General features: G+C 70.2%; 43 protein-coding genes (2 of these 43 running past the window's edge). 21 read left to right on the top strand and 22 right to left on the bottom strand.

Annotated elements, in window-relative coordinates; genetic code table 11:
- The 8 genes from KGD87_RS25400 to KGD87_RS25365 form a co-directional block, all read left to right on the top strand.
- On the top strand, positions 1–255 hold the final stretch of the coding sequence (locus tag KGD87_RS25400; protein ID WP_284663228.1) for a serine/threonine-protein kinase. Its footprint begins 3285 nt before the window's first position; only the last 255 of its 3540 coding nucleotides appear in the window; the start codon falls outside the window, past its left edge; it ends in the stop codon at positions 253–255.
- Positions 252–1118: a class I SAM-dependent methyltransferase gene (locus KGD87_RS25395; RefSeq protein ID WP_284663226.1), complete on the top strand. Its 867-nt coding sequence runs from the start codon at positions 252–254 to the stop codon at positions 1116–1118. Before KGD87_RS25400 ends, KGD87_RS25395 begins: the two co-directional genes overlap by 4 nt.
- A gap of 443 nt (positions 1119–1561) precedes the next feature.
- The gene (locus tag KGD87_RS25390) at positions 1562–4183 is read left to right on the top strand and encodes a DEAD/DEAH box helicase (protein ID WP_284663224.1); all 2622 of its coding nucleotides are present in this window, start codon (positions 1562–1564) and stop codon (positions 4181–4183) included.
- A gap of 3 nt (positions 4184–4186) precedes the next feature.
- Positions 4187–6211, top strand: a complete 2025-nt coding sequence (locus KGD87_RS25385; protein ID WP_284663223.1) for a coiled-coil domain-containing protein — start codon at positions 4187–4189, stop codon at positions 6209–6211.
- Positions 6208–6942: a hypothetical protein gene (locus KGD87_RS25380; protein WP_284663222.1), complete on the top strand. Its 735-nt coding sequence runs from the start codon at positions 6208–6210 to the stop codon at positions 6940–6942. Before KGD87_RS25385 ends, KGD87_RS25380 begins: the two co-directional genes overlap by 4 nt.
- Positions 6943–6950: 8 nt before the next feature.
- Positions 6951–8345, top strand: a complete 1395-nt coding sequence (locus KGD87_RS25375; protein ID WP_284663221.1) for an EH signature domain-containing protein — start codon at positions 6951–6953, stop codon at positions 8343–8345.
- 196 nt (positions 8346–8541) lie between these two features.
- Positions 8542–9018: a hypothetical protein gene (locus tag KGD87_RS25370; protein WP_284668692.1), complete on the top strand. Its 477-nt coding sequence runs from the start codon at positions 8542–8544 to the stop codon at positions 9016–9018.
- 59 nt (positions 9019–9077) lie between these two features.
- Complete coding sequence (locus KGD87_RS25365; protein WP_284663219.1) at positions 9078–9440, top strand: hypothetical protein; 363 nt, start codon at positions 9078–9080, stop codon at positions 9438–9440.
- Between the two features lie 87 nt (positions 9441–9527).
- On the opposite strand, the gene KGD87_RS25360 is transcribed toward KGD87_RS25365, so the two are convergent.
- From KGD87_RS25360 to KGD87_RS25330, 7 genes are all read right to left on the bottom strand, one after another.
- A complete protein-coding gene (locus tag KGD87_RS25360; RefSeq protein WP_163780220.1) occupies positions 9528–10349 on the bottom strand; it encodes an SDR family NAD(P)-dependent oxidoreductase in 822 nt (273 codons plus the stop codon).
- Positions 10346–11116: a lysophospholipid acyltransferase family protein gene (locus tag KGD87_RS25355; protein ID WP_284663217.1), complete on the bottom strand. Its 771-nt coding sequence runs from the start codon at positions 11114–11116 to the stop codon at positions 10346–10348. The genes KGD87_RS25360 and KGD87_RS25355 overlap by 4 nt, the downstream gene beginning before the upstream one ends.
- Positions 11113–12081 (bottom strand): 3-oxoacyl-ACP synthase III family protein, encoded by a 969-nt coding sequence (locus KGD87_RS25350; protein WP_284663216.1) that lies wholly within the window; start codon positions 12079–12081, stop codon positions 11113–11115. Before KGD87_RS25350 ends, KGD87_RS25355 begins: the two co-directional genes overlap by 4 nt.
- Positions 12078–13940, bottom strand: a complete 1863-nt coding sequence (locus KGD87_RS25345; protein WP_284663214.1) for a patatin-like phospholipase family protein — start codon at positions 13938–13940, stop codon at positions 12078–12080. The genes KGD87_RS25350 and KGD87_RS25345 overlap by 4 nt, the downstream gene beginning before the upstream one ends.
- Before the next feature lie 69 nt (positions 13941–14009).
- Positions 14010–17132 carry an efflux RND transporter permease subunit gene (locus tag KGD87_RS25340; protein WP_284663212.1) on the bottom strand — a complete coding sequence of 1041 codons (3123 nt, stop codon included), beginning with the start codon at positions 17130–17132 and terminating at the stop codon, positions 14010–14012.
- A 9-nt stretch (positions 17133–17141) separates the two neighbouring features.
- Complete coding sequence (locus KGD87_RS25335; protein ID WP_284663211.1) at positions 17142–18299, bottom strand: efflux RND transporter periplasmic adaptor subunit; 1158 nt, start codon at positions 18297–18299, stop codon at positions 17142–17144.
- On the bottom strand, positions 18287–19759 hold the full coding sequence (locus KGD87_RS25330; protein WP_284663210.1) for a TolC family protein: 1473 nt from the start codon (positions 19757–19759) through the stop codon (positions 18287–18289). The genes KGD87_RS25335 and KGD87_RS25330 overlap by 13 nt, the downstream gene beginning before the upstream one ends.
- Before the next feature lie 149 nt (positions 19760–19908).
- Here KGD87_RS25330 and KGD87_RS25325 point away from each other — a divergent pair, with 149 nt between their 5' ends.
- From KGD87_RS25325 to KGD87_RS25315, 3 genes are all read left to right on the top strand, one after another.
- Positions 19909–20100, top strand: coding sequence for a hypothetical protein (locus KGD87_RS25325; protein ID WP_284663209.1), 192 nt, complete (start codon positions 19909–19911; stop codon positions 20098–20100).
- Between the two features lie 34 nt (positions 20101–20134).
- Positions 20135–21376: an AAA family ATPase gene (locus tag KGD87_RS25320; RefSeq protein WP_284663208.1), complete on the top strand. Its 1242-nt coding sequence runs from the start codon at positions 20135–20137 to the stop codon at positions 21374–21376.
- Between the two features lie 117 nt (positions 21377–21493).
- Positions 21494–22321, top strand: a complete 828-nt coding sequence (locus KGD87_RS25315) for an alpha/beta fold hydrolase (RefSeq protein ID WP_284663207.1) — start codon at positions 21494–21496, stop codon at positions 22319–22321.
- A 47-nt stretch (positions 22322–22368) separates the two neighbouring features.
- Here KGD87_RS25315 and KGD87_RS25310 read toward each other — a convergent pair whose 3' ends face one another.
- The 3 genes from KGD87_RS25310 to KGD87_RS25300 all read right to left on the bottom strand — a co-directional run bounded on the left by KGD87_RS25310 (position 22369) and on the right by KGD87_RS25300 (position 26244).
- A complete protein-coding gene (locus KGD87_RS25310; protein ID WP_284663206.1) occupies positions 22369–24603 on the bottom strand; it encodes a hypothetical protein in 2235 nt (744 codons plus the stop codon).
- A complete protein-coding gene (locus KGD87_RS25305) occupies positions 24600–25376 on the bottom strand; it encodes a DUF3142 domain-containing protein (protein WP_284663204.1) in 777 nt (258 codons plus the stop codon). Before KGD87_RS25305 ends, KGD87_RS25310 begins: the two co-directional genes overlap by 4 nt.
- A gap of 70 nt (positions 25377–25446) precedes the next feature.
- Positions 25447–26244: an ABC transporter ATP-binding protein gene (locus KGD87_RS25300; RefSeq protein WP_284663203.1), complete on the bottom strand. Its 798-nt coding sequence runs from the start codon at positions 26242–26244 to the stop codon at positions 25447–25449.
- Between the two features lie 240 nt (positions 26245–26484).
- Here KGD87_RS25300 and KGD87_RS25295 point away from each other — a divergent pair, with 240 nt between their 5' ends.
- Positions 26485–27498, top strand: coding sequence for an ABC transporter ATP-binding protein (locus KGD87_RS25295; protein WP_163783368.1), 1014 nt, complete (start codon positions 26485–26487; stop codon positions 27496–27498).
- A gap of 7 nt (positions 27499–27505) precedes the next feature.
- On the opposite strand, the gene KGD87_RS25290 is transcribed toward KGD87_RS25295, so the two are convergent.
- The gene (locus KGD87_RS25290) at positions 27506–27703 is read right to left on the bottom strand and encodes a hypothetical protein (protein WP_284663202.1); all 198 of its coding nucleotides are present in this window, start codon (positions 27701–27703) and stop codon (positions 27506–27508) included.
- Between the two features lie 273 nt (positions 27704–27976).
- Between KGD87_RS25290 and KGD87_RS25285 the strand changes: the two genes are divergently transcribed.
- The 4 genes from KGD87_RS25285 to KGD87_RS25270 all read left to right on the top strand — a co-directional run bounded on the left by KGD87_RS25285 (position 27977) and on the right by KGD87_RS25270 (position 31646).
- Entirely contained in the window at positions 27977–28276 is a 300-nt protein-coding gene (locus KGD87_RS25285; RefSeq protein ID WP_284663201.1) for a DUF2171 domain-containing protein, read from the top strand.
- Between the two features lie 177 nt (positions 28277–28453).
- Positions 28454–29644, top strand: a complete 1191-nt coding sequence (locus KGD87_RS25280; RefSeq protein ID WP_284663200.1) for a Kelch repeat-containing protein — start codon at positions 28454–28456, stop codon at positions 29642–29644.
- Between the two features lie 96 nt (positions 29645–29740).
- Entirely contained in the window at positions 29741–30118 is a 378-nt protein-coding gene (locus tag KGD87_RS25275) for a hypothetical protein (RefSeq protein ID WP_284663198.1), read from the top strand.
- 121 nt (positions 30119–30239) lie between these two features.
- Complete coding sequence (locus KGD87_RS25270; RefSeq protein WP_284663197.1) at positions 30240–31646, top strand: M24 family metallopeptidase; 1407 nt, start codon at positions 30240–30242, stop codon at positions 31644–31646.
- 120 nt (positions 31647–31766) lie between these two features.
- Here KGD87_RS25270 and KGD87_RS25265 read toward each other — a convergent pair whose 3' ends face one another.
- The 4 genes from KGD87_RS25265 to KGD87_RS25250 all read right to left on the bottom strand — a co-directional run bounded on the left by KGD87_RS25265 (position 31767) and on the right by KGD87_RS25250 (position 36557).
- Positions 31767–32930: a cytochrome-c peroxidase gene (locus KGD87_RS25265; protein WP_284663196.1), complete on the bottom strand. Its 1164-nt coding sequence runs from the start codon at positions 32928–32930 to the stop codon at positions 31767–31769.
- A 173-nt stretch (positions 32931–33103) separates the two neighbouring features.
- Positions 33104–33514, bottom strand: coding sequence for a hypothetical protein (locus tag KGD87_RS25260; RefSeq protein WP_284663195.1), 411 nt, complete (start codon positions 33512–33514; stop codon positions 33104–33106).
- Positions 33515–34074: 560 nt separating this feature from the next.
- Complete coding sequence (locus KGD87_RS25255) at positions 34075–34713, bottom strand: outer membrane beta-barrel protein (protein ID WP_284663194.1); 639 nt, start codon at positions 34711–34713, stop codon at positions 34075–34077.
- Positions 34714–34823: 110 nt separating this feature from the next.
- On the bottom strand, positions 34824–36557 hold the full coding sequence (locus tag KGD87_RS25250) for a S8 family serine peptidase (RefSeq protein ID WP_284663192.1): 1734 nt from the start codon (positions 36555–36557) through the stop codon (positions 34824–34826).
- 349 nt (positions 36558–36906) lie between these two features.
- Here KGD87_RS25250 and KGD87_RS25245 point away from each other — a divergent pair, with 349 nt between their 5' ends.
- Positions 36907–39249 (top strand): serine/threonine protein kinase, encoded by a 2343-nt coding sequence (locus tag KGD87_RS25245; RefSeq protein ID WP_284663190.1) that lies wholly within the window; start codon positions 36907–36909, stop codon positions 39247–39249.
- A gap of 31 nt (positions 39250–39280) precedes the next feature.
- Here the strand turns inward: KGD87_RS25245 and KGD87_RS25240 are convergent, their stop codons facing one another.
- Positions 39281–39952 (bottom strand): hypothetical protein, encoded by a 672-nt coding sequence (locus KGD87_RS25240; RefSeq protein WP_284663189.1) that lies wholly within the window; start codon positions 39950–39952, stop codon positions 39281–39283.
- 411 nt (positions 39953–40363) lie between these two features.
- Here KGD87_RS25240 and KGD87_RS25235 point away from each other — a divergent pair, with 411 nt between their 5' ends.
- The gene (locus KGD87_RS25235) at positions 40364–44290 is read left to right on the top strand and encodes a two-component regulator propeller domain-containing protein (protein WP_284663188.1); all 3927 of its coding nucleotides are present in this window, start codon (positions 40364–40366) and stop codon (positions 44288–44290) included.
- Between the two features lie 17 nt (positions 44291–44307).
- On the opposite strand, the gene KGD87_RS25230 is transcribed toward KGD87_RS25235, so the two are convergent.
- Positions 44308–45282: a PDR/VanB family oxidoreductase gene (locus KGD87_RS25230; RefSeq protein WP_284663187.1), complete on the bottom strand. Its 975-nt coding sequence runs from the start codon at positions 45280–45282 to the stop codon at positions 44308–44310.
- Between the two features lie 276 nt (positions 45283–45558).
- Between KGD87_RS25230 and KGD87_RS25225 the strand changes: the two genes are divergently transcribed.
- Both KGD87_RS25225 and KGD87_RS25220 read left to right on the top strand, forming a co-directional pair.
- Positions 45559–46194 (top strand): hemerythrin domain-containing protein, encoded by a 636-nt coding sequence (locus KGD87_RS25225; RefSeq protein ID WP_284663186.1) that lies wholly within the window; start codon positions 45559–45561, stop codon positions 46192–46194.
- 170 nt (positions 46195–46364) lie between these two features.
- Positions 46365–47111, top strand: a complete 747-nt coding sequence (locus KGD87_RS25220) for an SIMPL domain-containing protein (RefSeq protein ID WP_284663185.1) — start codon at positions 46365–46367, stop codon at positions 47109–47111.
- A 45-nt stretch (positions 47112–47156) separates the two neighbouring features.
- Here the strand turns inward: KGD87_RS25220 and KGD87_RS25215 are convergent, their stop codons facing one another.
- Positions 47157–49130 carry a hybrid sensor histidine kinase/response regulator gene (locus tag KGD87_RS25215; protein ID WP_284663184.1) on the bottom strand — a complete coding sequence of 658 codons (1974 nt, stop codon included), beginning with the start codon at positions 49128–49130 and terminating at the stop codon, positions 47157–47159.
- Between the two features lie 528 nt (positions 49131–49658).
- Between KGD87_RS25215 and KGD87_RS25210 the strand changes: the two genes are divergently transcribed.
- Complete coding sequence (locus tag KGD87_RS25210; RefSeq protein ID WP_284663182.1) at positions 49659–50069, top strand: hypothetical protein; 411 nt, start codon at positions 49659–49661, stop codon at positions 50067–50069.
- Between the two features lie 34 nt (positions 50070–50103).
- Here the strand turns inward: KGD87_RS25210 and KGD87_RS25205 are convergent, their stop codons facing one another.
- The 4 genes from KGD87_RS25205 to KGD87_RS25190 all read right to left on the bottom strand — a co-directional run.
- Complete coding sequence (locus tag KGD87_RS25205) at positions 50104–53121, bottom strand: putative Ig domain-containing protein (protein WP_284663180.1); 3018 nt, start codon at positions 53119–53121, stop codon at positions 50104–50106.
- Positions 53122–53284: 163 nt separating this feature from the next.
- Complete coding sequence (locus tag KGD87_RS25200) at positions 53285–55261, bottom strand: lipoprotein TP_1001-related protein (protein ID WP_284663179.1); 1977 nt, start codon at positions 55259–55261, stop codon at positions 53285–53287.
- A 119-nt stretch (positions 55262–55380) separates the two neighbouring features.
- Positions 55381–56799, bottom strand: a complete 1419-nt coding sequence (locus KGD87_RS25195) for an IgA Peptidase M64 (RefSeq protein ID WP_284663178.1) — start codon at positions 56797–56799, stop codon at positions 55381–55383.
- 156 nt (positions 56800–56955) lie between these two features.
- Positions 56956–57671: the 3' portion of a PEGA domain-containing protein gene (locus KGD87_RS25190; protein WP_284663177.1), read on the bottom strand. Its footprint extends 775 nt past the window's final position; only the last 716 of its 1491 coding nucleotides appear in the window; the start codon falls outside the window, past its right edge; its stop codon occupies positions 56956–56958.

Below are 57671 nucleotides of genomic sequence, written 5' to 3'. Positions count from 1 at the left end.
CGCCTGTGGCGGGGGCGGGAGGCCTGGCTGGACGGCGACGCCTCGCGGGCCTTCGAGGCGTGGCGCCGGTGCATCGCCGTCGCATCGAGGAAGGGGCAGTCCTTCGAGGAGGCCCACGCGCGGCTGGGGCTGGCCAGGCACCTGCCCTCGGAGGACCCGGCGCGGAGTGTCCATCAGCAGCGCGCGGTGGAGTTGTTCACCCGGCTGGGCATGCGGGATGAGCAGGCCCGCGCGGAGGCGCTCGCGCGCTCATGAACGGTGTGCGTGTCCGGGACGTGGCGTCGCTGGCGTGTCCGGCCTGTGGTGGGGCGCTGGTGTTCCACGGGCTGGAGGCGGGGGGCTGCCTCCGCGACGGGTGGCTGCGCTGCGGTGGCTGCGGCGAGGCGTGGCGCGTGGCGCGCGGCATGGCGCGGCTGTATCGCGAGGACACGGTGCGCGGGACGGACCGGCTGATGCGCGTCATCTACGACGGGCTGCCGGTGCTGCATGACCCGCTGACGACGCTGCTGACGCCGCTGTTTCAGTCTGTCTCGGAGGCGCGGATGCGCGCGGGGTACATGCGCCGCGTGGAGCTCGGCGCGCTGACGCCGCGCGGGGATGGGCGTCCGGTGCGGGTGCTGGAGGTGGGCGTGGGCTCGGGGGCGAACCTGCCGCTCTTGCGTGAGGGCTTGCCGCCGGGGCTCGACGTGGAGGTGTGGGGCGTGGACCTGAGCGAGGGCATGCTCAAGCACTGCAAGCGGCGGCTGCGGTCTGGAGGCCATGCGGGTGTACGGCTGATGATGGCGGACGCGCACGCGCTGCCGTTCCCGGATGCGGCGTTCGACCGGGTGTTTCACGTGGGAGGCATTGGCGGCTACCGGGCACCCGAGCGGGCCCTGGCGGAGATGGCGCGCGTGGCGAAACCCGGGACGCCGCTGGTGGTCGTGGATGAGCAGCTGGACCCGGCCTTCCGGCCCTCGCTGTTCCAGCGCGCCGCGTTCCGCGCGATTACGTTCTACTCACGGGAGCCGCACTGCCCCCGGGAGCTGCTGCCCGCGGGCGCGTTCGACGTCGTCGAGGAGCAGGTGGCGCCGTTCTATTACTGTCTGTCGTTCCGGATGCCGGGGGCGGCTGAGTGAGACACGGCGCCGTGCCGTAATGCGCGTGAACGCCGCGCGCACCAGGGGATGAACAGTTTCCGCGTCTTGACCATCACCCTGTGGTGGTAGTGCGTCCGTGCGGAAGGCCTGTTTTCTATTCGCGCGTGCAAGCAATGCCGCTTGCGGGGGCCATCCCGATGCCGTCTCCCGAGCCACTGACGTCCACTCCTCGCGGGGCGCGTCAGCGCTGGTCCGTCGACGCGGGGCAGTTGTGTATCTCCTTGCGTGGTCTGCCAGCGGAGCTCGGATTCCGTGTCGGCCTGCGTGAGGCCGAGTGGCGGGAGCGAGGCTGGCTCGATGGGCACCAGCTCCGCTTCTCCCAGGGCGAATGGGCTGCATTGGGAAGGCCCGTGGAGGGAGGGCTGGATGAAGAGGAGCGTGCGTCGCTCCATGAAGAATGGGCGGTCCTCCAGCACCTCCTGATGGACCTGGTCGGGATCGAACAGCAGGGCATCGACTGTGAGGTGGTGGGCGTCCCAGGTGGGGCGGGGGCCCGGTACCGGGTTCGGGTCGCAGGCGAGGTGCTCCTAGACGCGCCCCATCCCATCCCCTGGTTCGTCGCGCCCGAGAGCGGCGCGCCGGTCCTGCTGGGGCCGGCCGCCGCCTGGGCATGTGTGGAGGCAAGGCTGGCTACCCATGCACCCCGGAAGGAACAGCTCGCGCGTGTGATGCGGATTCGCGGCGTCCTGGAGGAGGTCTCTCGGCGACTGCCTGGCCGTGTTCAGTACACCGCGCGGGGATACTTGGGCCGATATCAGCCGCAACCTGTCGCCCGCGTGGGGTTGCGCTGGGAGCAGGACCCGGAGGCGACGGAGATCGTCTCGCTGCACCCCTACGCGATTCATCCGGACGGGACCCAGACGGCGTTGCCACTCGCGAGCCTTCAAGCGGGAGGAATCGCCGGGGACGATGCCCGGCGGCCCCTGGTCCTTCCTGAAGGCGCTGATCGGATCCTGGAGAACATCCGGTCTCTCCAGCGCCGCCTCGTGGCTGACGTTCAACGGGAACTGGAAGACCCCACGGTCATCATTCCCGAGGGGTTTAACGCGGACGCCATCGTCGACCTCGCGCACTACTCCGAACGCGTGCTGGGCTTCGAGCTCCTTCGCGGACGCGACCCATCCGTGCGCGTCGAGGGTTCTGGGCTTGAATGGATTGAGCCCTGTGACAAGGAGGGCGGCTTCTCGCTCACGCTGCGGGCAGCTTCGCCGGACGGCCGTGATGACGTGCCCTTGCTGCTGGATTCGCGGGAGCGCGCGGTGGAACTCTACGCCGCGAACGAGGCTGCGCTGGCACGAGGCAGCACGGAGCCGCTTGCCGTGGCGGGGACCCTCATCGCGCCGGGAGAGGAGTTGCGGCGGCAGTTGATGACAGCGCTCCGGCTGTCGGAGCCGGAGCCTGGGATGGCTTCTCCCGCCAGTGGAGACTCGTCGTCTCTGTCCAAGCCAAAAAAGCCCCTTGAAGCCGTGAAGGTGCGTGAGTTGGACGCATCGGTCGCGGGCCCAACGCAGTCCGGAAACGAGGACCCGGTGCCCTGGGAGTTGCTTCGCTCCGTGATGGTGACGGGCGTCGAGCTCAAGCTTCACCAGCGACAGGGAATTGAATGGTTGTGGCGTCGCGCGCGGGAATCGACCCCGGGTGTCCTGCTGGCGGATGACATGGGCCTGGGCAAGACACTCCAGGTTGCCTGCTTCCTCACGCTGCGGCGCATGGTGCTCCAGGAACAGCTTCCTCCTGGAACGCGGCTGAAGCCTCAGCTCGTCGTGTGTCCGACCATCTTGCTGGAGAACTGGCGCCAGGAACTGGAGCGCTTCTTCGTCACGTCCACCTGGGAGCCGTTCATCCTCCATGGGGCTGGACTGGAGGTCGTCAAACGCGATGGGGCGCTGAACGGCGCCTTCCTGGCGAGGCAGGACATGGTGCTTACCAACTACGAGACGCTGGCGGCCTACCAGCGCTCGTTGCTGAAGGTGGACTTCGACGTCGTCGTGTTCGACGAGGCTCACAACCTCAAGAATCCGGACACCCTGCGCTCGCGCGCCGCTCGTGCGTTGAAGCGCTCGTTCGCGGTCGGCCTGACGGGCACGCCGGTGGAGAACGAGCTGCTCGACGTATGGGCCATCTACGACGCGCTTCAATGCCGGCAGCCCCGTGTCTTCGGCACGCGCGCGGCGTTCCGGGAGGAGCATCGGGGCGCGCAGGCCGTCGGGACGTTGCGCCAACGTCTGGGCTATCCCTCTCCGGGCTGCACCCTGCTGCGGAGGGAGAAGGCGGAGGCCCTGAAGGACCTGCCCCCCAAGCGACCGCAGTGCAGGCTGATCGAAATGACGGATGAGCAGGAGTCGCAGGAGAGGCTCATCGCACGGCAGATGGCCTCGCAAGGCTCGTTGTGGGCGCTCTCCGCGCTCCAAAAGCTCTATCAGCACCCCGCGCTGTTGTCGGACGCACGAGGCCTGTCGTCAGTCACCGCCCTCCAGGATAGTCCGAAGACCCGGCTGTGTCTGGAGTTGTTGTCGGAGATTGAAGGCCAGGGCGGTGGAACGGGGGTGGAAAAAGCCCTGGTCTTCGTTCACTCCCGGGCGATGCAGGACCTGTTGGCGCAGCTCATCGCGGAGCGATTCCGCCTGGGCCGTGTCGACATCATCAACGGTGAGCCAGACAATCGGAAGGCGGCTCTCCAGAACATCGAGGACTTCTCCCGGGCGAAAGGGTTCCAAGTCCTGATGCTGAGCCCGCTGGCTGCGGGCGCAGGGCTCAACATCGTCGCCGCGAACCACGTCATCCACTACGGGCGTTGGTGGAACCCCGCGAAGGAAGACCAAGCGACGGATCGCGCCCATCGTATCGGCCAAGTGCGTCCCGTTCATGTCTACTACCCGTTGCTCCACCGTCGGGGCCGGCCCGACGCGGGCTTCGATCTGCGGCTTCACGAGTTGGTCGAGCGCAAGCGCGCCATCGCGCGTGACTTCCTGTCGCCCACGGGCGACGACGCGCAGCAGTACTCGGGTGTCTTCCAGTTGGCTCGTGAAGAGGGGGAGGGCTGAGGCATGGAGACCTTTGTGGCGTTATGGCGGGACGCGGCGCTGCGCTATGCGGTCGGCATCATCGTGATGCTGTCGCTGATGGCTCCAGCTTTGATCGCGGTGCGACGGCGAAAGCTCCGGCGTGCCATCGAGCTGCTGGATACGCATCTTGAAGACGTGCTCGAAGGGCGGCGGGAGGAGCCGGGGCCTCAGGTCGAGGCGCGGGCGCTGTGGAGGGCCATTCGCGAGCAGCTCGTCTTCCCGCCAGGTGGTCAGCCGATGCCGCGGCCCGTCCTCATTCGGGCAGAGCCCTCTCAAGGTTTGCGCGAGACGTGCAGGGCGCTGTTCCGTCACTCGTGGGGGCACGCGCTGGGAAAGAACCTGACGGGCATCGCGCTCGTCATGACGTTCGTTCTGCTGGGCATGGTGCTGGTCGGTCCCGTCAAGGAGGCGCTGATGGGCGGTGGCGTGGCGGGGGCCACTCAGGCTGTGTTGCTTTCCGCGGCCATCGGGCAGATGGGGGCCAAGTTCTTCGTCTCGGCGACAGGCTTGATGGGGTCGTTTCTCTTCCAGGCGCTCGCCTCGCTTCAGGAGGGCAGGCTGCTGGCGCGGCTGGATGCGATGCGTCCTCGCTTCGAGTCCGCGACCCAGACGCTGGATGCGCACGGCATTGTGCTGGCGACCGCGAGGCGGGACGCGCTGGGCGCGCTGAAGGGCGAGTTGGTCCAGACGCGCCGCGAACTCTCGGAGCGGCTTGGCCACCTGGAGAGCGTCGAGGTCTCGCTCCAGGATATTGGCACCCAGGTCCAGGCGAGCTTCGGCACCATGATGAAGGAGCAGGTTGGTGACGTCATCACCCGGCAGCTCTCGGCGGTGGAGAAGGCCGTCCGGGAGATAGCCACCGACCTCCAGCGCTCCATCGCATCTGGATTCGCGGCGACGCTTCAGCAGGAGATGTCCACGGTCCGTGACAGCCTGGGCTCCATCCAGCAGTCGCTCTCCGAGCGGCATGAGCATGACCTGGGACGCATCCTGGAACAGCTCCGGGACGCAGTGTCTGGCGGATTTCATTCTCAGTCCCAGGACATGGCGAGGCAGATGCAGGAGTTGCTGGGCGTGCTGCCCCGGCTTGAACAGCAGTTCGAGGCCATGTCCCAGATGATGGGGACCCAGGCGCGTCAGTGGGGCGCGGAGAATCAGCGCGCCATTGACGTGCTGGGGGCGCGTATCGCCTCGGTCGTGGAGAGCTTCGACCAGGTGCGGGATGGCCTGGTGACGGCCACTGCCCACGTCCTCAGTGCATCCAAGGAATCGTCACAGCAGTCAGAGGTGGTGAATCAGCAAGTGCTCGGGCAGTTGGAGCGCAGCGTGGAGTCCGTCGTCGAGCGCTTCCAGCAGGTCCTCGCGGCTATGGACGCGAGCACCCAGCGGCTCGTGCAGTCCGCGTCACAGTCAGCCGAGCACCTCCATCAGCAGACGGGCTCTCAGACGACCTTGATGGCTCAACAAGTGGAAGCACTCCGTCTGGCCGCGAACGCGGACATGAGCAGCTTCCAGAGCCGGTCCGAGGCGTTCTCCAAGGTCATGGGGACGACGCAGGACGGGCTCCGTCAGCTCACGGAGCAACTGCGCAACACCGCCATCCAGCTCGCCTCCGCGACCCGAGGCGCCGGTGAAGCGCATGACAAGGCGAAGGGGGCGGCTGTTCAGTTGGAGCAGGTCTCTCGTCAGCTCATCGAGGCGGCCAGGGAGTTCAATCAGGTCACCCAGGGCCGCCGCGACGTCGCCGAGGTGGAGGAGAACCTGCTGAACGCTCAGCGCCAGGCGCTTGAGCGCGTCCAGCCCCTGCTCGACGGATTGGCGCGTCGCTACGAGGATTCCGTCAAGCTCCAGGCGCAGACGCTGAGCGGCCAGTGGAGCAAGGTGATGCAGGACCTGGGGAGCGTGGTGGAGAAGACGTCGGGGGAACTCGCTCAGGGCGTGGATGACCTCAACGAGACGGTCCAAGAGCTCAGCAAGGCGCTCAAGACGCAGGTGCGGCGGGCATGAGTGCCTCCGGCGATGGCAGTGAGAAGTCGCTGGCGGACCTCATGGCGGGTGTCGCGGTGGTGTTCCTGCTGCTGGCGGTCATCTTCATCCTCGAAGCGCATGAGCAACGCGAGGCCGCCATCCGGGACAAGGAGGCAGCCATCGAGAAGGTGGACTCGCAAAAGGAAGGTGTCCAGGAGTCACTCATCGCGCTTCGAGAGGACCTGGTCGCGCTGGATGCCACGCTCGACGGCGGCTTCATCGCGCTCAGTGGGTTGGATGCCGGCGTGAATGCCCTGGAGATTGAGTTCAAGAACATGCAGTTCGGCCTGGGCCAGTGCAGGACACCGTCGGCCTACGTCGAGCAGTTCGAGCGTGGCGCCGTCCCCCTCATCCATCGCGTCTGCCAGGCGGTGGATGCCATGCGGGACGCGGGCGCGGAGCCCTCCATCATCCTGGAAGGGCACACCGATGACCGGCCTTTCCTGGGGACGAGCTGGGAGTGTGGAGTCCGGGAGGGCGTGGTGCAGTACAGCTTCGAGAACAACGTGAGGGCCAGCGCCGCGCGCGCGCAGGAAGTGTTCTTCACGGTGCGCAAGCAGCTCCGCGATGCGGGCTACGAGCGGGACTGCTTCGATTCGAACTTCGTCGTCTCCGGGCGGGGGCAGACCGCGCCGCGGCCGGGAACGGACGGCAGCGAGCCAGAGAACCGGCGGCTCGTCATCAGAGTACGTGGCGACCTGCGCCTGTAGGAGGGCCGATGAGATTGGATGAATGGCTCACGAGCGTGGAGGAGCGGCAACGGAGCGCGCTCGCGGGCCTCGGTACGTTTCAACAGCAGGTGGAGAGCGGGCTGCGGCAGCTCCACTCCAGCCTGGACGAGGCCCAGCGCCGCGCGGACGACCGGGAGCCTGGGCGCGCGCTTCGAGTTCTTGAGGCGCTCGACGTGGCCGCAGTGCTCAAGAAGATGCACGACGAGAACTATCTTGGGCTGGCCCGTCGTGAGCGCCGAGCGGTGCCATGGCTGTGGCGCAAGGTCGAGTTGGGACGCATGGAAGGGTTCCTGAGCCACTTCCCGGAAGGGTGGCCCCGGCTCGTTCGGCAACGGCTGCGGGATTGGTGTCTGGCGGATGGGGATGCCCCGCGCATTCGCGAATGGGCTCAGTTGGCGGGGCGATGTCCCAAGGACACGCGGCTGCTCCGATGGCGCTTGCCTGTGTCCATCGAGCTGGCTCTTGAGCCAGAGGGACCGAGACGTGTCGCTGTCAGTTGGGCCGACCGCCCGTTGAGAGAAGTCGTCGGATTACTGGGGCACGCTGGCATGAGGCCCACGATTGGCTACTCAGGACATGTCGTTGCGGAATACCTGCTGCAACGGTGTAAAGCACGCCGGGACGCATCCGATGCGTTGGCGTACCTGCTTGAATCCGAAGAGGGGCGGGCATGGCTTCCGAACTCAAGCGCGAGCAAGGGGGGCCTGGGCGCCCCTGTTGAGGCGCGAGTCGCCGTCATCGCGGCGATGTTGGAGTGCCGCTCACAACGGCGTATCGCCAAGGACGTGCAGTCTCATCTCGAAGACCGGCTTGTCGCGAAAGACAGCGTCTTCGGAGACCCTCGGCTCTCCACATTGACGGAGGCGTGGAGTGCCGTTCGCAGCCGCTCGAAGCAGGCGTTCGAGGCATTTCTGTCCGCGCTCATCCAGCAGGACCTCGAATTCTTCTTTGAGAAAGCCATGAACAAGCGGGATCGGCATGACTTCTGGTTGCGCTACCTGGGCGCGATCCAGTCGACGACCTGTTGGCTGGCTCCGGATGCATACGATGCATTGCTCCGGAACGTGCGAACGCTTCCCGCCGAGCAGCAGGCTGCATTCAGGAGAGCGAAGCGCTTCGCGAAGGGAGAGGTGAGTGCCTTCTGTCTGCGCTTCGACGAATACTCGGTAGTAGAATTCTCCGACGTCGGTCACGCCACGTATGTCTATCGGCACAGCATCTTCAGCAGCAAGGTGCTGGGGGCGGGGGTCGAAAGCGAGAGAGACCTCAAGCATCGTCCCATGGCCGAGGGGTGGTGGACGCATGCTCAAGGCTGGCAGACTCGGTTCGAGCAGTCTCTGCTGGCGCTAGGCATCGAGCGAGGCCCCTCCCTGCCGAGGTGAGTAAGGCAGTTCGTCCCCGGAAGTTTTGTGTGCAGGGGCGACCCATGATGCCCCACGAAGCGTTCCCCATCGACTCAGGAGCGCGCTGTCCAATGCTGTACAGACTCTCGCCTCCGTTTGGGCGGCTCACACCGGAAACAGGCACAGTGGCCCTTCGAGGTGGTCAATGCCCACAGTACGTCCAGCATGCTTGGCGGTGCTGCTGGTGGCGGCAGCCTGCTTCGGATGCGCCCATACGCAGCAGCCAGAGCGAAAAGTCTACGTCATTTCCAAGGACGCAAGCGGAGTCGGCTCTGACGTCGGGAGCGGAACTGGCGGGGCCGGAGCTGAAGCCTACTGCAACGAAATGCAAAGGCAGTGCTTCAAGGACTGCTGGAATCGAAATCCAGAGTTTTCAAGCATCAAGAAGGGCTCTGGCATGCACCATGAGCACTGTACCAGGACGTGTCGTGAAGAGTTCATGAGGTGCATCCAGGCGCAGGAAAAAATAGAGAGTCAGGGTTTGAAAAAGCGGGAACTTCACTTTCCCACCGTGGATGCCGCGCTCGAATGGCTCCGGGAGCACAAGGCCGAGGTGGCGGTTGGAACCGTCGTCGTCGTCGCGGGCGTGATTGCCGCTCCCTACGTCGTTGCCATCGCAGCGGGTGGTGCGCTGATTCTTGCCCCACTGTGAGCGAGTGATAAATGTCAGGTGACGATATGGCACAGACTCCAGGTCTCGATTTGGAAGAAATGCTCCTCGCGCTGAACCCCTTCATCGAGAATCAAGCGGAGGGCTCGAAAGAGAGGGGGGCGCTCATGCTTGCCCAGGCCGCATTGCTCTACATCCGAGACAGCGCGAAGGAGGACGACTTTGCCAGGTACTACAAGAAGTTTTCGGATACGTCCTTCACGGTCGAGGTCTCTCATGAGTTCGCGACGCGAGAGGATGCGGACCAGTGGCTCGCCAGCGGGAAGGCCCATGATTCCGAGCGTGTGAGGATCGCGGGTAAGGGCTTCATGGTCGTTCAGGTGCAAGGAAGGTTGCTGTTCATGGTCGCGCCTCTTCCGGACGAGTTGAAGGCGGACGAAGCCTGGAAGGAAGAGCCTGGATAGGCGGCGCCTGTCGCCGGAAAGAGATACCGCCGGTGCGCGCGCCCATCTTGCTGTTGGGGTTGCCCGATGTCAGGGCCAGGCCTGACGTCACGGATTCAGCACCAAATCCAACAGCCGCAGCGTCATCCCCCCGGTGAAGTCGATGGTGGCCCCGTTGAACCACCCCGCCTCCTCCCCGGCGAGCACCGTGACGAAGCGGGCCACGTCCTCCACGGAGCCCATGCGTCCGGCGGGGTTCATCCGCGCGTGGGCGGCCTCCAGGCGCGCCAGGGCCTCGGGTGAGTACACGTGCTTCAGCGCGGGTGTCATCACCGTGCCGAACTTCAGCAGGTTGACGCGGTGTCCTCGCGGCCCCAGCTCCATGGCCAGGTAGCGCACGTACATCTCCAGCGCCGCCTTCGACGCGCTGATGAGCCCCGTGTTCCCCAGGTGTGTCTCATCCAGCGGGTTCTGCAGGCCGAGGAGCCGGGCCTCCGGCGCCAGCATGTCTTCCTCCACCAGGGCCTGCGCCCAGAAGACGAACGAGTGCGCCATCGTGTCGAAGGTCCTCCGGATGCGCCGCGCGTGCAGCCGGTCCTCGCCCTCGGACAGGAAGCGCCCCACGGACGCGCCCGCAATCGAATGCACGAAGAGCTTCACGCTCCGAGGACCGGCGACCTCCCGCAGCGCCGCCACGCCCGCCTCCGCGGCCTCGGGTGAAGACGCGTCCGCCTGCCACAGCACCCCGCGTCCACCGGCGTCCCGCACCCGCTGCTCCAACTGCGCGGCACCGTCCACGTACCGGCCCCGGTGGACCCCGAAGACATTCAGCCCGGGCTTTCGAGCCACCGCCTCCGCGATGGCCGCCCCCGTGCCAGACGAAGCTCCCAGGATGAGCGCCCACTGCCGCGCCTCGGAACCTTCGCTCATCGCTCGGCCTTCCGTGTGCCGCCGTTGTCCACGCCGCGAGCCCTGTCGAGCAGCCCCTGCACCGCGCCCGCAACTTCCTGGTGCGCCGCCCGCATCGCGTCCCGGTCGCCCGCGTCGAAGCCTGGCGCCAGGTGACGCGTCAGCGGCTCGCCCACCCACTGCGTCATCTTCACGGGGAAGGGAAGCGACCAGGGCCACAGGCCCGTGGCGCCCACGCCCAGCCACAGCGGCAGCCGCCCGGGCATCCCCACCCGTCGGCCCAGCGCATACCCGTCGTTGAGGCCCACGTACGCGTCGTCCATGCCGCTGCCACCCACGGGGACAATCGGGAGCCGGTAGCGCACCGCCAGGCGCAGGTAGCCCATGCGCTCGCCCCAGTCGACGCGGTAGCGGTGGCGGAAGTCCCGGCAGCCCTCGCGCGTGCCTCCCGGCTGCAACAACACATGCTCGCCGCGCGCCACCGCCTCCGCCAGCCGCGGGTCATCCCCCGTGACGAAGCCCAGCCCGTCCGCCACCGTTCGCATGCCCGGAATCGAAGCGAACGCGCCGTGCGCCACGCCGTGCGGCAGATAGCCCAGGCGTTCGTGGAGCGTCACCGTCAGCATGCACAGGTCCACGGCCAGGGGCCGCCCGTGGTAACCGACGATGAGCTTCGCGCCGGGACGGAGCAGCGGCTCCAGGTTCACCACCTCGTAGCGGTGATACCGGCGCAGCAGCCGGAACGTCGTCAGCCAGGCCGTCAGGGGCCAGCCGCCCGCCTGCTTCATCCGCCCACCTGGTACAGCACCGCGCCATGCGCCACGCCCGCGCCCACGCCCACCAGGAGGATGCGGTGCCCTGGCTTCACCGGACGCGTGCGCAGCAGCCGGTCCAGGCTGGTGCCCAGCGAGGCCGAGCCCACGCTGCCCACCGTGTCCACCACGCGCACGCTCCGCTCCGGTGACACCTCCAGCGCCTGGAGGATGGCCTCCAGCATGCTGCCATTCGGCTGGTGTGTGAGCACCCACTCGACGTCTCGCAGGGCCACGCCGGCCTCGTCCAACGCCGCGCGCGCCGCTCGCACCAGCGCGTCCAGCGCCACGCGGGTCATCTCCTTGCTGGGCGTCAGGAAGCGCATCCGCTCCAACTGGCCGGTGGCTATCGGGTTCTCCAGCACCACGTCCGTGGGCAGCGTGCCGTCATTGCCCAGGGCAACACCCAGCACGCCTTCTCCCGGACGGCCCGTGCCCAGCACGGCGGCGGCCGCCGCGTCACCCAGCACCAGGTAGGGGCGAGGCTCCTCGGGCGTGGTGGTGCGCGACAGCAGCTCCACCGACACGATGCCCACCGGCCCCAGCCCCGTGGCCACCGAGCGCGCCGCCAGGTCGAAGGCGCTCAAAAAGCCCATGCAGGCGTTGCTCACGTCCATCGCGTCGCAGCTCCCCGACAGGCCCAGCGCCGCGGCCACGCGGTTGGCGGTGGCCGGCGTGGTGACGTCTCCGCCCATGGAGGAGACACAGAGGATGCGGCGCAGGGCCCGGGCCTCCAGCCCCGCCGCGTCCAGCGCGCCGCGCAGCGCCTGCGCCGCCACGTCCGCGGCCTTCAGCCCCGGTGGCGCGAAGTGGCGGGTGCGGATGCCCGTCTTTCGCTCCACCTCCGCGGCGTCGCGTCCCACGCGCGCGCACAGCTCCGCGGTCGTCACCGCGGGGCCGGGGAGGACACTGGCGGTACCCAGGATGCGAACGGGAATCATGCGGCTTGCTGTCCTCTTGGAGGCGCGTGGGAACGGGCGCTCCGGGTCTTGACCTGGAGCCAGTGCTGCTTCATCTCCTCCAGCCGCTTCGCGAGCGACACATCCGCCGCCGCCCGTCCGAGGATGTCCCGGGCCTTGGTGAACTCCATGGCGGTCAGCAGCGGCGCCTCGGCGGATGGGATGTCGTAGCGGACGTCCGCGAGCAGGCTCTCCGCGTCGCCACTGCGGTGCAATAGCAGCACGCCACTGGCCGCCAGGTCCAGCGCGCGGGCCACTGGATTGAGTCCCGCCAGGAAGCGCCCCAGGCCTGATTGTCGCTGAGGGGCCGCATGCCGGACGCCGATGGGGAGGATGTTGCTGGAGAAGATGACGTCCGCGCCCGCGTTCAACAGCACGCGCGCGGGCACCATGCTGGTGAAGGCGCCGTCCACGTACCGCGCGGGAGGCACCACCGTGGGCCCCCAGATGCCGGGCGCCGAGCCGCTGGCGCGCACGCCCAAGGCCACCGGCCCCTGCTCCAGCGCGACGCAGTCTCCGCGGGTCAGGTCCGTCGTCACGGGCAGGAAGCGGATGGCAAGCTCCTCCAGGCAGAGGCGGCCCAGGTCCTGCTCCACGAAGCGCTCCAGCGAATACGTGGTCACGATGGCGGCCGTGGCGGCCAGGGTGAGCTGCCGGTTCACGGCCCGCTCCTCCAGCCGCCGCAGTCCTTCCATCCCGTCGTGCCCATCCAGCGCGCTGCCGCAGAAGTACGCGCCCACCAGCGAGCCCATGCTGGCGCCACTGACGATGTCGATAGGCACGCCCTGTCCCACCAGCCAGCGCAGGATGTGGACGTGGTAGAAGCCCCACACGCCGCCGCCGCTGAGCGCCAGGCCCACGCGCCGGTGGGTGAGGGCGCGGGCCCAGCGGGAGAGGGCATCTCGCTCCGCGGGGCTCAGCGCCGTCGCGTCCAGCGGCCGGTCATCCACGAGCACCCGCGTCATCCTTCCCATGCTCAACCGCAAGGGGCAGGGCGGCAGCCACTGGGGATGCGGGGACTGGCCACGCAGCGCTGATGCGCGTGACGCACGGTGGGGGTCCACCACCACGGTGGGCAGCACGCGAGGGGCCGCTGTCTGTCGCGCGTCCAGCGTCGTCACCAGCCGCGCCGTCTTGCCTGTCATCCCGACGTCCGCCACGCCGCAGCCGTCGAGCAGGACGTAGTGGAGGCCGTGCTCGGCCGTGAGTCTTTGGAGCACCGATGGGGTCAGCAGGCCGGGCCTGCCCGCTTCAGTTGGCGGCAGCGTGGCGCGCAGGACGCCATCCGGTCCCTCCGTGACGAGCGCGTCATGCCCGCCCGGTGCGCCGCGGAGCAGCAGCACACGGTCGCCGAAGTCACGGTGGATGACCTTCGCCACCAGCTCGATGAGCGAGGACAGGGGCGCGCCGCGCACGTCGCTCTCGAAGGCGATGACCTCCGCGGGCGGCCGGGGCCGCTCCTGCAGGCCGGTGGGCGCTTGCAGCAGGCTCGCGACAGCGTCCTTCGGAAAGAAGAGGCCCGCGGAGTCCACCGTCGCGCGGAGGGTGAAGGCGTTGCCGCCGCTCGACAGCGCCTCCAGTCCCAGGGGCGTGCCGGGCTGGAGCGTCATCAGCAGCGCGTCACCGCGCAAGACGTCCAGCTCACCCTCCAGGAGGAGGAAGAAGCCCTCGGCGGGCTCGCCTTCCCGGCACAGCACCGCGCCGCGTGCCCACGACACCTCCTGGCCCTTGCTCAGCAACTGGAGCAGCGCGGTGTTGCCCTGATGTCGGAGCCCGGGCGCACGCTTGAGCGCATGCAGCCGCTGGCGCCGCTGGTCATCGCGTGACGGGAAGTGAGACATGGCACCCCGCAGGATAACGAAGCCCCTCCGGCGGGGCATCCAGGGGGGCCCCAGGCCCCTGGTCAGCACTCAGGGTGCGTGGGGCGCTGGTGGGCGGACGCGGGCCCTGGCCGCCTCCAGCACCACGTAGAGCACGGGGATGAAGATGAGGTTCACGAAGGTGGACAGGAGCATCCCGCCGAACACGGTGGTGCCCAGGGACTTACGCGCGGAGGCCCCCGCCCCCGAGGCCAGCATCAGCGGCACCACGCCCATGAGGAACGCGAAGGACGTCATCAGGATGGGACGCAGCCGCGTCTGGGCGGCGTGGATGGCGGCGTCCACGACGCTCCGGCCTTCGTGGCGGAGCTGCTCGGCGAACTCGACGATGAGGATGGCGTTCCTGCTGGCCAGGCCCACCAGCATGACGAGCCCCACCTGGCAGAACACGTCGTTCTGGAGCCCGCGCAGATTCTGCAGCCCCAGCGCGCCCAGCAGGGCCACGGGGACGCCCAGGAGGATGACCAGGGGCAGGGCGAAGCTCTCGTACTGCGCGGCCAGCACCAGGAAGACGAAGACGACGCCCAGCCCGAAGATGAGCAGCACGCTGCGGCCCGCCTCCTTCTGCTCCTGGGACAGGCCCGTCCATTCGTAGGTGTAGCCCGCGGGCAGCGATTCGCGCGCCACCGCCTCCATCGCGTCCAGGGCCTGCCCGGAGCTGGAGCCCGGCGCCGCCTGCCCGTTGAGGGTCGCCGAACGGTACAGGTTGTAGTGCTGGATGTTCTGCGCGCTGGTGATGGGCGTCACCTTCACCACCGACTCCAGCGGCACCATCTCTCCCCTCGCGGAGCGGACGTAGAGCGCGTCGATGTCGCGCGGCTCGTTGCGGAACGGGACGGCGGCCTGCACGTACACGCGGTACACGCGGCTGGCGAAGGTGAAGTCATTCACGTACTGGCTGCCCAGGTAGACTTGCAGCGTGGAGAAGACGCCCTCCAGCGGGACGCCCATGGCCAGGGCCTTCTCCCGGTCCACCTGCACGTCCAGCAGGGGCGTGTTCGCGGTGTAGGAGGAGAAGACGCCGCGCAGGCCCGGGTCCTGGCTGGCCGCGCCCACCAGCGCGTCCGTCGTCTGCGCGAGCTGCGCCAGCGTCCGGCCTCCTTGCTGGTCCTCCAGCACGAACTCGAAGCCGCCCACGCTGCCCACGCCGCGGATGGCGGGGGGCTCGAAGGGCAACACGCGCGCGCCGCCAAGGGCCATCAGCGGACGGCGCAGGCGCTCCACCAGCCCCGCGACGCTCTGGTCCGGCCGCTTGCGCTCGTCCCACAGGCGCAGGTTGACGAAGAGGGTGCCGTAGTTGACGCCCGTGCCCAGGAGCGAGAAGCCGCCCACGGTGAAGATGTCCGCGACCTCCGGCTGCTGGCGCAGCACGTCCTCCGCCTGGAGCAGCACCTGCCGCGTGTAGTCCAGCGACGTGCCCTCTGGCCCCTGCACGGCGATGATGAGGTAGCCCTGGTCCTCGCCCGGGATGAAGCCCGCGGGCGTGAGGCGGTACATCAGGAAGGTGCTGACCAGACACAGGACGAAGGCGGCCACGACCCACCAGCGCAGCGGTCCGATGAGCTTCGCGAGCAGGCGGCCGTAGGCGTCGCGGAACGCGTCCAGCCCCCGGTCGAACATGCGGAAGGCCTTCCACTTCTGGCCTTCGTGAGGCCGCAGCAGGAGGGCGCACAGCGCGGGGGACAGGGTGAGCGCCACCAGCGCGGACAGGCTGATGGAGAAGGCCAGGGTGAGGGCGAACTGCCGGTAGATGATGCCAGTGGTGCCGGGGAAGAAGGACACCGGCACGAACACCGCGGCCAACACCAGGGCAATGGCCACCAGCGCGCCGGCCACCTGCTTCATGCTCCGGTGGGTGGCCTCGCGCGGGCCCACGTTGTCCTGCGCCATGGTGCGCTCGACGTTCTCGATGACGACGATGGCGTCATCCACCACCAGGCCCGTGGCCAGCGTGAGGCCGAAGAGCGTCAGCGTGTTGATGGAGAAGCCGAACGCGCTGACGAAGAGGAAGGTGCCCACGAGCGACACGGGCAGCGTGGTGGCCACCACCAGCACGCTGCGCCAGCCGTGCAGGAAGACGAAGATGACCAGCACCACCAGGAAGATGGCTTCGCCCAGCGTCACCAGCACCTCCTCGATGGAGGCCTGCACCGCCGCAGTGGTGTCGAAGGCGCGCTGGTAGCGCATGCCCGGCGGGAAGTTGCCCTTCAGCCGCTCCAGCTCCGCGATGACGCCGTCGCGCACCTCCAGCGCGTTGGAGCCGGGGAGCTGGAAGATGCCCAGGCCCACGGCCTCGCGGCCGTTGAAGCGCAGGAGCTGCCCGTAGTTCTCCGCGCCCAGCTCCGCGCTGCCCACGTTCTTCAGCCGCACCAGCGAGCCGTCCGGCCCCTGCTGCACCACGATGTTGTTGAACTCCTCGGCCGACGTGAGCTGCCCCAGCACGCGCACCGTGAACTGATACGTCTGCCCCGGCGGCGCGGGCGGCTGGCCCACCTGCCCTGCGCCGATTTGGACGTTCTGCGCGCGCAGGGCGTTCACCACGTCCGTGGCGGTGAGTCCGCGCCGGGCCAGCTCCGTGGGGTCCAGCCACAGCCGCATGGCGAAGCGCCGCTCGCCGAAGATTCGCACGTCGCCCACGCCCGTCACGCGCAGCAGCGCGTCCCGGATGAAGACGTCCGCGTAGTTGCTGAGGAAGCCCGTCTCGTAGCGGTTCTCCTCGTCGAACAGGCCGAAGGCGATGAGCAGCTGCGTCTGGGCCTTGGTGATGGTGACGCCCAGCGCGTTGACGGCGGCCGGGAGCTGCGCGGACGCGGTGGCCACGCGGTTCTGGACGTCCACCGCGGCGATGTCCAGGTCCCGTCCCGGGTCGAAGGTGACGGTGATGGTGCTCACGCCCGTGTTGCTGCTGGTGGAGGCGATGTAACGCATGCCCTCCACGCCGTTGAGCTGCCGCTCCAGCACGGTGGTGACGGCGCTCTCCACCGTCTCCGCGGAGGCGCCGATGTACGTCGCCGTCACCTGCACCACGGGCAGGGACAAGTCAGGGTACTGCTCCACGGGCAGGGTGGGGATGGAGATGGCCCCCACCAGGGTGATGATGATGGACACCACGCTGGCGAAGACGGGGCGGCGGATGAAGAAGTCGGTGAACATGGCGGCCCCTCACTGTTGCGGCGGGGTGCCGCCGTCAGTCCCACTGCCGCCCACGCCCCGAGGTGGTTTGCGCGAGGGGGCCTTGGGTTGGATGGGCTGGCCATCGCGGAGCAGTTGGATGCCGCTGAGCACCACGGGCGTGCCCGCGTCCAGGCCGCCCGTCACCTCGTAGTCATTGCCGGAGACGAGTCCCAGGCTCACCGGCGCCCGCTGCGCCACGGTGCCCGCGTCCGATTCCCGCGCCACGAAGACGAAGGACTGGCTGCTGATGCGGGTGACGGCGGCGGTGGGGACGCGCAGGGCCTTGCGCGTGGCATAGACGACCCGGGCGCGCACGAACTGTCCGGCGCGCAGGCCCACGGTGTTCTCGAAGATGCCGCGTAGCTCCACGAGCTGCGTGGTGGCGTTGGGCGTGGGCGCCACGAAGAACACCGGCGCGGACACCACGAGCCTGCCCTCCGGGTCCAGCACCTCCACTGGCGTGGTGCCCACCCGGACGGTGCCTGCCCGCTCGACGGGAATCTGCACGGACACCTCCAGGGTGTTGCTCTGGTCCAGCGTGGTGAGGGCCGTCTGCTGCGTCACGAAGTCGCCCACGTTCACCGGGTAGTCGCCCACGGTGCCGGCGAAGGGCGCGCTCACCTCGTAGAAGCCGAGCTGGACCTCCTGGGCCTGCACCTGGGCCTCGATGGCGCGCGCGCTGGCCTCGGCTTGCAGCGCCTGCGCCACGGACTGGTCGTAGTCCTGGCGGCTCTGGAGTCCTTCCTTCAGCAGTTGCTCGCTGCGCTCGAGCGTCTGTTGAGCGTACTCCCGCTGCGCCCTGGCGGCGGCCTGCTGTGCTTGGGTGGCGCGCAGGCCCGCGCTCTCTCGCCGGGGGTCCACCACGAGCAGCACCTCGCCCTGCTCGACGCGTGCTCCCGGCTCGAGCGGAATCGCCTTCACGTAGCCTGCAACCTGCGGATAGACGGTGATGCTGCTGCGGGAGCTGAGCGCGCCCAGGTACTCGTTGGCCTCGCGCACCTCGGCGGGGGTCAGGCGCTCCACCTCCACGGGCATGGGCTGGTTCGTGGCCGCCTGGCCTCCCCGCGGCCCCGGGTCGCCCTGCGAGCGGCAGCCCGCGAGGAGCAGTACGGCGAGCCCCGTGCTCCACGTCCTCACCAATCGCATGCCGCCTCCGCGAGGAACGCGGCGACCCGCGCCTGCTCCAGCTCGAACTCGCGCACCACCAGCAGCAGCTCCGCTTGTCGCAGGTCCGCCGCCGTCTGGATGAGCTCCAGGCTGGTGCCCGTCCCCACCTCGAAGCTGCGCCGGGTGAGCCGGTCGTTCTCCTCGGCCAGGGCGCGGCCCCGGCCCGCGATGCGCGCCGCCGCGTCCGCCACCTGCACCGCGCGCCGGGCCTGCAGCACCTCCACCGAGGCCGTGCGCTCCAGCTCCAGAAGGCCCTGCTTCGCCACCTCCACGCCCGCGCGCGTCTGCCTCAGTTGGCCCTCACGCGCGCCGCCGTCCCAGAAGGGCAGCACCAGGGTGGCGCCGATGTTCCACACCGGCACCGTCACGAGGCCCTCTTCCACCGTGAGGGCCAGCGTGGTGCTGGTCAGCGCGAGCGTCGGGGCATAGAGCGCCTTCACCTCCGACACCTGCCGCTCCGCCAGCGTGCGCCGCGAGCGCGCCACCGCGAGGTCCGCGCGCCGGTCGAGCGACTCCAGTTGCTGGCAGTCCCGCCGCGCGTGCTGGAGCAGGGTCTCCAACTGGACGCCCTGGACCAGTCCCACGCCCTGGGGGATGCCCAGCACCAGGCCCAGCGTCTCTCGGGCCCTGCGCAGGGATTCGTCCCCCTGGACGACGAGGTTTCGCGCCGTCTCCGTGTCCTGCTGCACGCGCACCACGTCCAGCCGCGTGCCCGCGCCCAGCTCGAAGCGGCGCTCGGTGAGGGCCAGCCGCTCCAGCGCGGTGCGGAGGTTGAGGCGGTTGACCTCGGCCAGCCGCTCCTGCGCGGAGACGCCCACCAGGGACTGGGCCAGCGCGCGGGTGAGCTGGCGCCGCGTCTCCGCCAGCGACAGGTTGGCGGTGCGCCGGGCCTCGCGCGCGGTGCCCAGCGCGATGATGGCCGGGAGGCTGAACAGGGGCTGGGTGGCGTTGAGCAGTCCCAGGAAGGGCGGGCGGGTGAGGGCCGGGGACTGGGCGCCGCCGACGTCGCCGCCAATGCCCCCGCCAATGCCGCCTCCCACGCCGCCGCCACCTCCGCCACCCAGCAGCGGTGTCGCGTCGGGATTGAGCACGTTGTACTGGACGGAGACGGTGCCGGTGAGCGTGGGCAGCAGCGCGGCCAGGGCGATGCGCTGCACGCCCGCCGCGGCCTCCACCTGGGCCAGCGCGGTGTACAGGGTGGTGGAGCGTTGACGCAGCAGGTGCAGCGCCTCGGCCCAGGTCGCCACCTGCATGGCGGCCGGGGGGATGGGCTCCAGCAGCGGGTCGGACACGGGGAACTTCGGAGGCTCGGGTGTCTCCGGGGAGAGGGCGGGCGCGCGCGCCGCGGGTGGCTCCACGCCCGCGTCGGTGCCGGGGTCCGCCTGGGCCAGCAGGAGGCTGGAGTGGGACAGCAGGGCTGCGAGCAGCAGGGCGTTCATGGGAGCGCTCGCACAGGTAGGAAGCGCGTTGCCCTGCCACCACGGCCGCCGGGGCTGCCTTGCGTTTGGTGGACAGAAGAAGGGACGAGACTGCGTGTCAGTGCATGAAGACGTGCAGGACTGCCAGCCTTTGGGGCAGGGCTGCTGTCATGCGCGGCCTCCGGGGGAGATGCGACTGCGGGGGGCTCGGACAGTGGCTCGGCGCGCCGGGTGTCGACTCCGGAGACCACGTCGCGCTGACGATGGCCAGCTTCTGGTCCAACAAGGTGTTCGCGTGGGTGGACCAGCGCCGGCCCATCTGGGAGTCCCGGGGAGTCGTGCCGCCGTGCGGCGCGAGTTGACGCTGAAGCGTCCAGGGAGCCAGTCTCCCGGCTGATGCTCAAGCTCCAGTGGCTCCAGGTCCACCAGTTCCGCTCCGTGAAGCCCGGGACGCGGTTGCTCTTCAGCCCGTCCCTCAACGTGCTGCTCGGGGAGAACGGCACCGGGAAGTCCATGCTGCTGGACCTCGCGGCCGCCGTGGTCAGCTCGGACTTCACGCCGCTGCGGCATGAGGCGTTCGACCTGGAATATGCCCTGGCCGCGGACACCGGCCGCATCACCGTGCGCGTGCGCAACGTGCCCTCGGGCGCGGAGGGCACGAGCGGCCTGTCCATGGACATCACCGTGGCCCCGCGCGACATGGCCTGGCCGCTGGTCATCCACCGCGAGGGCCAGCAGCTCCGCGTCTCCCGCGAGGACGACACCACCGACGTCGTCCACGAGCGCATCGCCCCCGAAGTCGGTGGCCGGCTCTGGCTCGTCCTGATGACGGGCGGCATCGCCTGGGTGGAGAAGACGGGCGAGGCCACCGCCGCCGTCGAGCCGATGCTCGCCATGGCGCGGGAGGTCTCCGCGCAGGCCGACCTCCGCCGCTTCGACGAGGGGCTCGCCCACTTCGACCAGCTCTGGCGCGCCGAGCTGCGGCTCTCCCGTCGCGCGGAGGGCGTGCTCGCCACGGGCACGGGCGTGGCCTCGGAGGACCTGCTCGACGGCCTGCGCAAGGTCGCCGCCGCGCAGTGGGGCTCCGCCCGCTACGTGCTGTCCTCGGAGAACGTCCCCTTCCTCCGCGACGCGGCCCGGCTCCTCGGCTTTGCGTCCGCGGAGGCGCTGCTGTCCCCGCTGGAGACCCAGCCCCAGGGCAAATACGAGACACTGTCCCTGGGAAACCTGGACCTCTGCTTCGTCACCGCCGCCGGCCAGCGCCTCTCCGCCCGTCAGCTCGGCTACGGCCAGAAGCGTCTGGTGGCCTTCCTCCACTACCTGGCCCACGCCCGCGCCGTCGTCATCGCGGACGAGGTCGCGCACGCCTTCCACCCCCGGCAGGTCCGCGCCCTCCTCGAACAGCTCGAGCCCCGGCAGGCCCTGCTCACCAGCCAGAGCCCGGAGCTGCTCGACAGCCTCACCTTCGACTCGCCAGAGCAGGTGCGCTCCACCTTCGTGCGCTGCCGCCGCGAGGAGGACACCGGCCGGCTCGTCTGGGAGAACCTGACCCCCGACGTCGCCGGGGACTTCTTCACCGCCTGGCGCGCCGAGCCCCGCCGCGTGGGCGAGCTGCTTCAAGCCAAGGGTCTCTGGTAGTCAGCCGCGTCGACCCCGAGGGCCGCGGGACGTCATCCGGCAAACGGCTCCGCGAAGAGAGATGCCAGTCCCCGCGCGTCGCTCGCCTATCCTCGCCAGCCGGGGAGGGTGCCGCGCATGCCGATGCTGACCGTCAATAGAACGGAGCTGTACTACGAGGACTCGGGTGGCGCGGGCGTGCCCGTCGTCTTCAGCCACGGCCTGCTGTGGAGCTGTCGCCTCTTCGACCCGCAGGTGGAGGCGCTGAGCGGGCGCTACCGCTGCATCGCCTATGACCACCGGGGCCAGGGCCAGAGCGCCGTGCCTCCGGCGCGCGTCATCGACATGGAGACGGTGTACCTGGACGCGGTGGCGCTCATCGAGCGGCTGGGTGTGGGGCCCTGCCACTTCGTGGGCCTGTCCATGGGCGGCTTCGTGGGCATGCGCATCGCCGCGCGGCGGCCGGACCTGCTGCGCTCGCTGGTGCTGATGGAGACGTCCGCCGACCCGGAGCCCCTGCACAACGTGCCGCGCTACACGCTGCTCAACCTCACCGCGCGCCTGGCGGGCCTGCGCCCGGTGGCGGACCCGGTGATGCGCATCATGTTCGGCCGCAGCTTCATGACGGACCCCAACCGGGCCGAGGAGCGCAGCCGCTGGCGCACGCGCCTCATGGAGAACCGCCGCGACATCTGGCGCGCCGTCAACGGCGTCATCGAGCGGCGCGGCGTGGCCCACGAAATCCCCCACATCCGCGTGCCCACGCTCGTCGTCGTCGGCGCCGAGGACACGGCCACCGTCCCCGCCAAGGCGCAGCGCCTGCACCGGCTCATCCCTGGCTCACGCCTGGTGACACTGCCGCGCGGCGGGCACTCCTCCACCGTGGAGGAGCCCGCGCTCGTCAATGCCACCTTGGGGACCTTCCTGGACGCGCAATCAGAGACGCGGGCGTCCAGGGTCGGGTGAAGGGGGCGCCCTGCGCCGCGAGCCGGCCGAGCAGGAGGACCGTGACGTCAGTACACATAGGGCGTCCGCTTCGCCCAGCTCGTCTTGCCGTAGTGCTTGTGGAGATATCGGAAGGCGTCCCGGGCCTCGCGTGTGGCCTGTCCGCAGCCGCGCTTGCTGGCGCGGACCGCGCGGAACAGGGCGATGGGCGAGCGCGGGTCCTCCGGGTGGGCCTGGGCCCAGGCCAGGGCGACGCGGGCGAAGTAGGGCACCGAGTCGCCCGCGTCCTGGAGGGCCTTCCACTCTCGCTCCGCGTCCGGCGCGTCGGGCGTGTCCTCGAAGTGCACGGAGGGCACGCTCGCGTCCGGCTTCGGGCCGCACCACCCGTTGCGCTGGTAGGACACGTCCATGGTGAGGCTGAGGTTCGGATGGGTGTTCGCCAGCCGGTCCTCGCCCGAGTGCAGCCGCGCGGAGACAGCGGGCAGTCCCATGAGGAGCAGCTGGGCCTCGAACTGACGCTCCTGGGGCGTGGGCTTGCCCACGAGCGCCAGCAGCTCCTCCTTGGCCTTGGGCTCCGTCTCCGCCAGGCGCTTCGCCACGGCCTGAATCGTCGCGTCGTCACCCGCCACGGTGGCACGCGCGAAGGCGGTCCACATGAGCTGGCGCCGGAGCGGGGGCGGCAGGGTGTCCCCCGCCGCCAGCTCGCCCATGCGCTTCGCCGTGAGGCGAGGTTCCAGGACGGCCACGGCGCGCGGATTGAACAGGCGGGGTCGGTCGGCCGGCGCCGTGGTGTAGGGGTCGGCATAGCTGCCGCTATAGTCGTAGCTGGCGACGGTGCTGACGGCGTTCCGCAGGGCGTCGTCGAGGGTGCGGGCCACCGCGAGCCGCTCCTCGCGCAGCAGGTTGTCCGTGGAGGAGAGGTCCCGGGTCAGCTCGGCGGGCACCGAGTCGAGCCGCGCGCGCGCTGCCTCCACCTCGCCGCGGGCATGCAGGAGCCTCGCGGCGTGGTACGCCAGCGTCACGCCGGCGGGAGACGCGGGCGCCACCTTCGCGGAGGCGGCGAGCAGCTCCGGGAGCCCCGGCGCGTCCGGTGTCGCCTTGAGCAGCGCGGTGACGAGCCACGGCACCTGGGCCGTCTTCTTCCAGCGGGCCAGGGCCGTGTCGTACTGCGCGCGGCGGGCCGCCTCGGGCTTCGCGCTGTAGCGCGTGTGCTTCATGGCGTGGAGCCATGCCTGGAGCGCCTCGGCGGGCGCGGGGAGGGGGCCCTGGCAGGCGTTCTCCATTTGCGACAGCAGGTCCAGGTCGCCGAGCTCCGCGGCGAGGGCGGAGCCTGTCCCCGGCTCGAGCACATGCGACAGCAGCTCGCAGTACCAGGCCCCTCGTTGCAACCGGTAGCGCACCAGGCTCCGCAGGCCTCGCGCGGGGCCATGGACGCCGCGCAGCTCCGGGGAGGCCAGCACGCCGTCGAGCACCCGGTCCGCTTCGGCCAGCCGTGAGAGGAAGACCGCGTCATCCTTCGCGTCGAAGAGGTCGCCGGCCTCTTTCTCCATCAGCGCCTGCCGGACGTGGGTGCGCGCGACGAGGTACGCGGCCAGTGCCCGGTAGGGCGAGTCTTTCGACTCGGCAATCCGCTGGAACGCGGCCAGGGCCCCTGCAGGGTCGTCGCAGTAGAAGCGCGAGGCCGCCTCCTGGTAGGCGCGCTCGTCCCGGCGGCGGGCCTGGTGCTGGGTGCTCACGCCTTCATCCAGCCGCGCGTCCGGCTCCGGCAGGATGGCGCACGGGCCGAAGACGGTGTCCTGGTTGCGCACCCATTCCTCCACCAGCGCGGGGTGCTTCTTCCACGTCCGCGCCAACGCGGTGGCGGTGTCCGCGGCGCGCAGGAGCGCGTCTGCCTGGATGCGGGGGCTCTGCGCGTGGTTCACCTGCCGGGCAAGCTCGGGCAGGGCTTCCGGGAGCTGGGGCGCGGCCTGCTTCCGTGCCGCCTGCCAGCGCTGGAGCTCGGGCTCCAGGGTGTGGGCGGGCAGCGCATGGTGCATGTGCGCCCAGCGCGTCACCAGGGGCCCTTGCTCCTCGGGCGTGGTGGGAATGCCCATCATCGTCCGGTACGCGAAGACGAGGTAGGCGGTGCGCAGCGATTCGCGCACCACGCCCAAGCGCCCCGCCGCGAAGGTGGAGAGCGGCCAGTCGGGATGGCTGTTCGTGACGAACACGGGCTCGTAGTACTCGGGGCCGCACGCCTGGGCCTCGGTGGGGGCGAGCAGGAACGCGAGACCGCTGGTGAAGGTGACGAGCAGCTTCTTCATGGCTGGAGCTCCGCGACCGCGCGCGTGAACGCCTTGGGCGTCCAGGGGCGAGGGTTGAAGACATAGAGGGTGGCGACGCCAGGGGGCACGGCCCGCCACTCATCGAGCGCCAGCCCCACGCTGCCCTCGCAAGGCGCCGGCAGTCCACGCGCGAAGCGGGCGCGCCACGTGGGTGCCTCCGGGCCCATGCGGAAGAGCTGGGGCACCACCTCGTCCACGGGGGCGCGCGTCAGCCAGCTTCCGGGCGTGCACCATGAGGCGAGGCCGGTGATGGACAGCGGCATGGATGGAGGCAGCTTCTGGCGGAGCGCCTGGAGCAGCGCGACGTAGGCGTCGTATTCGGACGCGCGGGCATCGAAGTCAATCTGGAGCGCCGTCAGCCCTGGTCGGCGCGCCAGCGTGGCGAGCCGGTCCGCCAGCGCGTGCAGCCGCTCGGGCGGGTACTGCGCGAGCGACGCGCCCGGCTGGGCCTCCATCCGCACCGTGGCCCTCAAGGGCGTCCCGGGCGGGACGTGGAGCGGCTGCCGGCGCGGGTGCTCGCGCACCTCCGTCTCCGCGAGGGCGAGCGTGGCGAGCAGGAAGGCCACGCTGACCGGGCGTCCCGTCTGCGCGAGGAAGCGGAGGTCCTCCGGCCGCTCCCAGGCCCAGAGCACCACCCGCGGCGGCTCCGGCGGCGGCGTGGGCGTGCTGCACGACATGAGCACGGCGAGGGTGGCCAGCGGGCCGCGCCGTGTCCGGGGTGCCACGTGGGGCGTAGGGGATGGGGGGAGCATCGTGGTCGTCGGGCCGCGCTCACGCGGTGGACCGGACTGTTTGCAACGCGCGTTCCGAGCGCGCGCCGCCTCAGGCCTGGGCCGCGCGCCGGCTCTGGGCGCGGCGCTGGAGCCAGTTGCGGAGGAAGGCCTTCACGGAGGGGTGCTGCGACTCGCGGAAGGCGTCTGGCGGGCCGTACTCCACGATGTGGCCCTCGTGCATCAGGGCCAGGTGGTCCGCCATGCCGAAGGCGGAGGCCACGTCCGGCGTAATCACCAGCGAGGTAGCGCCGAGCTGCTGCTTGCCGGTGATGATGATTTCATTCACCGCCGCGGTGGTGAGGGGGTCCAGGCCGGCGGTGGGGTCGTCGTAGAGGAGAATCTTCGGCTGGAGGATGGTGGCGCGCGCGAAGCCCACGCGCTTCTGCATGCCGCCCGACAGCTCGCCGGGGAAGCGCTGCATCGCGTGCGACAGGCCCACGCGCTCCAGCGTCTTGTTCACCGTGTCGGTAATCTCCGCCTCGGGCATGCGGGTGCGCTCGCGCAGGGGGAAGGCCACGTTGTCGAAGACGGAGAGCGAGTCGAAGAGGGCGTTCGCCTGGAAGAGGATGCCCTGCTTGCGGCGCATCTGGTCCAGCGCGGCCTCGTTCATCCGCGCGATGTCCTCGCCATCCACCCGCACGGTGCCCCGGTCCGGCCGCAAGAGGCCCATGATGTGTTTCATCAGCACCGTCTTGCCCGACCCGGACACGCCCATCAGCACGCAGGTGGTGCCCTCTGGCACCTCCAGGCTCACCCCGCGCAGCGCGTGCTGGTCACCGAAGGACTTGTGGAGGTCCCGCACTTCGATGGCCAGCTTGCGGGAGGACGGTGGGCTCGAGGGACTCATGGCCGCGCGAACATAGTGCGCGTCCGCCGCCTTCCGCCTCCAAGAAGCGGCTGCCTGGCATGGGGAAGGGGCGCCCGGCCGCCCGGCCCCCATCCCGGTGTGGAATGGCGGTCAGAGGCAGGGCGGCCTCTCGCCTCGGGGCTTGCCCTGGGCGCGGAGGGAGCGATGCTGCGAGACACTTAGGTGAGACGGAGTGACACATGGGGCGTCCGGAGGCCGGGCGCCCGGGAGGCAAGGCGTTTGGCGACGGTGTCCCTGGAGGACGTGCGCAAGGTGTACCGGGGCGGCGTGGCCGCGGTGAAGGGCGTGAGCCTGGACATCGCGGACGGCGAGTTCATCTCGCTGGTGGGCCCGTCGGGCTGCGGCAAGTCCACGACGCTGAACCTCATCGCCGGGCTGGAGGAGCTGTCGGGCGGCACGCTGCGCATCGACGGCGCGGTGGTGAATGAGCTGTCGCCGCGCGAGCGGGACATCGCCATGGTGTTCCAGAGCTACGCGCTCTATCCGCACCTGGACGTGGCGCGCAACCTCGCCTTCCCGCTGAAGGTGGCGGGGTTGACGAAGGCGGACATCGACGCGCGCGTGCGCGAGGTGGCGTCGCTGCTGGGGCTGGAGGGCCTGCTGTCGCGCAAGCCGAAGGAGCTGTCGGGAGGCCAGCGGCAGCGCGTGGCGCTGGGGCGAGCCCTGGTCCGCCGTCCCAAGGTGTTCCTCTTCGACGAGCCGCTGTCCAACCTGGACGCGGCGCTCCGCACGCAGATGCGGGGGGAAATCAAGAAGCTGCACGAGCAGCTCAAGGCCACCTTCGTCTACGTCACCCACGACCAGGCGGAGGCGATGACGCTGTCGGACCGCGTGGTGGTGATGAACCAGGGTGAGGTGCAGCAGGTGGCCCCGCCGCGCGAGCTGTACGACGCGCCGGCGAACCTGTTCGTGGCGGGCTTCTTCGGCGCGCCGCGCATCAACCTGGTGAAGCCTCGGACGCTGGGCCTGCCGGACGCGGACGTGGTGCTGGGGCTGCGCCCCGAACATCTGGAGGTGGGGCAGGGCGCGCCGCCACCGGACGCGCTGGAGGGCCGCGTGTACCTGGTGGAGCTCATGGGCGCGGAGAGCTGGGTGACGGTGGACGTGGCCGGGGAGCGCATGGTGGCGCGCGCCGCCGGGGACTTCCGTGTGCCCACGGGCGCTCCGGTGTGGCTGCGGTATGACGCGTCGAAGCCGCGGCGCTTCGACGCGACGTCGGGCCGGGCCCTGTAGCGGAGGCTCAGGCGTAGACCTGCTCCCCCTCCAGGCTCATGTCGAGCCGCCGGTTGAGCGGGTCCAGCCGCTCGTAGCGCTCGCGCAGCACGTCGCGATGGACGCCTGGGGCCGCCTGGGCCATCTCCTCCAAGAGCGCGCGCAGCGCCGTGTCCAGCGCCTGCTTTACCTCGCGCGCCTCCACCTCGGACAGTTCCAGCAGCATGGAGCACCTCCTGCCTGGAACGTTAGGCACGCCTGTGCCCATGCGGCTCCGACGCCTGCCTGGAGTGCGCCAGGGCTGGCGGCCTGGGGCCACGCGTCCTCCTGGCAGGAGATGAGGCCCGCCAATCCCTGAGCCCGCGCGGTGGTGGAGCGGCGGGTCGTCGCCGCGAGCGCTCCACCGTGTGCTCCGTGGCAGGTGCGTCCCGTCGTGCCCGCTCGCACTGTTGTCTGGGAACCCCGGACGGGCCGGGCACCCGAGCGAGCGGAGGCCGGAATGATGCGCAGAGACGACGTACACGAAGGCATGACGGTGCGGACGGCGACAGGCCAGGTCATCGGCCGTGTGTCAGGCATCGGGGACACGCACTTCGAGCTGGAGCAGGGGCTGGTGCCCATTCCCCGGCGCGACTACCTGGTGGAGTTCTCCGACGTGGACTTCGTCAGCGGCCACGACGTCTACCTCGCCGACGCGGACCACCCGCTCCTCTCGCTGGAGGTGGATGACGACGGCGGCGCGCTCCCACCTCGCCATTCCAAAGGGCTGGAGCGCGAGCCCGTGAACGTGGAGTCTTGAGCCGCGAGAGGACGAGCAACGCAAGGCGTTGTGCGTTCGCTCCGGCCCGCTCTGGAAGGTGGCCGGACAGGCCCTGAGTGCCGGGTAAGCGTCGGCAATCACTCAGGTGGGCCAGCCCTGGAATGTCAGACGGTCAGGCTAGACGTGACCGCTTCGACGGGCATTCCAGGTGGGGTCATGCAACGGTTTACAGCATCATGCGTCACGGTCATCCTCTTCGCTTTCACGTTCGCTTGCAGCGCGGATCCGCGCGCGGAGGACGGTGGTCGCGGGGTGGCGGGGCAGGGCCTGTCCTTGTCCACGCCCCGCAAGCTCCTGCCCTTCGTGGTGCTGGAGGATGGGCGGGTGCTGGCCTCGGGCGGGCATGATGGGAACCGCACGCTGGGCAGCTGCGAGGTGTTCGAGCCGGAGACGGGCCGGTGGCGTGAGACGGGCGCCATGCGCACGCGCCGTCGCAACCACGCCGCGGTGCGGCTGGCGGACGGCCGGGTGCTGGTGATGGGCGGCTCCAACGGCGTGGCGATGGGCGCGCTGGCGGACGCGGAGGTGTATGCGCCGGCAACCGGGACGTGGACCGAGGTGCGCCCCATGGCCGTGGCGCGCAATGACCCGGCGGCGGTGCTGCTGGCGGATGGGCGCGTGCTGGTGGCGGGTGGGACAGACGTGGACCAACGGCCGCTGCGCTCGGCGGAGCTGTTCAATCCAGAGACGGAGACGTGGAGCGCCGCGGCGCCTCCGGGCTTCTCGCGGGGTGGGGCTCAGACGGCGGTGGTGCTGGCCAGCGGCAAGGCCCTGTTCGTGAGTGGCCTGCAGGCGGAGCTGTATGACCCGGTGACGGGACGCTGGGAGAAGGCGGGGCTCACCGGTGGGGCGGCGGGCACGCACCGGCTGGCGCACTCGGTGACGTTGCTGCCGGATGGGCGCGTGCTGGTGGTGGGTGGAACGACGGCGCGCGCGGCGGCCACGGCGGAGGTGTATTCGCCTGAGACGGGGGTGTGGACGCTCGTGGGGGCGCCCAGGGTGCCTCGTGAGCACCACGCGACGGTGGTGCTGCCCGATGGCGCGGTGCTGATGATGGGCGGCGAGCACTACACGACGGGCGCGCTCGCGTCGGTGGAGCGCTTCGATTTGGAGACGGAGACGTGGTCCTCCGCGCCCGCGCTGGACGAGCCGCGAGAGAAGCTGGGCGCCCTGGCGCTGGGAGATGGCGCGGTGCTGGTGATGGGCGGTGGCAACGAGGCGGTGGGGATGCTCTCCGAGAGCGAGCGCTATGTCCCGGGCGCTTGTGACGTGGCGCCGTGCTCCGCGCGAGCGCTGGGGGGTGCCAATGCCGTCGTGGAGCGCTCCGCGGCCGGGCAGGTCGAGTGACGCGCGCCTCGCTGTGAATGGGCGCGCGCGGCAATGCGCAGGCGGCGGGCAGGCGCCGTGGGTGACTCCAGCGCCAGAGCCGGGTGAGATGCGGGCATGAACCCGTGGAAGGTGTCGCTGGTGGTGGTGTGCGCGTGGCTCGTGGCGTGTGGTGGCGCGGAGGCGCCGCAGCTCTCCTACGCCGGCTGGGCGGAGCGCGTGGCGGCCTCCGCGTGCGCGTATGAGGAGCAGTGCGGAGCCCTGACGGTGTCACGCGAGCAGTGCGAGGCGGACCGCATCGCCGCCTACGCGGCGGTGGAGCCGGACCTGTCGCGAACCGACACGGGCGCGAAGGAGGGCTGTGTGCAGTGCATGCGCGTGCGCATTGACGAACTCGACGCGGCCACCGCGAGCGGCTGCCAGCAACCCGTCGACGAAGCCCGGCTGCGCGCTGTGTGCGGCGTGGATGGCGCGGCCTGTGCGGGCGTGCCCTGACTCCGGCGATTTCACGGCTGCTCCCTGCGTTCCGGAGTCGCGGGCCTCACGGGGGCCAGGGGCATGAAGGCGTGTGGACTCCGCGCGCGCCACGCGCCTGTGCGTGACAGACTGCGCGGCCATGCGCACCCGGACCCTGCTGCTTGCCCCGTTGCTGCTCTCCACTTCCTGCGCCACCGTCGCTCCGACGGCGCAGGCCCCGGCCGCCACCCAGGCCGAGGCGAAGTCCCCGGCCCCCGAGCGTCCCTTCGGCACCCTGCGTGAGCAGGCCCAGCGCCAGCAGGCCTGGCTGGCCGAGCGCCTGGAGAAGGCCCTGCCTCAGCTCATGCGCCAGCACGGCGTGGACATGTGGGTCATCCCCATGCGCGAGTACAACGAGGACCCGGTCTTCAAGGCGCTCGTCTCGCCGACGACGTTCGCCGCGCGCCGCCGGACCATCTACGTCTTCTTCGACCGTGGCCCGGAGCAGGGCGTGGAGCGGCTCGCGCTGGGCGGTGGCTCGCAGGGCGGCATCTACACGCCGCGCCGCGCGCAGCGACAGGTGGACGGCGGCGGCGTGAGTCGGCAGGCGGAGCTGTGGGGCCCCGAGCAGTGGCAGGTGCTCAAGCAGGTGGTGGAGGAGCGCCAGCCCAAGCGCATCGCGCTCAACGTGTCGCGCACCTTCGCCTTCGCGGACGGCCTCACCCATGGTGAATACGAAGGCATGGCGGAGGCGCTCGGCCCGGACTGGGTGAAGCGCTTCACCTCCGTGGACGGGCTGGCGGTGGACCTCATCGCCTGGCGCAGCGCGGACGAGGCGCGTTTCTACGAGGAGCAGACGAAGCTCGCGTGGAGCATCATCGAGACGGCCTTCTCCAACCAGGTCATCACCCCGGGCGTCACGCGCACCCGCGACGTGGAGTGGTGGATGCGTCAGCGCCTGGCGGACCTGGGCCTGGCGACGTGGTTCCAGCCGTCGGTGGACCTCCAGCGCCAGGGCGTCACCGAGCAGGAGCTGGGAGACGACCCCATCATCCAGCGCGGCGACGTGCTGCACTGCGACTACGGCGTCACCGCGCTGGGGCTCAACACCGACACCCAGCACATGGGCTACGTGCTGCGCGAGGGCGAGACGGACGCGCCCCAAGGGCTGAAGGCCGCGCTGAAGACGTCCAACCGGCTGCAGGACATCGTCTTCGAGGAGCTGCGCCCCGGCCGCACGGGCAACGACATCCTCCGCGCCTCCCTCGAGCGGATGCGCGCCGAGGGCATCGACGGCACCGTGTACTCGCACCCCATTGGCCTGCACGGCCACGGCGCGGGCCCCATGGTGGGCCTGTGGGACCGGCAGGAGGGCGTGCCCGGCAATGGAGACCACAAGGTGATTGCGAACCAGTGGTACTCCATCGAGCTGCAGGCCACGTCCGCGGTGCCGGAGTGGAACGGCCAGCGGGTGCGCTCGGCGCAGGAAGAGGACATCACCATCGACGCCGAGGGCCGCGTACACTGGGGCTGGAAGCGTCAGACGGACTTCCACCTGGTGCGTTGAGCGAAGCCTCTCGGGACTCAACGCGCGAACCCTGGTCCGAGGCTTCTCCCCAGCGACAACGCCGAACCCGTGCCCCCCACTTCCAGCGCCGGGTCCCTTGGAACCCGGCGCCGGTTGAAGTCAGGGGTGCGGAGTCCCCGTCATGGACTGGAGCAGCGTCACCAGCGCGCGCTTCTCCTCGTCCGTCAGCTCCAGCGGCACCATGGTCTCCGTCTTCTGGCCCACGAAGCTGCCGGCCGCGTCGCCGCCCTCGTTGTAGAAGTCGATGACCTCCTCCAGCGTGGCCTGGGCGCCGGTGTGCATGTACGGCGCCGTCAGCGCCACGTTGCGCAGCGACGGCGTGCGGAACGCGCCCTCCAGCGTCGCCGGGTCCGCCTGGGTGCGCAGCGTCTGGAGCCGCGCCGCGATGGTGCCGGTGGGCGCGTCGCTGTAGAGGCTGGCGGCGTTGAACTCCCAGTCCAGCAGCGGCGTCAGCGCGCTCCACTGCCCGCCCGCGCCCGGGCCGCTGTCCTGCACGCCAATGTTGTGGAACAGGTCGTCGGAGAGCGCAGGCCCCTTGTGGCAGATGATGCACTGGCCCTTGCGCAGGAACGTCTTCAGCCCCAGGTACGCCGGGTCCGCCTCCGCCTGTCCGGCCTCGGTCGCCGTGATGAAGCGCCGCACGTCCGTGTCGAAGGGCGCGTCGATTCGCACCAGCGTCCGCTCGTAGGCCGCCATCGCCTTGCCCACGTTGGCCAGCAGGGCCGAGTCCGTCTCGTCCGCGGGCGCCGTGCCGAAGAGGGCCTGGTACTCCGTGGTGTACGACTCCACCGCGGTGAGCCGGGCGCGCACGACCTGCGCGTCCGAGTTCATCTCCACCGGGTTGAGCAGCGGCAGGATGGCCTGGCTCCAGAGCCGGTCCGCCCGTCCGTCCCACATGAACCAGCGGTTGTAGGCCACGTTCAGCAGGGTGGGCGGGTTGCGCTCGGACAGGTGCCCGTCGCAGCCCTCTGCCTTGGCGGTGGACACCGTCAGGCCCTCGCCGCCGTGGCAGCTCGCGCAGGACACCGTGCCACAGCGTGACAGGCCGCTGTCGTGGAACAGCATGTCGCCCAGCGCCTCGGCGCGCGCGACCCCGTCCATCCGGTTGGTGCTGTCCTTCGGGGGCTGCCGCCCCAGGCTGTGCAGGCTGCGGAGCTGGTCCAGCTCGTCGAGGTTGGGGAACGGCTCTTCGGAATCACACGCCATGCCCGACCCACCCAGGGCCAGGGTGAGCGTCACGGCGCGCCAGCGGTACAAGTTCATCAACCAACTCGTCTTTCTGCGAAGGACCCGGGAAGCTTCGCGTCCCCTTCGACGCGAATCAATCCACAAGGGCCCCTTGCCTGCTGGACGAGTTCGTGCTGATGGCGTGACGCCGCCGCGCCTGCCCCCTGGGGAGGGCTGGACGGGCGGCGTCACCGGCGTGCTTCAGGCCCTCAGGCGCCGCAGCTCAGGGAGAAGTCGCGCGTGGCGGTGCCGTAGTCGTTCACCTTCACCGCGGAAGGCTCCGGGGTGATGGTCGGCGTGGCGCCCGTCTCGCACTTCAGGCCGCCGCCCACCGCGAGCCCGACCTGGAGGTCGGTGTCGCTGGGCACGCCCGACACCGTGAAGGAGCAGCGGTTGCCGCGGCTCGCCTTCACCATCGCCCGGCCCAGCCCGGTGGTGGGCGCGTCCGGCGAGGCCACGATGACCTGGAGCTGCCCGCAGGCGTCGTCGGCACGCAGCCCGCTCTCCGGCAGGCGGATGACGCCGGCGATGGTGGCGTTGCCCTCACGGCCACCGGCACCTCCCATGGTGGCGCAACCGGAAGCGGCAAGGACCAGGGCGGCTACGGCAATGCGATACATGAAATCCTCAATTCTTGATGGTTGAGATGGCGGCCAGGCCACCGTGCAAGCGGTCTACGATGCGCGCCCAAGACAATTGCGATGGGAATTCATTCCAGCCTTCTTTCGCATTCTTCGAGGGGCCTGGATTTGAGCAGCTCCCCTGGAAGTCCGGGTGGTTTGGGAGTCCAGGTGCTTCCAACAGAACACGCCGCGTGACGCCCCATCAGATGGAGTCATCGGTCGAATCAAACACAAACGCTTGACGCGTTTGGCGGCCACTCCGGTCCCAAGGGCGGACACGTAAATCCCGATTCCGGGCATGTCTGATTTGGGCGCGCGGAGGTTCCTCCCACGTGACGGGCGGCCCTGCCTCCGCCGCGCGGTCTGCTGTCAGCGCCCCCGCGCGCCCCCACGGTGCAGGGGCACAGGGAGAGGAGACGACACCATGTCGATACAAAAGCAGGAGCGCACGCCTTCGTGGACGGGACTGGGCGTGGAGACGGACCGTCAATCGTTTCTGGACGCGGTATCCGCCCAGCTTCGAGGGGAGCAGTCCCCGGACGCTCTCGCCGCCACCGTCAGTAGGTTCCGCCCAGTGAGAGCACCGCCGCGTAGCGGCCATCCAGCGCGCCAGGAGCCCGGCCGCCCGGGGCGAAGTCCTGGTCGAACAGGAAGTTGTAGTTCACCCGGGCGTCGGCGGTGATGAGGTTGCCCACCTGGTAGCGCAGGCCCGCGCCGGCGGGCACGTAGCCGCTGGTGTCGTCGGAGAAGCCGCGGACGGCGCCCCGGGCGTCGTTGCGGACGTTGTAGCGGTCCAGACCGATGCCCGTCAGGACGTAGGGCTGCAGCCGGGTGTCGGTGAAGCTGCCCACCACGACGGCCTGCCCGGCGTTGCGGACGATGTCCGGTCCGCCTTCTCCGTCGTCGAGCAGCCCCATGCGGCTGTCGATGTCGCTCAAGCCGCCGCTGTAACCCAGCTCGACGGCGAAGAGGCCGTGCGGCCGGTAGCCCAGCGCGGCGCCATAGGAGAAGCCCGGGGTGACTTCCGGGGCGAGCTGGCCCGTGTAGCCCTCCAGGCCGCCGCCCAGCTGGGCATAGATGCCGGTGTCGGCCCGCTTCCGCCCGCCGTCGCTGAACTCCACCGTCTCCGCCTGGGCCAGCGCGGCTGTGCTCCAGAGCGCCGCCGCGCACAGCGCGCCACGTCCGAGTGCCTTCATGACGGACTCCTTGGTTCGCGTCCGAAAGGCAACGTGGTCCGCGCGGGAGGGCCTGGCAATCAGGCGCACGCGGGCCGTGGGGCACCTGGTGCGGCTGTCCCTCCCACCCCTCAGGGCAGCTGGGTGAGGACCTCCAGCGCGTGCCGGGCCTGCACCAGCCCGTGGCCGAAGTCCTCGTCATGGCCAGCAGGGCCCAGGTCCTTCGCCGAGGCCAGCAGGGCGTGCTTCACCTGGTCCGGCGTGGCGGAGGGACGGGCGCTGAAGAGCAGCGCGGCCACGCCGCTCACGTAGGGCGTGGCCATGGAGGTGCCGGACATATAGGTGTAGTCCGCCGGGCTCATGCGGATGCGGGCCAGCTCCCCCATCATCCGGTGCAGCACGGTGCCACCCGCCTGGGTGATGGTGACCGCGGGCACCCACTGTCCGCGCCGCGGCATGGCGAGGATGTCCACGCCGCTCTCCCGGTGCGAGTTGCCGAAGATGACGGCGCGCGCGCCCTGCTTCATCACGTTGACCATGGCCATGTCGGTGGGCACTTCGCCGTGCCGCACGTACGCGACGAAGCCGCTGCACGTGCTGCCCTGGCATGAGTCCAGCGACTCGCCGCCGCCGCAGTCCACCAGCTTGCCCCACCTGTTCTCGATGGGGGCATACAGCAGCGAGCGCGACAGCGGCTGCGTGTCCCGCACGTCCACCGTGGAGAACGCGCCCTGCCCGCGCGGGAAGGTGGACAGCACGTCCACGCCCGGGGCCACCAGCGCCAGTTGGCTGCCGCCGGAGGAGAAGGTGGCCCGCTGGTCCAGGGCGTTCACCGCGCCCACCGCCAGCACATGCGGGTCCGACGCGGGGTAGTCCACCCGCTGGGCGTTGCTGTTGCCCGCCGCGGCCACCACCAGGATGCCCTGGGCATGGGCCGCCTCGAAGACCTCGAACGTCGTCTTGGTGGGCACGCCGCCGCCCAGCGACAGGGAGATGACCCTGGCGCCCTGCTCCGCGCAGTACTCCACCGCCGCCAGGACGAAGCTCATGTGCGTGCGGCCGTGGAGGTCCAGCACCCGGGCGATGACGAGCTCCACGCCCGGCGCCACGCCCATCACCCCGGTGTCCGCCAGCTGGGGGGAGCCGCGCCCGCCGTGGCCTGGCCGCGCCGCGATGATGCCCGCCACGTGCGTGCCGTGGCCGGTGCCCCAGCCGTGGCCGCCGCTGAAGTCGGAGGGGTCGTCATCGTCCTCCAGCAGGTCGCGGCCGGCGACCACCGCGTCGCGCAGCTCCGGATGCTCCATGTCCAAGCCGCTGTCGATGACACACAGCCGCACGCCCGCGCCCGTGGGCCGGCCCGGGTCCGGCAGTCCGTCCCCATCCAGGTCCCACACCTCGTGCGCCTGGACCTTGCGCAGGCCGGGGGTGAACTCGCGCGGCGTGGCGCCCCGCGCCACCGAGGCCAGGACGGCACGGGCTGGCGCGGTGGCGGGGGCCAGGGCGCGCCACTCCTGGTCCAGCTCGATGCGCTCCACCATGGGGTCCTCGGCCAGGAGCGCCCGCTGCTCCTGGAGGGACATGCGCGCCGCCACCGCGGGCGTGGAGCGGAAGGTGGCTGTCACCTGTCCGCCCACCTGCTGCACGCGGGCGGTGGCCATCACCCCCTGATTCCGATAGCGGACGATGACCCGCTGCCGGCCGTCGTCATCCGTCAGGGGGGCCTGGACGCGGCGTGTCTCCACGGGTTCGGACAGGGAGCCCGCGATGATGTTGGGGCACACCTGGCTCTGGGCGCCCTTGTCGGAGGCGTCGTCCGGCCCACATGCCGCGAGCGCCAACAGCCCCATGAGTCCCCACCGCTTCATGAGCCGCTCCTTCTCGAACGGCACCCGGCCGAGGCGCCGGGCGCGCATCCCCCAGGGAGCGCACTTCGCGAAAGCGTGGCAACGGACTGGGGGGCGCCCCCTTGCCCGAGGTGCGGCGGTTCACATCGCGTGTGTTGGGCGGCGGAATGGCGCCCCGCGTCGGGGTTTCCTTCACGCCCGCACCCGGCGCTCGCCGCGCACCTGAGCACCCACTCCGCCCGACGGGTATGCGGCGGGCGCACTGTCGGAGGGCGAGTTTCCGTCCAAGGCCCTGGCGGTGTCTGTGGGAAGGAAGTCGCCCGCTGCTTGATTCCGTCCGCTTCCGGGTGCTTCGCTGCCGCCAGACGCCATGAGTACCGTCCCTACAGAGTCCTCCCGCTTCCTTGGGCGCTATGAGCTCGTCCACCCCCTGGGCCAGGGCGGCATGGGGGAGGTGTACCTGGCGAAAATCAGCGGCGCGGCCGGCTTCGAGAAGCCGTGCATCGTGAAGACGATTCTGCCGGCGCTGCTGAAGGACCGTCAGTTCCTGGACCGGTTCCACCACGAGGCCAAGGTGCTGGTGCACCTGGTGCACTCGTCCATTGCCCAGGTCTACGACATGGGCGAAGCGGACGGCACGTACTTCATGGCGCTGGAGTACGTGGCCGGCGTGGACCTGGCCTACCTGCTGGAGCAGGCGCGCTCGCAGGGCGTGCCGGTGCCAGTGCCGGTGGCGCTGTTCCTCGGCCAGCGCATCGCGGAGGGGCTGGGCTACGCGCACCGCAAGGCGGGGCCGGACGGCTCGCCGCTGGGCATCGTCCACCGCGACGTGTCACCGCACAACGTCATGGTCTCCTACGAGGGCGAGGTGAAGGTCATCGACTTCGGCCTCGCCAAGTCCGCGGCGCGCAGCAAGTACACGCTGCCGGCCACGGTGATGGGGAAGCTGGGGTACATGTCCCCCGAACAGGTGCGCGCCGAGCCCCTGGACCACCGCAGCGACATCTATTCGTGTGGCGTCGTGGTGTGGGAGATGCTGGCCGGCCGCTCGCTCATCCCCCACGGGACGGTGGGCGAGATGATGGCGGCCATGTCGCAGCCGGTGGTGCCGTCGCTGAGCGAGCTGCGGCCAGACGTGGACGCCGCGCTGGACGCCGTCGTGCGCCGCGCGCTGACGGCCCGCCCGGATGACCGCTACCTGCGTTCGGACGAGCTGGCGCGCGCGCTCAACACGGAGTTGGTGCGCTCGGGCGCCGCGATGGGCGCCGAGGAGGTGGGCCACTTCGTGCGCGCGCTGTGCCCGGAGGCGTTTGACGCCCAGCGCAAGCTCATCTCCAAGGTGTCTTCGTCCCCCAACCACCGCCGCACCCCCGCGCCCGGTTCCGGTTATGGCACCGGGCCGCAGCCGGCCCCGGGCTTCGAGCCCACGCTGATGCGCGGCCCGGCGGCGCAGCCCGGGCACGGCTCGGGGGGCGTGGCCCGTCCCGGCGCCGTGTACGTGGATGGCGAGGATGACCTGGGCACGGGGGCCACCACGGTGCGGCGGCCTTCCGAGCCGTCGCCCAGCGTCGCGGTGGCTTCGGACGGAGCACCCGCCGCGTCCCAGCCGGCCGTCGCGTCCACCGTCGCGTCCGCGGCGGCGCTGGAGGAACGCGCGTCCCGGAAGCGGCCGGTGGGGCTCTATGCCGCCATGGTCGTGTTGCTGGTGATTGCCACCTCCGCCGTCACCGCGCTGTTCGTCCAGTCGTCGGGTGTGGCGCCGGTGGCCACCGGGCCGGTGGTCGACGCTTCAGGGCAGGTCGCGCCGCCCCCGGCTTCGGACAAGGCGGTGGAGACGCCCGTCGCCGCCGCGCGGCAGGGGGCGGCTCCGGAAGCGGCGTCCCTGTCCGACGCGGGCACGGGCGCTGACGCAGGTGCGGCGGTGGTGGCCGCGGGGGGGCCGGACGCTCCCGAGGCGGCGGCCGCGCCGTCCTCGGTGCGCGCGGAGCACGCCACGCTGGAGGCGGCGCGGACGCCGCGCCCCGCGTCGGTGAAGACGCCCGCGAAGAAGCCGGCGGCCCCCGTCGAGCCCGCCGTCGTCTACGCCACGCCGGCGAAGGTGTTCCCGATTCGCAGCGCGAACGGGCGCAACTATGTCGACCGGGCCATCGGGCAGGGCTTCCTCCCGGGCGTGGAGCTGGACGTGCTGGGGCCGTTGAAGAACGGCAAGCACGAGGTGCTGGGGCGGGCCCGGGTGGTGCGGCCGGGGCGCGGCATCGCGCGGCGGCCCACGCGGGCGTTCCTCGAACTGGATGAGCGCGCCCTGGCGGCCTCGGAGGACCTCTTCGTGGCGGCGCCTGGACGGGAGGCCGCGCCCGCCGACGCGCCGGAGCCCGAGGAGGCCCAGGCGGAGGCCGCCGAGCTCGACACGGCTGAGGAGGAGGCCGTCGTGGCCGCGCCCCCCGCGAAGCGCACGCTGCGCGGCCACGCGAGCGTGCAGGGCGGGGTGAGCGGCTTCCTGGACCCGGGGGTGGAGGTCCAGAACCACGAGTCCATCGACTGGACGGACTGCTACGTGGTGAAGGACATCCGCAAAGCGGCGTGGTTGGGGGGCGTGAAGGCCGGGGAGCGGAAGACGGCCAGCCGTTTCCGCCACAACCCGAAATTCGACGTGGGCTCCGGATACCTGGGCGTCCTCTGCACGGAAGGCGAGCTGCGGGTGAAGCTGCGCTGAGGCGCTCCGCGTCGTGACGGACGCGGAGGGCTCACGGCGCCAGCCGCGCGCCGGCGACGGGGCAGTCGGCGACGAGCGCCTTCGCCTCGGCGTCTCCACTCCGGGCGTTGCGCGCCGCGCGGTCCAGGGACGTGCGGCACTGCCACGTCAGCTCGCGCGTGCCATGGCAGCAGTGCCAGCCCGTCAGCGTGCGGCCCAGGTACTGGAGCATCTCCGTCTTGGTGGGGGTGACGAGCAGCCACACCGCGCCCGCCAGCACCGCCAGCCAGGGCAGTTGGAGCGCCACGCCCTTGAGGCGGGGGCCCGCGCCGGGAACGACGGGCTCCGCGTGGAGGCCGAGCAGCGTGTCCAGGGGACGGCGCATCAGCACGGCGTTCAGCAGCAGGTCCAGCGGCGTGGTGAAGGCGCGGGCCAGGCCGCGGAGCAGCCCGGGCGCGCGCTCCGCGTGCACCAGCCTCACCCCGGCCACCTGTCGCCAGAAGGTCCGGCCCGTCACCCCGCCCACGGCGGACGCGGTGAGCCACGCCAGGGCCATGGCCAGGGGCATGGATAGCGGGGTGCGGTCCTGCTCCAGCGCGCGCAACGCGCCCCATCCCACGAGGACGGACGTCCCCAGGTCCAGCACATCCGCCACCCACAGGTGCCACTGGTACCGCGCCTGCGTGGTCACCTGGTCCGTCGCAAACAACGACCCGTTGCTCATCCACCCTCTTTTCGGCGCGCGGAGCATAGACCGGACAGGAGGACGTGCGCCTCATGGCTCCACCGGGTTCGACCGGGGGACACCCGGGGTGTCGCATTCCCGCAGTGGCGCGGTGGCGGCGTGGCTCTCATCTTCACCCCTGCGCGACGCGTCGGAGGCCTTCGCCACCACCGGGGCCTCCTCGCCGGGCGCGCAATGGCCAAGGCCATGACGGAGCCGGGGGTGCGGTTCCCGGCTCCGCAGGTGGTGGCGGGCGCGGCGGCAGCGGCGGGGGGAAGTCGGTGGGGCTGTACAGGGGGAGGAGGCCGGTCCCCCGCCGCTGTCGCCAAGACTGTTCACTGAACGTTCCACCCCCGGTGAATTCGGGGGCGTGTGGCCTCTGGGCCGTTTCTGCCGGACACTGCGGGCGGCATGCGCACTCTGGGGCAGCGAGCCCGCGCTCTCGAGCGGGGGTTCATTGGGTGGTTCTTCTTCGTGGGGCTCGTCCTGGCGCCGCCGGGCATGGCCCTGGACCCGCAGCGTCGTGTCTCGCAGTACAGCCAGGACACGTGGCGCAGTGATGACGGGCTGCCGCAGAACAGCCTGCTGTCCATGGTGCAGACGCGCGACGGCTACCTCTGGCTGGGCACGTGGGAGGGGCTGGCCCGCTTCGACGGCGCGCGCTTCACCGTGTTCGACAAGCGCAACGCGCCGGAGCTGCGCAACCACACCATCAAGGCGCTCGCGGAGGACGCGTCGGGCACGCTGTGGATGGGCACGGGCCAGGGGCTGGTGGCGTACCGCAAGGGACGCTTCGAGCGCGCCATGGGGGCCGCCGCGCCGCTGGATTCCGCGCGGGTGGAGACGCTGGTGGCGGCGGATGGCGTGCTCTGGGTGGGGACGACGACGGGCCTCTGGCAGGTGCCGCTGGGCCCGGGCGTGGCGCGCCAGTACACGGTGGCGGATGGCCTGCCCGCCTCCCACATCACGGCGCTGACGCCCGGGGAGGGCACGTCGCTCTGGGTGGGCACGCCCGAGGGGCTGGCCCGCTGGGTGGACGGGCGCGTGGAGCCTGCGCCGTTCCCCTTCCCCGGGCCCCAGCCCCGCCCCTACGTGATGGCGCTGCGCCGCGATGCGACGGGCGTGCTCTGGCTGGGGACGAAGGCGGGCCTCTATTCGTGGAATGGCGTGGTAGCCTGGCGCTTCACGACCGATGAAGGCCTGCCGTCCCTGTCCGTCAACGCGCTGTACGCCGACGGTGACGGCAACCTCTGGGTGGGCACGCATCGCGGCGGCCTGACGCGGCACAACGCGAAGGGCTTCAGCGAGCCGGTGCCCGGCATGCAGTGGATGGCGGAGTCCGCGGTGCTGTCGCTGCTGGAGGACCGGGACGGCCACCTCTGGGTGGGCACCTATTCGGGCCTGATGCGCCTGCGTGACGGCCCCTTCGCCACGTATGGCATCCCCGAGGGCCTGACCGACGAGACGGTCAGCGCCGTGCTGGAGGACCGCCGCGGCACGCTGTGGCTGGGGACCACCAGCGGCCTGTTCCGGTACGAGAACCGCACGTTCCACCACATGGGCGCCGAGCAGGGCCTGCCGGAGAGCGTCATCCCCGCGCTGCACGAGGCACCCGACGGGACGCTGTGGGTGGGCACGCTCTCCGGCGCCTACCGGTATGACGGCCAGCGCTTCACGCGGGTGTCGCGCGCGCAGGGGCTGCCGCACGACGTGGTGACGGCCATCCTGGTCGACTCGCGGGGCGACACGTGGCTGGGCACGCAGACGGGGCTGGCGCGGATGCATGGCGGCGGCGTGACGGTGTACGGCCCGAAGCAGGGCTTCACCAACCCCATCATCGTCATGGTGGAGGACACGCGCGGCCGGGTGTGGTTCGGCTCGGACACGGGGCTGGCGCGCTGGGACGGCGAGCAGCAGGGCTTCCAGCGCTTCACGCAGCAGGACGGGTTGCCGGGCGACCTGGTGCTGGCGCTGCACGCGGACCCGGACGGCACGGTGTGGGTGGGCACGGAGACAGGGCTGGGCCGGTGGCGCGAGGACACCTGGGCGCGCTTCACCGTCGCGCAGGGCTTGTACGACGACGCGGTGTTCAGCCTGGTGCCGGACGGGGACGGCTCGCTGTGGATGAGCAGCAACAAGGGCGTGTCCCGCGTGTCCCGGCGCGACCTGGAGGACGTGGCGGACGGGGTGCGCCCGCGCCTGACGACGCTGGACTTCGACACGCGTGACGGCATGCGCAGCGCGGAGTGCAACGGCAACACGCAGCCGTCGGCGTGGCGGGGGCAGGACGGGCGGCTGTGGTTCACCAACCTGCGCGGCGCCATCGTGGTGGACCCGGTGCGGGTGCGCGCGAGCCGGCAGCCGCCCGAGGTGCGGATTGAAGAGGTGCGCGTCCAGGGCACGCCGGTGCCGGTGGAGGGGCCGGTGGAGCTGGAGCCCGGGGCCGCGCGGCTGGAGATTCGCTTCACGGCCTTCACGCCGGTGGACGCGGCGCGGCTGCCCTTCCGCTACCGGCTGAAGGGGCACGACGACACGTGGGTGCACGCGGAGGCGCGGCGGGCGCTGTACAACGGCCTGCGGCCGGGCAGCTACCGCTTCGAGGTCCAGGCGAAGGGCCGGGACGGCGGGTGGACCGAGCCGGTGTCCCTGGACGTCGTGCTGGAGCCGAGGCTGTGGCAGCGCACGGGCTTCTGGCTGCTGTGTGTGCTGGGCGTGGGGATGCTGGGCGTCAGCGTGTACCTGCTGCGCGTGGGGCAGTTGAAGGACCGCGAGCGGTGGCTGGCGGAGCGCGTGAGGGACCGCACGCAGGCGCTGGCGCGGGCCAACGCGGAGCTGGAGGCGAACATGCGCACGCTCCGGCAGGCGCAGGCGCAGCTCGTGCAGACGGGGCGGCTGGCGGCGGTGGGGCAGCTCGCGGCGGGCGTGGGGCACGAAATCAACAACCCGCTGGCGTACATCGTGTCGAACCTGGAGCACGCCAGCGAGGAGGCGGACGCGCTCGCGCGGGAGCTGGACGGGACGCGCGACGTGGGCGCGCGCTTGAAGGACGTGAATCAGGCGCTGCGTGAAGCGCTGCTGGGCGCGGACCGCGTGCGGCGCATCGTCCAGGACTTGAAGATGTTCTCCCGGCCGGATGACGAGAAGCAGGGGCCGGTGGAGCTGCACGCGGTGCTCGACTCGGCGGTGAAGATTGCCATGGGCGAGCTGCGCCCGCGCGCGAAGCTGGTGCGCGACTACGGTGACGTGCCGCGCGTGGAGGGCAACGAGGCGCGCCTGGCGCAGGTGTTCCTCAACCTGCTCATCAACGCGGCGCAGGCGCTGCCGGAGGGGCAGGCGGAGTCGAACGAGGTGCGGCTCGTCACGCGCAGGGGCGCGGATGGGCGGGTGGTGGCGGAGGTGCGCGACACGGGCAGCGGGATTTCGCCGGAGCTGCTCGGCCGCATCTTCGACCCCTTCTACACGACGAAGCCGGTGGGCGTGGGCACGGGGCTGGGTCTGTCGCTGTGCCACGCCTACCTGACGGCCATGGGCGGCACCATCGCCGTGGACAGCGAGGCCGGACGGGGCTCGGTGTTCCGGGTGATGCTGCGCGCCGCGGCGGAGGCGCAGCGGGCCGGGGGCGACGGTGCACAGGTGGAGTCTCCCGCGACGACGGAGCGAGGCGTGATGGCGTCCACAGCGCCCGCGACTCCGGCGACTTCGGGACACCTCGCGGCGCCGCTCGACGTGTCCGCGGACGGCCGGGTAACGGATTCCGACGCACTGGCGGCAAGCCAGGAGAACGGAGAGCGGATGGCTTCGCGGGACGCCAGTGTCACCTCCGGCATGTCACTGTCATCGGACGTGGGCACCGGGGGCTCGGACCCGGGAGGGCTGGGGACCGCTGACGCTCCGACGCCCCAGGCCGCTCCAACTCCAGCACCTGCCGAGGCGGCAGCGCGAGGCCGCGTGCTGGTGGTGGACGACGATGCCCTGGTGAGCGGCGCCATCCGCCGCACCCTCTCGCGAGAGAACGACGTGGAGGTGCTGGTGAGCGCGCGGCGAGCCCTGGAGTTGCTGACCGGGGCAGAGGCCCGTTACGACGTAGTGCTCTGCGACCTGATGATGCCGGAGATGACCGGGATGGACCTGTACGACGCGCTCGCGCAGGTGGACTCGCGAGCGGCGGAGCGCATCGTGTTCATCACCGGCGGCGCCTTCACGGTCACCGCGCGGACGTTCCTGGAGCGCGTGGGCAACCCGCGCGTGGAGAAGCCCTTCGACCCGGAGGCCCTGCGGCAGTTGGTCCGGTCCGAAGTGGCGCGTGCTCGCCGGGAGGCGTCGGGCCGGGCGGCATAGCTCCCGGCCCGGCCGTGTCAGAGGTCCAGCACCAGCCGCTTGGAGCGGGCGCGTGACACGCAGACGAGCATGCGCTGGTCACCCGCGGGCTCCGTCTGGAAGAAGGTATCGCGGTGGTCGGGCTGGCCATCGCAGACCCGCGTGACGCAGGTGCCGCACGTCCCGGCTTCGCAGTCACTGGGGATGCGCACCCCATTGCGGCGCAGCACGTTGAGCACCGACTGCCCGGCGGGCACCTGCAGCACCTGGCCCGTGCTGCGGAGGGTCACCTCGAAGCCCTGCTCCTCCCGGCCCGTGGCGGCGCGGGTGCCCTCGGCGGTGAAGGATTCGAAGTGCACCTTCTCCCACGGCCAGCGGTGCAGGGTGGCCGCGTCGCGCACGGCGTTCATCAACCCCGCGGGACCGCAGCAGTACAGCCGTGCCCCCGGCAGCCGCGTGGCCAGCAGCCCCTTCACGTCCAGGCCCCGGGCCGGGTCTCCTCCGTCGAAGGAGAAGCGCACGCGCTCGGCGAAGGGCGCCTGGGCGAGCAGCGCGTGGAAGGCGGCGCGGCCGGGCGCGCGCGCGCAGTAGTGCAGCGTGTAGTCCGCGCCGGTGCGCTGGAGCACGCGCGCCATGGACAGCATGGGGGTGATTCCAATGCCTCCCGCCACCAGCACGTAGCTGCGCGCGAACAGCAGGGGGAAGTTGTTGCGAGGCGCCTTCACCTCCAGCACGTCCCCCTCGTGTACCCGCTCATGCATGGCGTTCGAGCCCCCGCGTCCCTTGGCGTCGCGGGCCACGGCGATGACGTAGCGGTGAGTCTCCTCCGGGTCGTTGCAGAGGGAGTACGCGCGCAGGAAGTCTCCCGGACCTGGGACGCGGACCTCCAGGTGGGCGCCGGCCTCGAAGGGGAGCAGGGTGCCTCCCTCCGCCGCGGCCAGCTCATACGACAGGATGTCCTCGGCCTCGCGAGTCACGCGAGCGACCCGGACGCGCAGGATGTCATTCACCACGGTGCCCTCCCTTCCCCAGTCCCACCAGCGGCGCACCCCATTCCCCCGGGGTACGGTGGCACGGACATTGGCCCGCGAAACGCCCCCGGGTGATTGCCCGCGAGTCCCGGAGCCCGTCGCATCCTCGGCGGCGCGGCGGGTTGCTCGTGGAGCGGCCGTGCGACCAGGCCGTCCGTGCGCCGCCCGCGCATCCCAGCGGCGTCATCCCCACCATGCAGGACATGCCGCGCTGCGCCAGGAAGCCAGCGGCCAACGAACTCTCAGGGAGGTGCGTCCATGGATGCCATCGCGTTGCTGAAGGCGGACCACAAGACGGTGGAGCAGTTGTTCCGGAAGTTCGAGAAGGCGGGCCCCAATGCCCACAAGTTGAAGCGTCGGCTGGTGGACCAGCTGGTCACCGAGCTGTCCGTGCACGCCGCCATCGAGGAGCAGGTGCTCTACCCCGCGGTTCGTTCACGCTCGGAGGGGTTGGGGCCGAACGTGCTGCGCTCATTGGAGGAGCACCACGTGGTGAAGTGGCTGCTGGCGGAGCTGGACGGCATGTCTCCGGAAGCGGAGCGCTTCGACGCGAAGGTGCAGGTGCTGATGGAGAACGTGCGCGCGCACGTCCTGCAGGAGGAGAACGAGCTCTTCCCGGCGCTGAAGAAGGTCTTCCGTCCGCAGGAGCTTCGGACGATGGGTGACGTGTTGGAGATGTCGCGGAAGGCGGCGCCCACGCGGCCGCATCCGATGGCGCCCGATACGCCGCCCGCCAACCTGGTCGCGGGCGCGGTGTCCGCGGTGATGGACATGGGCCGGGATGCGCTGAGGGCCGCGCGGCGCAAGGCCACCACGAAGGTGCGCTCGGTCGCGAGCCGGGGCCCCCGCCAGGTGGTGCGTGAGATGACCGGCGCCGAAGCCGCCAGTCCGTGACCTTCCGCCGGGACACGCTTCCGGCGGGTCCGGCGCTCCTTCTTCCCAGCGGGGGGAAGGAGCGCTCCGGGCGCGGACCCGAGGAAAGTGAATGTCACCCGGTGACGGCCGTTCCAAGGGGGCAGGACGTTGCAGTACGAATCGCAGCGGCCCATTCCTGAGGAGGCCTCATGTTCGCTCGACCTGTTCGACCCCTGTTGCTGACCGCGATGTTGCTCACGGGCCTGACGGCCTTCGCGCAGCCACAACCCGTCTCCGCGCCGCGTGCGCAGGCCCCCGCGGGCGTGCGGACGATTCGCGTGGAAGGCACCGGTGAGGTGAAGGCGCAGCCCGACGAGGCCTTCATCGACGTGGCGGTGGAGACGCTGGCGGCGAACGCGAAGGCGGCGGGCGAGCAGAACGCAAAGCGGATGGAGAAGGTGATTGCGGCGCTGACGTCCGCGGGCATCGCGCGGCGGGACATCCAGACGCGCAACTATTCGGTGTACCCGGAGTACGCGCCGCCGCTGCCGAACCAGACGGAGCCGAAGCTGAAGGGCTACCGGGTGAGCAACCTGGTGAGCGTCCACGTGAAGGACCTGTCGCGGGTGGGGAACCTGCTGGACCAGGCCCTGGCGGCGGGCGCGAACCGGGTGGACTCGGTGCGCTTCGGGTTGAGCCGCCAGGATGCGGTGCAGGGCGAGGCCCTTCGGCAGGCGGTGGCGCGGGCGCGCAAGTCGGCGGAGGTGTTGGCCGCGTCGCTGAACGTGAAGCTGGGCGCGGTGCTCGACGCGAGCACGGTGACGGAGCCGCCGCAGCTCTACCCGGCGCGCTTCGCGATGGCCGAGGCGGCGGATGCCCGCGCGATGTCCACGCCCATCCAGCCCGAGGAGCAGGCGGTGCAGGCGAAGGTGACGCTCGTCTTCGTCATCGAATAGTCCGAGGGCCGTCGGGGGCTGGCCCGTGCCCCCGATGCGCCCCGCTCAATGCGTGGACTCCGGCGGGTGTTCCGGCTCTGGGCTCGCCGCCGCCCGCCGTGGCAGCGTCACCGTGAAGGTGGTCCCCTCTCCTGGCGCGGAGCTCACGTCGATGTGCCCCTGGTGCGCGTCGACGACCGCCTTCACGATGAAGAGGCCCAGCCCCACGCTGCGGCTCGCGACGTCCACCTCGTCGGTGCCCCGCTGGAGCGGCTGGAAGAGGTTCGGAAGGTGCTCGGGGGGAATGGGGGGACCTTCGTTGTGGACGCTCAGCGTCACCTGGTCGCCGTCTCCCTCGAGCGTCACCTCGATGGGCGCCTCGGGCTGGCCGTACTTCACGGCGTTCGTCACCAGGTTCTGAATCACCTGGGAGAGCCGGTCCGCGTCCCATGCGCCCTGCCCATCGCCGCTCGTCACCACATTCACGTGGGCGGAAGGGTGGGCCTCTTCGACCTCCTGCACGGCGGTCCGGACGAGCGCATGGATGTCGATGGGGGTGCGCTCGAGCCGGATGCCGCCGCCCAGCCGGGCCTGGGTGAAGTCGAGGAGCTCCTTCACCATCCGCACGGCACGGGAGGCCGACGCGTGGATGCGGTCCACGCTCTTGAGGGCGTTTGGCTCCAGGTCCTCGGTGCGCTTCAGCCGTTCCGTCCCCAGGAGGATGGCGCCCAGGGGATTGCGCAGGTCGTGGCTCACGATGCCAATGAGCTGCTGTTCGAACTCCGCCTGCTCCTGGAGCCTCCGCGCGTGCAGCTCCCGCTCCTGCTCCAGCTTCCGTTGCGCCGTGATGTCCTGGAGGAGCGACACGTAGCCAGCTCCGGGTTGTCCCGGCTCACGGTGCGCGATGAAGGACATCTTCACGTCCCGTGTGCCTCCGAAGCGATAGGGGACGTCATGCTGCTCGAAGGAGAAGCTCTCTCCCGCCAACCCTCGCTTCACGAAGGGGCTCAGCACGGCGTAGGCCGCCTCGCCGATGATGTCTCGAATCTTCTGGTTCCGGAGTTGTTCCTGCGACAGCCCGAACCAGTCCTCATACGCTCTGTTGACGCGGCCGTAACGCTCGTCCGCGCTGACGAACGACACCAGGACGGGGATTGCGTCGAGCAGCATGGCCTGCTCCGCCTCACTGGCGCGCAGCCGCTCCGTGAGGGCTTCGTTGCGCTGGCGCACCTGGGTCTGCTCGGTGACGTCACGGAAGATGAGCACGGCGCCAGCGAATTCATGTGGCCCCGTGCGAATCGGCGCGGCGCTGCCCTCGATGGGGACCTCTGTCCCGTCCTGACGGACGAGCAGCGTCGGCCCCGCGAGCCCCGGCGCCGTGTCCAGCGCGGGCGCCAGCTTGATGGGCTGCCGGCTGGCGGCGTCGATGATGCGAAAGACCTCCTCCACGGACCGCTGCCGGGCGTCCGTGGTGCGCCAGCCGGTGATGCGCTCTGCCGCGGGGTTGAGGAGGACGACGCGTCCGACGCGGTCCGTGGTGATGACGGCGTCAGCGATGCTGGAGAGCGTCGTGGACAGGTACGCTTCGCGTTCTCTCAGCCGCTCGCCTTGGGCATGGATGCGCATGAGGCTGGCGACTCGGGCGAGCAGCTCCGCGTCGTGCAAGGGCTTGGCGATGTAGTCGTTGGCGCCTGCCTGCAACCCTTCCGTGAAGTCATCGTGGGTTCCCCAGGTGGAGAGCATCAGGATGGGGAGGGTGACATCATCGTAGTGCTCGCGGACGTAGCGGCACGCGTCCAGGCCCGAGATGCCCGGCAACTGCCAGTCCAACAGGAGCACCTCGGGAGGCTGCCCCAGGGACAGCCGCTCCAGCATCTGCTCGGCGTTGCTGAAGGTCTCAATCGTGTAGTGCTTCGACAGCAGCTCGCGGGCGTGCGCCAGTTGCGTGGGGCTGTCGTCAACCAGCCACACGCACGCCGAAGGCGCGGCCTGCGTCGGGTCAGCCTTCAGGTCGTGGAAGTGGGCCGCTGTCTTGCTCACGAGTACGGGGACCGGGTGCTCAGGGAAGCGCTACCAGGCGAAAAAATAGGCAGGGCCCGGCAGGTACGTCGAATTTGCAAGCCAAGGGCGTCTGCTCTCCATCCCGCTCGTCCTTGGGACGCAAGATAAACAACGGATGGCGCTCATGGCGGGCCCAGGGCTCCTGTTCGGGACAGCCATCGGCTGGGTTCGCGGTCAGTGCATCCATGCCGGGAGAGGGGCCGTGCGACGGAGCGTTCTACCGCTTTCCTGGCCGGCACCAAGGCGCACCTTGGGAAGCGCTGGGTTCTCTGCCGCCAGGGCCATCCGCATGTTGAGGAAGAGACAGGGGGCGGCCGGTGTGGGCCGCCGGTCGTCGCGATGAACTTCCACACGCGGGGGCACAAGCGCATGAGGGCAACGCGTGGCTGGAGGCGGGTGGCATTCGGGCTGTTCGCCGTGTGGCTCGGTTGCGGCCAGCGGAGCGAGGACCGCGGGCCTCCGTCCGCGAGCGAGCGAGAAGGCCGCTCCGATGTCCTTCGAAATCTCATGGCCTCACGCGAGCGGCCCCCAGCGTCCGTGGCGCCCGGCTCCGGCGCGCTTCCCGTGGGGACGCTGGGGACAGGGCAGGGCGGCTCGGGGAGGCCCGAGCCCACGGACCAGCTCCATGGCCGCGTGGAGTGGGTGGGCGACAATGAGCTGCTCATCCGCGGCAATGACGGCGTGGAGTACGACGTCGGAGTGGATGAGCAGACCCGGCTCTACATGAAGGGCGAGCCCGTCATGGGCCTGCGGGAGTATCGCGAGGGAGACGAGGTTCGCGTCACCTGGGGCGAGGGTCCCGGAGGCCTGGTGGCGCACCTGGTGGACGGGATGCCGGGGCCCGGTGCCGAGCCACCGCGTCAGCAAGAGTCAGCCCCCCGCGAGGCCCCCGGCTCGCCGCTCGATTCACTGCGCTGAAGCCGAGGTTGGGGGCGCCCTTCGCGGGAGCGGGTCAGAACGCTTGTCCGTTCACGCGGAGGCCCGGGGACGAGCTGAGACCCGGGGTTATCAGGTGGTGGTAGTCGAACGGCGCGTCGGGCGTGGCGTCGGGGGACCGGTTGAAGGAGATGTTGTCGGAGGTGCCTCCGTAGGACATCTCATCGACGTTGCTCCCATCGGGCGCGAAGAGCCTGACGACGTCGCCGTCGTTGTTGAGGCCCAGGCCACCCGAGGAGGCGGCCACGGTATCGGGCGTACCGGCAGGGAAGCCTCGAACGCCACCAAAGACGACGACGACCCGGCCGGGAGCGAGCGTGGTGCCGGAGGTGAAGACATGCCGCACGGCTGCGGAGTCCGACAGGCTCCAGCCGGACAGGTCCGCGGTCGAGGTCCCCGCGTTGTATACCTCGATGAACTCGTAGTGGGTGTCAGGCACTGTCTGCCCGGGCGGGATGGGCTCGTTGGGCAGGACTTCGTTGATGATGAGGTTCGGCGGGAGGTCGGGGTCCGTGCCGCCGCCGGAGTCTCCCAGTTCGTAGCGGCTGATGACGGGATAGTGGTCGCTGACGATGTTGCCGTAGTTGGGAATCCACGCGTCCGGGCGCAGGATTTCGACGGAGCCTGACAGGTAGTCATCGGCCAGCTCGTTGGAGGCGAGCGTGTGGTCGATGACTTCGCGATATCCGACGGTGGTCCGCAAGCCAAGCCGGGACAGGGGCTCGGTGATGAAGGTGTAGCGCTGGGTGTCGGCCACGAACGGAGCGAAGGGGCTGGGCAGATAGTCGCCGGTGCTGTCCCGGGTGATGGACTGGTCGACGTCGTCGTTCCAGTCGCCAATGACGAGCACGCGTTCGGTGGGCAGGGAGGTGTCGAGATACGCCTTGAGCGCGGCGCTGGCGCGTTGCCGCTGTCCGTAGGCGGTCTCGTCGTCGAACGCCTTCATGTGAAGGACGATGACGACCAGTGGCGTGCTCTCGCCTTGGACGGTCGTGGTGAAGTCCACGCGCAGGGGCGGGCGGCCACCGAAGTCCGCGTCATTCGCGGTGAGGATGAGCTGCGCCCCCTGGAGCGTGAGGGTGCTGTCGTAGAGGATGCCGGGCTTCTGCTCGCCGCTGCTGTAGTAGGCCGCGCCGTTGGGGACGAAGGATGTGTCATTGGCGAGGAAGCCATTGAAGCCGGGGAGCTGGGCCCTGAGGGTGGCGAAGTCCGCGGCGTCCACCATCTCCACCAGGCCCCACACGTTGGCGCCCGAGTCGCGAAGGATGTCGCGCGCATGGGCAATCTGAAGGTCGTCCGTCGTTCCGCCCTCCGAAGTGGAGTCCGGCGGGCCCTGGTTGGGGGCACCGAACCACTCGAGGTTCCAATGGCCCACCGTGAGGGCCGTGCCCGCGGTGCGCACGGTGAGGGTCAGCCCGCGCCACGCCGGCTGACCCGCGGCGTCCGTCACGGAGACAATGAACGTGGAGTCCCCTGTCTGCGTGGGAGTGCCGCTGAGGCTCCCTGACGTTGAGAGCGTGAGCCCCGAGGGCAGCGCCCCCGAGTCGACATTCCAGGAGAGCGGCGCCTTGCCTCCGGAGGCCTGCAACTGGGTGGAGTAGGGCACGTCCCTGCGGGCATCGGGCAGCGCCGTGGTCTCGACGGTGGGGCGTTCGTGGACGGTGAGGGTGAAGTCGCGTGTGCCCGTCCGTCCATTCGCGTCGGTGACGACGGCCTGTCCGCTGGTGGTCCCCAGCGCGGGCGGGATGCCCGAAAGCTGGCCGGAGGAGGAGAGCCGCAGCCAGGAGGGAAGGGGGCGTGCTGGCGCGAACGTGTACGGCGCCTTGCCGTCGGTGACGGAGTACGTGGCGCTGAAGGACTGCGAGACATGCCCGTCGAGTTGGAGCGCCGGGCCCGTCACCGACGGAGGCCGGTACACGGCCAGGTTGAGGTTCCGGGTGGTCACGCGCGCGTCGGCGTCGGTGACTTGGATGGTGAAGGAGAAGGTGCCTGTCGTGGACGCGGTGCCTTCGAGCAGGCCCGTGCTGGTGAGGCGGAGACCGGCGGGCAGCGAACCCGCGGTGCGCGCCCAGGCATAAGGCGCGCGTCCATCCATCACCTGGAGGGCCTGGCGATACGCGGCGTCGGTATAGGCGTCCGGCAGGGTGCTGGGGGTGATGGTGAGGCCGCCCTGGACGGTGAGGTGGAACGTGCCGGACGCCGCGCGGCCGTTGGCGTCCTGGACCTCGACGGTGAAGGACGCGTCCCCTGGAGCACTGGGCGTTCCACGCACGAAGCGGGCTTCCAGTTGGAGGCCCGTGGGCAAGGCGCCCGAGGTGATGCGGAACGTGAGCGGCGTGCGCCCGCCGACGGTGTGAAGCTCCGTGGAGTAGGTCGCTCCGAGCGAGGCGGAGGGGAGCGTGCCACCGTCCAGGAAGGGGGCGATGTATGCGGAGAACGAGAGGACGCGCTGGCTCGAAAGCCCGGTGTCGTCCTGCACGTGGACGGTGACGGAGAAGGTGCCGGCGCTGGCGGGGACGCCGGAGATGTGCCCCTGTGAGTCGAGGTTCACGCCCGACGGGAGGGTGCCCTCCGCGAGCGTCCAGGTGTACGGCGCCGTGCCGCCCGAAGCGTCGAGCTGAGCGGAGTAGCTCTCGCCGACGTATGCATCGAGAAGCGAGGACGACGCGATGTGCAGCCCGGCGTCGCGCACCTCGAGTTCGAACGTGGCGCGAACAGTCCGCCCGCGGGAGTCACGCACCTCCGCGTCGAAGGACGAGGTGCCAGCGGCTTGGGGCGTCCCGGTGATTTCGCCCAGCGTGGAGAGGCTGAGTCCGGTGGGCAGCGCGCCCTGCGTGACGCGCCAGGAGTAGGCCGGGGTGCCACCCGAAGCGGTGACCGAGCCGCGATAGAGCTGCGCGACGGATGCGGCGGGGAGCGTCTCCGTGGTGATGGCCAGTCCTGGGCCTGTGTCGTCAGTTCCGGGAGGTGTGGAGCCAGGACACCCGGTCAGCAGCAGCGCGAGGAGTGGAAGCAGGGCGAGATGGACGCGCATGAAGACTCCGGCCCGCGAAGGAGTCGGGCCCACGGATGAAAGGAGCGGCACTGTAGAGGCAGCCGTGACAACGGCGCACAGGGTTCCACCACACCCAGGGTAAAAAAAGGGCCGCGGCTCACGAGGAGCCGCGGCCCGGAGGCTTCATGTGGAAGCCGTCAGACTACAGGTTGGGCAGGCCCCACGAAGGAGCACCCACCGCCCAGTCGTCCTTGGTGTTGGTGTCGGTCGCGCTGATGCGGCGAACGCTGTTGCTCGCGCGCGTAACGCTGCCGGCCGACGCGGGGATGCCCGTCCAGTCCGCCGCGACCGCAGCGGCGGTCGGGTTGGAGGTCGTCGTGCAGGGGGCTCCACCGCAGTCCGCGGGGAGCCAGTGGCCGGCGGCCTGAATCGCCTGGATGTTGCCGATGAACGCCGCCGGTGGGGTGCCCGTCGTCCTGGCAAACGGGACCGCGTCCTGAATTGTTCCGGCGGCATCCTTCACCAGCAGGATCCGGCTGGAGAACGTAATCGCGTGGTCATCGGTACCTCGGAAGTCCCACGCCGTGTCGTAGCGTGTCGGCTCGGCGCTCTGGGGGATTTCATCCTTGGACTGCGTCTCCGACCGGAACGGGTTCTCCACAGTGTCATCGGGGTTGAGGTGCACCACGATGATATCGCCCGTCGCAACCGTCACATCCGGCAACTGGGCAAGCTCCAGGTCGCTGTTCACATCCTGCTGGAGGATGAGGCCAGCCGTCGTGCCGCCTGTGATGACTTCGAGCTCGACCAGGTCCTCGGCACTGGCCATGTTCGGCTGCACCTCGGAGATGCGGAGCACCGCGGCGGTGCGGAAACCTCGGAACGTCTGCGTGCTGGCTTCCGAAGCAACGGAGCCGCCCGCCAGGTCCGTCACGGTGTTCGCGACGGTGACGGAGTAGCTGGCGCCCGGGGCCTGCTCGCTCGTGGTCAGGAAGACCTGCTTACCCTCGACGCGGAACGCGGAGACCGTCAGGCCCTCGGTGAGGGTGAACTGCTCCTGCGCGTTGGTGATGCTTGCCGTGGAGATGTTGCGGCTGAAGTTCAGCACGACCTCCGTCAGCGACGTCGCCGAAGCCGACGCGAACGTCGGCGCGGCGCAGTTCGACAGGGTGAGGTCGGAAGCCGTGAACGCGGACGGCTGCGCGTTGGCTGCGAACCGCCAGATGGGGCCCGCGTTCAGCGTGAACGTGCAGCCCTGGGTGATGTCGAGCTCGGTGGCGAGCGTCGCGGGCACACGGAGCCGGAAGTTGGCGGCGCCAGCGGTGACACCCTCGGTGGTGATCTGGAAGCCGGAGTAGCCAGCGCCGATGCCGCTGGAGTCCGTGGCAATCGTGCCCGTCAGGTAGGTGAGCTCGGAATCCACGGCGTCCAGACCATCCACCAGCGTCGCCGTCGTGTCCGCGGAGCGGTTGACCGCGAGGCCGGCCGGCGTGGCCGTCGACTGACTCTGAACCGGGTGGCCCTGGCTGATGACCGTGGTCCCGGTGACGGTGACCGCGGAGCGCAGCCCGTCGGTGGTCGCCTTCGACGACACGGAGAAGCTGACCCGGTCACCCACGACGACCGCGGCCAGCGCCGTCGCGTCGCTCACGAACAGGGCGGGGCCCTGAGCCTCGGCCTGGACGAAGAAGCCGGGGAGCTCGCTGCTGCCCGTCACCGCGGGCTTGATGAACGTGACGAACGCACCCTCGATGGGCAGCGCGGGGTCGAGCGCGCCATCCGCCGCATCCCGGACCGCCTGGATCTGCGTGCTGGTCGTCGCCACCGGCGTGACGAAGCCCGAGTCCTCGCACGTGCTCGTCGTGGTGTTGCACGTCTCGGTCAGGGCGCAGGTCGCGTTGCTGGTGCAGCCCTCCGTGCCGGCGTCCGGGTCGGTCCCCGCGTCACCCTCACCGGCGTCAGGCTCGGTGCCCGCGTCTCCCTCGGTGCCCGCGTCCGAGCCCTGGGCGATGTCGCGCTGCTCGCACGTTCCGGAGTTGCAGGTCCACTGCTTGCCGTCGGCCGGCTGGCCCTTGTCACTGCGGCAGTCAAACTGGTCAACGCACTCGTCGCCACATCCCGTGCCCATCGTGACCATCACGGCCGTGACAATCGCCGGGAGCCAAAATCGTGTCTGCATGAGTTCCCCTCCATGGGAAGCAGGTTGTGTCCCCCTTACACCTGAACCGGAGGGCAATCCATTGTCCGGTCCATGCGACATCGGCATTTCACACAAGCCGCTTCCGGATTTTCAGGCGTTCAGGGATTGGCCCGAGGAGACCTGGCCGCAGGCCCGGAATACAGGTCGATGACCTCGGAGATGGCGCCCTGGCACACCGCGCAGAATGGAACGCGATCCCGAGTGAACATCACGCAGTCCACCTGTGGCCGGTAGTAGCCCTTCGACTCGTACATGGCGCCCTCGAAGGCTCCGACCCGGCCTGAGTACTTCTGTGAGGAAAGGAACTTTTCCTCCCAGTCCCGCTGGGCCAGGAAGAGCTTGTCCATGTCTGACTCGGGCTTTCGCTGGGCCCGAATCTGGCCGCGCTGCTTCTGCACGGCAGTGGCATGCTTTTCGTATCCAGCCTTGTTCCAGGGGGTAGGCAGAGGTGTTCCTGGTGACACCAGGTGCTTCCACTTCAGGTCTTCCGGGGCGTGGAGCGTGGTGACGTTCTTCTCCCAGGGCTCCAGGCGGTCCGCGGCGGGCGCGTAGACGGATTCAGAGGAGTAGTACTCGTCGGCCAGCCCGGCGAAGTGGTGGCCGAACTCGTGCACGAAGACGTAGGGCGCCCACAGGCTGTCCGAGGCCACGGTGCCATAGAGCCCGAAGATGCCGCCGCCGCCATAGGTGTTGCCGTTGACCAGAATCTCCACGAACTCGTAGGGCGCGAAGGCCGCTGCCTCGCGGAAGGCCTTGTTGTCGAAGGTGAGCACGTAGCGCTCACTGCCGAAGGCATCGTAGGTGGCGCCGATGGGCGAGCGCCGGTGGACGCCCGTCGACGGGCGGGAGATGCCGGACTGGGCCGCGGCAGGGACGAGCCCCCACACGTTGAAGTCCGCCTTGCGCTCCTTGAAGGGAGAGAAGGTGAAGAGGATGTCCACCATGTGCCGGGCATCCTTCTCGAACTTGGCGTGCTCGGCCTTCGTGTAGCCGTCACCCAGGATGAGCAGGTCGACCTTCTGTGCGGACGGCCCGTTCTCCAGCAACTTCAGCAGCGGGCCGGGCGCGGGAGGAGACGAGGGGTCGACAAACATGTCCTTCGGGTCGACGACCAGCGACCACACCTCGCGGAAGGCGTTCTGGGCATCCCGCTTCTTGAGGAGCACCTGCACGGGACGTTCGGGCGCGGGGAAGCGCAGCGACTCATGGAAGGTGCGATTGCTGCCGCGCGCCTCGTTCGTGATCTCCCACTCGCCGTAGATGGACGCGAAGCCTCGTGAGAAGAGGAGCCGGTTGTTCTCCCTGTCTCGGACCTCGAAGAGGTACTTGCCGAGGTTCGTCTCGTCGATGGCGCGTTCCGGGTGGCCGGGCCAGGGCAGTGGTTCGATGATGACCTTGTCGAGGCCAAACCGCTCCTCGGTGGCGTTCCCGGTGTGGAAGTAGTCGACCCGGAGGGTTTGGGGAGAGGCCGCGGAGGCGCTCGTGGCCAGCAGCAGGACGAAGAGGGCTCGCATCATGGGCGGCACTCTATGCGCCGTGGTGGCCCGGCGGTGTGTGTTGACGCGGCTCTCCTATCCAGCACTCGACGTGTCTGCTTGCCTGCGCGGGAGGTGGAATGACTCGGAGGCTCCACCTCTCGCGGAGTGCGTGTTCATGGATTCGTGAGTCGTGCGTCAGAACGAGCCGGACAGTGAGGCCGCCGCGCCGTGGCTGTCCGCGGAGAGTCCTACCGAGACGGGCGGTGCCGCGCTCGAATCGGGCGATAGGAGGTAGAGCACCGCGCCCGTGACAACCGCCGCGCTTCCTCCGATGAGCAACCCATTGAGGACGTTGCTCTTCTGGACCAGCGAGTCGCGGAGTCCCATCGCCTCCCTGTCACTGGACAGAATCCGGCCGTTGTCGAGCCGCTTCTCCAGCGCGTTCACGTCTTTCTGGGCCAGGAGGCGGACGACGCCCGCGCCACCGAACGCGGCCACGCCCGTTCCCAGCGCGACATACGAGGCCGTGCGGAGGCCGGAGGTGGAGCGTGCTCCGGACGCGGCGCCCTCTGACATGAGGTTGGGGGCAGTCAGGTCCATGCCGCCCGCGCTCCCGTTCCTGCCCCCGCTTCCGGGAGCGTCCCACGGGGCTTTTCCATCGGCGTTCATCACCACGAGGTTGGAGGGCGAGCGGCCGGTGGTGACGAAGTCGACCAGCGCCGCGAGTGCCTCGTTCGGAGCGTCTGTCCCCTGCGTCTTGAAGCCGCCTTCGCGGAGCTTCTGGCCTCCTTCGACATTGAGGACGGTGGCCGCGAACCATTTGGGGCCGCTGCTCGGGCGTTCGAGCCGGACGACGATGACCTCCTCCACGCCGAGCGTGCCGCCCAGCCGGACCGCATGGCTCAGCGTGC

The organism is Myxococcus sp. SDU36 (assembly GCF_030168875.1).
Classification (GTDB): domain Bacteria; phylum Myxococcota; class Myxococcia; order Myxococcales; family Myxococcaceae; genus Myxococcus; species Myxococcus vastator.
Note: the sequence above shows the minus strand (reverse complement) of the source record. Positions and strands in the feature narration are given on the sequence as shown.

Excerpts from the sequence above, each read along its gene's own strand:
- KGD87_RS25275 (WP_284663198.1), top strand. The coding sequence starts at position 29,741 with ATGAACCCGTGGAAGGTGTCGCTGGTGGTGGTGTGCGCGTGGCTCGTG.
- KGD87_RS25325 (WP_284663209.1), top strand. The coding sequence starts at position 19,909 with ATGCGCGGCCTCCGGGGGAGATGCGACTGCGGGGGGCTCGGACAGTGG.
- KGD87_RS25320 (WP_284663208.1), top strand. The coding sequence starts at position 20,135 with ATGCTCAAGCTCCAGTGGCTCCAGGTCCACCAGTTCCGCTCCGTGAAG.
- KGD87_RS25315 (WP_284663207.1), top strand. The coding sequence starts at position 21,494 with ATGCCGATGCTGACCGTCAATAGAACGGAGCTGTACTACGAGGACTCG.
- KGD87_RS25225 (WP_284663186.1), top strand. The coding sequence starts at position 45,559 with ATGGATGCCATCGCGTTGCTGAAGGCGGACCACAAGACGGTGGAGCAG.
- KGD87_RS25255 (WP_284663194.1), bottom strand. The coding sequence starts at position 34,713 with ATGAAGGCACTCGGACGTGGCGCGCTGTGCGCGGCGGCGCTCTGGAGC.
- KGD87_RS25210 (WP_284663182.1), top strand. The coding sequence starts at position 49,659 with ATGGCCTCACGCGAGCGGCCCCCAGCGTCCGTGGCGCCCGGCTCCGGC.
- KGD87_RS25285 (WP_284663201.1), top strand. The coding sequence starts at position 27,977 with ATGATGCGCAGAGACGACGTACACGAAGGCATGACGGTGCGGACGGCG.
- KGD87_RS25195 (WP_284663178.1), bottom strand. The coding sequence starts at position 56,799 with ATGATGCGAGCCCTCTTCGTCCTGCTGCTGGCCACGAGCGCCTCCGCG.
- KGD87_RS25310 (WP_284663206.1), bottom strand. The coding sequence starts at position 24,603 with ATGAAGAAGCTGCTCGTCACCTTCACCAGCGGTCTCGCGTTCCTGCTC.
- KGD87_RS25335 (WP_284663211.1), bottom strand. The coding sequence starts at position 18,299 with ATGCGATTGGTGAGGACGTGGAGCACGGGGCTCGCCGTACTGCTCCTC.
- KGD87_RS25350 (WP_284663216.1), bottom strand. The coding sequence starts at position 12,081 with ATGATTCCCGTTCGCATCCTGGGTACCGCCAGTGTCCTCCCCGGCCCC.
- KGD87_RS25300 (WP_284663203.1), bottom strand. The coding sequence starts at position 26,244 with ATGAGTCCCTCGAGCCCACCGTCCTCCCGCAAGCTGGCCATCGAAGTG.
- KGD87_RS25265 (WP_284663196.1), bottom strand. The coding sequence starts at position 32,930 with ATGAACTTGTACCGCTGGCGCGCCGTGACGCTCACCCTGGCCCTGGGT.
- KGD87_RS25270 (WP_284663197.1), top strand. The coding sequence starts at position 30,240 with ATGCGCACCCGGACCCTGCTGCTTGCCCCGTTGCTGCTCTCCACTTCC.
- KGD87_RS25375 (WP_284663221.1), top strand. The coding sequence starts at position 6,951 with ATGAGATTGGATGAATGGCTCACGAGCGTGGAGGAGCGGCAACGGAGC.
- KGD87_RS25340 (WP_284663212.1), bottom strand. The coding sequence starts at position 17,132 with ATGTTCACCGACTTCTTCATCCGCCGCCCCGTCTTCGCCAGCGTGGTG.
- KGD87_RS25250 (WP_284663192.1), bottom strand. The coding sequence starts at position 36,557 with ATGAAGCGGTGGGGACTCATGGGGCTGTTGGCGCTCGCGGCATGTGGG.
- KGD87_RS25220 (WP_284663185.1), top strand. The coding sequence starts at position 46,365 with ATGTTCGCTCGACCTGTTCGACCCCTGTTGCTGACCGCGATGTTGCTC.
- KGD87_RS25245 (WP_284663190.1), top strand. The coding sequence starts at position 36,907 with ATGAGTACCGTCCCTACAGAGTCCTCCCGCTTCCTTGGGCGCTATGAG.
- KGD87_RS25360 (WP_163780220.1), bottom strand. The coding sequence starts at position 10,349 with ATGAGCGAAGGTTCCGAGGCGCGGCAGTGGGCGCTCATCCTGGGAGCT.
- KGD87_RS25240 (WP_284663189.1), bottom strand. The coding sequence starts at position 39,952 with ATGAGCAACGGGTCGTTGTTTGCGACGGACCAGGTGACCACGCAGGCG.
- KGD87_RS25390 (WP_284663224.1), top strand. The coding sequence starts at position 1,562 with ATGGACCTGGTCGGGATCGAACAGCAGGGCATCGACTGTGAGGTGGTG.
- KGD87_RS25355 (WP_284663217.1), bottom strand. The coding sequence starts at position 11,116 with ATGAAGCAGGCGGGCGGCTGGCCCCTGACGGCCTGGCTGACGACGTTC.
- KGD87_RS25200 (WP_284663179.1), bottom strand. The coding sequence starts at position 55,261 with ATGCAGACACGATTTTGGCTCCCGGCGATTGTCACGGCCGTGATGGTC.
- KGD87_RS25330 (WP_284663210.1), bottom strand. The coding sequence starts at position 19,759 with ATGAACGCCCTGCTGCTCGCAGCCCTGCTGTCCCACTCCAGCCTCCTG.
- KGD87_RS25280 (WP_284663200.1), top strand. The coding sequence starts at position 28,454 with ATGCAACGGTTTACAGCATCATGCGTCACGGTCATCCTCTTCGCTTTC.
- KGD87_RS25365 (WP_284663219.1), top strand. The coding sequence starts at position 9,078 with ATGCTCCTCGCGCTGAACCCCTTCATCGAGAATCAAGCGGAGGGCTCG.
- KGD87_RS25205 (WP_284663180.1), bottom strand. The coding sequence starts at position 53,121 with ATGCGCGTCCATCTCGCCCTGCTTCCACTCCTCGCGCTGCTGCTGACC.
- KGD87_RS25395 (WP_284663226.1), top strand. The coding sequence starts at position 252 with ATGAACGGTGTGCGTGTCCGGGACGTGGCGTCGCTGGCGTGTCCGGCC.
- KGD87_RS25260 (WP_284663195.1), bottom strand. The coding sequence starts at position 33,514 with ATGTATCGCATTGCCGTAGCCGCCCTGGTCCTTGCCGCTTCCGGTTGC.
- KGD87_RS25380 (WP_284663222.1), top strand. The coding sequence starts at position 6,208 with ATGAGTGCCTCCGGCGATGGCAGTGAGAAGTCGCTGGCGGACCTCATG.
- KGD87_RS25235 (WP_284663188.1), top strand. The coding sequence starts at position 40,364 with ATGCGCACTCTGGGGCAGCGAGCCCGCGCTCTCGAGCGGGGGTTCATT.
- KGD87_RS25385 (WP_284663223.1), top strand. The coding sequence starts at position 4,187 with ATGGAGACCTTTGTGGCGTTATGGCGGGACGCGGCGCTGCGCTATGCG.
- KGD87_RS25290 (WP_284663202.1), bottom strand. The coding sequence starts at position 27,703 with ATGCTGCTGGAACTGTCCGAGGTGGAGGCGCGCGAGGTAAAGCAGGCG.
- KGD87_RS25305 (WP_284663204.1), bottom strand. The coding sequence starts at position 25,376 with ATGCTCCCCCCATCCCCTACGCCCCACGTGGCACCCCGGACACGGCGC.
- KGD87_RS25345 (WP_284663214.1), bottom strand. The coding sequence starts at position 13,940 with ATGTCTCACTTCCCGTCACGCGATGACCAGCGGCGCCAGCGGCTGCAT.